Genomic DNA, 55,400 nt, shown 5'->3' with positions numbered 1-55,400 from the left:
AAAACCCGCAAGAGACGTTGGCGCCCGACAGGTCTATAATCCGCTTTTGCGTCTGGAGCCTGTTCATGCGCCTGCTTGGTAAAGCACTCACGTTCGACGACGTGCTGCTGGTGCCCGCCTATTCCCAAGTGTTGCCCCGCGACACTTCGTTGGCCACCCGCCTGTCCCGCAACATCCAATTGAATCTGCCGCTGGTGTCCGCCGCCATGGACACCGTCACCGAAGCGCGCCTGGCCATCGCCATTGCGCAAGAAGGTGGCATCGGCATCATCCACAAGAACCTGTCGCCCAAGCAACAGGCGGCCGAGGTGGCGCGTGTCAAGCGCTACGAATCGGGCGTGCTGCGTGATCCGATCACGATCTCGTCGGGCGTCAAGGTGCGCGATGTGATCGAGCTGTCGCGTCAGCACGGCATCTCCGGGTTCCCGGTGGTCGATGACGGCAAGGTGGTCGGTATTGTCACCGGCCGCGACCTGCGCTTCGAAACCCGCCTCGACGTGCCCGTGCGCGAGATCATGACGCCGCGCGAGCGCCTGATCACGGTCAAGGACGGCGCCTCGCCGGCCGAAGCCAAGGCCGTGATGCACCAGCACAAGCTGGAGCGCGTGGTCGTCGTGAACGACGCCTTCGAATTGCGTGGGCTGATGACCGTCAAGGACATCACCAAGCAGAACACCTTTCCCAATGCCGCGCGTGACCAGCACGGCAAGCTGCGCGTGGGCGCGGCGGTGGGCGTGGGCGACGGCACGGAAGAACGTGTCGAGCTGCTGGTCAAGGCCGGTGTGGACGCCCTGGTGGTGGACACGGCCCACGGCCACAGCCACGGCGTGATCGAGCGCGTGCGCTGGGTCAAGAAGAACTTCCCGCAGGTGGACGTGATCGGCGGCAACATCGCCACCGGCGCGGCCGCCCTGGCCCTGGCCGAAGCGGGCGCCGATGGCGTCAAGGTCGGTATCGGCCCTGGCTCCATCTGCACCACCCGGATCGTGGCCGGCGTGGGGGTGCCTCAGATCATGGCCATCGACAACGTGGCCACGGCGCTGCAGGGCACGGGCGTGCCCCTCATTGCCGACGGCGGCATCCGCTACTCCGGTGACATTGCCAAGGCCATCGCGGCTGGCGCCAGCACCGTGATGATGGGCGGCATGTTCGCGGGTACCGAAGAAGCGCCCGGCGAGGTCATCCTCTACCAGGGCCGCAGCTACAAGGGCTACCGCGGCATGGGCTCCATCGGCGCCATGAAAGATGGCTCTGCAGACCGCTACTTCCAGGAAAACGACGAGACCACCAACCCCAATGCCGACAAGCTCGTGCCCGAGGGGATCGAAGGTCGCGTGCCCTACAAGGGCTCGGTCGTGGCCATCCTGTACCAGATGGCAGGCGGCCTGAAGGCCTCCATGGGCTACTGCGGTTGCGCCACCATCGACGATATGCGCAACCGCGCCGAGTTCGTCGAGATCACGGCGGCCGGTATCCGCGAGAGCCACGTGCACGACGTGCAGATCACCAAGGAAGCGCCGAACTACCGCATGGAATGATGCTGGTTTGACGCGAAGGCAGAAGGGCGCCCGTGCGGTGCCTGCCGGCCGCTGACAACGACGACCGACGGGAAACCAATGGGTTCTGCCAACGGCCGCCAGGCGGCCATGCCTTTCATCATGGTGACGGTGCTGCTCGACATGATGTCGATCGGCATCATCGCGCCTGTGCTGCCCAAGCTGATCGGCTCGTTCATGCAGTCGGGGGCCAGCACCTCGATCGGCTACGGCGCCGCGCAGGCGGCGTTTGCCATTGCCCAGTTCTTCAGTGCCCCGCTGCTGGGGGCGCTGTCCGACCGCTACGGCCGCAGGCCCATCCTGCTGCTGGGCCTGCTGGGCATGGGCATCAACTTCTTCGTCACGGCGCTGGCCAGCGCGTTCTGGATGCTGCTGGCCGTGCGCGTGATGGGCGGTGCGGTGTGCGCCAACATCGCCGTGGCCAACGCCTATGTGGCCGACATCAGCCAGCCGCAGGACCGCGCCAAGAACTACGGCCTGCTCGGCGCCATGTTCGGCCTGGGCTTCATCCTGGGGCCAGTGATGGGCGGCCTGCTGGGCGAGCATGACCTGCACTGGCCCTTCTTCCTGGCGGGCAGCCTGTGCCTGCTCAACTGTGTGTACGGCTACTTCGTTCTGCCCGAATCGCTGCCGCAGGACAAGCGCCGCGCCTTCAACCTGGCCAGCACCAACCCCTTCAGCTCACTGGCGCGCCTGCGTCAGCTCAAGGGCGTCGAGACGCTGATGTGGATCATGGGCCTGTCCATCCTGGCCCAATTCTGTCTGCACACCTGCTGGTTCCTGTACACCGAGTTCAAGTTCGGCTGGACCCCGCGTGACAACGGCCTCTCGCTGCTGGCCGTGGGCGGCATGGCCGTGCTGGTGCAGGGCGGCCTGCTGCGCCAGTTCCAGAAGCACATCGCACTGCACAAGCTGGTCGTCATCGGCCTGGTCTCGTCCACCATCGCCTTTGCGCTCTATGGCGCCGTGCCTGCCGGCTGGATGATCTTCGTGGTCGTGGTGGCCAATGTGTTCGGCTACATGGTGCAGCCTGGCCTGCAGAGCCTGGTGGCCAACGCGGTCGACCCGACCCGCCAGGGCGAGAGCATGGGCGCGGTGTCGTCCATCAACAGCGTGGCCGCGGTGCTGGGCCCGGTGCTGGGCACACCCCTGCTGGCGATGGTGTCCAGCTACCCGCAGGGTGACTGGCGCGTCGGCGCGCCGTTCTACCTGTGTGCCGCCATCCAGGGTGTGGCCGCCATCATCGGTGTGCGCTACTTCACCCAGCCACGCAACATTCCGGCCACAGAGCTCAAGAGCAAGGCGGCTTGATCCGTCGATCCAAGCCCGGCCTGCCACCCCCATTCGCATTCAGAGATCCCACCATGCATGACAAGATCCTCATCCTCGATTTCGGCTCCCAGGTCACCCAGCTGATCGCGCGCCGCGTGCGCGAGGCGCAGGTGTTCTGTGAAATCCACCCGAACGACGTGTCGGACGACTTCATCAGGGCGTTCAACCCCAAGGGCATCATCCTCTCCGGCAGCCACGCCAGCACCTACGAAGACCACCAACTGCGCGCCCCGCAGGCCGTGTGGGACCTGGGCGTGCCCGTGCTTGGCATTTGCTACGGCATGCAGACCATGGCCGTGCAACTGGGGGGTGAGGTGAGCTGGAGCGACACGCGCGAGTTCGGCTACGCCGAGGTGCGTGCCCACGGCCACACCAAGTTCCTCGACGGCATCCAGGATTTCGGCACGCCCGAAGGCCACGGCATGCTCAAGGTGTGGATGAGCCATGGCGACAAGGTCACGGCACTGCCGCCGGGTTTCAAGCTGATGGCCTCGACGCCCAGCTGCCCGATCGCCGGCATGGCCAACGAAGACAAGCGCTACTACGCTGTGCAGTTCCATCCCGAGGTGACGCACACCCTGCAGGGCCACGCCATGATCACCCGCTTCGTGCGCGAGATCAGCGGCTGCGCCGGCGACTGGATCATGGGCGACTACATCGAAGAGGCTGTTGCGAAGATCCGCGAGCAGGTGGGCGATGAAGAGGTCATCCTGGGCCTGTCGGGCGGTGTGGATTCCAGCGTGGCTGCCGCGCTGATCCACCGCGCCATCGGCGACCAGCTGACCTGCGTGTTCGTCGACCACGGCCTGCTGCGCCTGAACGAAGGCGACATGGTGATGGACATGTTCGCGGGCAAGCTGCACGCCAAGGTGATCCGCGTCGATGCCAGTGACCTGTTCCTGGGCCAGCTGGCCGGCGTGACCGACCCGGAGAAGAAGCGCAAGATCATCGGCGGCCTGTTCGTCGACGTGTTCAAGGCCGAGGCCGCCAAGCTCAAGGCCAGTGGACAAGGCCACAAGGGCGCGAGCTTCCTGGCCCAGGGCACCATCTACCCCGATGTGGTGGAAAGCGGCGGGACCAAGACCAAGAAGGCCACCACCATCAAGAGCCACCACAACGTGGGCGGCCTGCCGGAGCAACTGGGCCTGAAGCTGCTCGAACCCCTGCGCGAGCTGTTCAAGGACGAAGTGCGCGAGCTGGGCGTGGCCCTGGGCCTGCCGCACGACATGGTCTACCGCCACCCCTTCCCGGGCCCGGGCCTGGGTGTGCGCATCCTGGGCGAGGTCAAGAAGGAATATGCCGACCTGCTGCGCCGCGCCGATGACATCTTCATCCAGGAACTGCGCGCCACCATCGATCCGGCCACCAACAAGAGCTGGTACGACCTGACCAGCCAGGCTTTCACGGTGTTCCTGCCCGTCAAGAGCGTGGGCGTGATGGGCGATGGCCGCACGTATGACTACGTGGTGGCCTTGCGTGCCGTGCAGACCAGCGACTTCATGACCGCCGACTGGGCCGAGCTGCCCTACAGCATGCTCAAGCGGGTGTCGGGGCGGATCATCAACGAGGTGCGCGGGATCAACCGGGTCACCTATGACGTGAGCTCCAAGCCGCCTGCCACGATCGAGTGGGAGTGATTTGAAGACGGTTCACACCGTCCCAGAACGTCTCATGAGTTCATTTAAGCCCTTGATCTTCAAGGGCTTTTTTGTTTTTGACGTCCCATGAGGTTTCATGACATCCCGAGTTTTTTGTCGGTAAAGAAGACGGTTGATTTTTTTAGTCGATTGATCTTTGATTGTTTACCGTCTTGATGCTCTGACGGTAAGTGATGCAAGGTACGAAAGGGGTTACCCAATGGCACTGACCGATACCAAACTCAAGAACCTCAAGCCCGCCGACAAGGTCTACAAGGTGGCGGACCGTGACGGGTTGTACGTCGTCGTCTCCCTCAAGGGAACGTTGACGTTTCGCTACGACTACCGATTGGGGGGTCGGCGCGAGACGCTCACCGTGGGGCAATACGATGAGTTCCAGGCGTCGCAGCCCAAGCGCGCTCCCGAGGACATCAATTACGGGGATCCGCTTTCGCTGGCGGATGCCCGCGACCTGCTGGCCAGGGCCAAGAACATGGTTAGCCGGGGGGAGTCACCGGCGCGGGTCAAGTCTGAAACGAGGAAGGAGTGCCAGGAGTCAGGCACCTTCGAGTCCTTCGCAGACATCTGGTTGCGCAACGGCGGCCTGGCAGACAGCACGGCGGCGATGCGCAAGAGCATCCTGGATCGTGATGTGCTGCCCAAGTTCGGTAAGCGCAAGCTGGAAGAAATCACCTCCAGTCAGGTGCTGGCGCTGTGCGAGAAGATCAAGGCGCGGGGGGCACCGGCTACAGCGGTTCATGCGCGCGAGGTCATCCAGCAGGTGTACCGGCACGCTAAGTCCCGAGGCCTCAAGATCGAGAATCCCGCTGAGGCGGTGAAGGCGTCGGCGATTGCCACCTTCAAGCCCAGGGAGCGTGCGTTGACGCCAAGTGAGATCCATCGGTTCTTTTCAGCGCTGGACACTCTCGGGACCTTGCCCACGCTGAAACTGGCGGTGAAGTTCATCTTGCTGACCATGTGCCGCAAAGGCGAGTTGTTGCTGGCGACCTGGAAAGAGGTGGACTTTGATGCGGCCACCTGGACGATTCCGCCGGAGCGCATGAAGGCCAGACGGGCGCATGTGGTCTATCTCAGCAGCCAGGCACTCGATCTGCTGGTGGGCCTCAAAACCTGTGCTGGAAGCAGCCCTTATTTGCTCCCCGGTCGGTATGAAACCGACAAGCCGATGAGCGAAGCAACGCTCAACCGGGTGATCACGGCGGCGGTGGAAAAGGCCCAGAAGGACGGAATGGACCTCCCTCACTTCTGCGTGCATGACCTGCGTAGGACGGCATCAACACTGCTTCACGAGGCTGGCTTTAACACCGACTGGATCGAAAAGTGCCTGGCTCACGAGCAGAAAGGGGTGCGTGCTGTCTACAACAAGGCGGAATACGCCGAGCAGCGCCGGGCCATGTTGCAAAGTTGGGCCGAGATGGTGGACGACTGGATCAGAGGCAGCAAGGCTACGCCTGTTGCTTTGAGAGCGGTTGCCTGATGTGCGATGGATTGGCGGGAGGGCGGATGTTGTTGGTATCCGCACTGCCTCGATATTGTGGAAAAAGTTAAACCTTGTTTGATTTTTCGCGTCAGATTCAATCAATCGTTTTCTGTTGATTGGAATTTGTGATATTTTTATAGCATGACTGGAAATTCAAGACACTCTTTGCTCAGGCGGCTTCAGTCTGACATGCCCCGTGGCGCGCCCTTCGGGCTGGCCGAGCTGGAGCGTCTGGGCATCTCACCCACATTGGCTGCCCACTACGTTGAAAGCGGGTGGCTGCTGCGGCTTGCACAGGGCGTCTATGCCTTCCCGGGCGATGACGTGAACGTGCATGGTTCGATCAAACTGCTGCAGAGCAGGGTGACAGGCCTGCATGTGGGCGGCAAGACGGCGCTGGCTCTGCAAGGGGTCAGGCACAACCTCTCAACACGAGAGCAGTGGGTGCTGTGGGGGGATGTGCGTTTCACCGTGCCAAACTGGTTCACCTCCCGATTTCCGGCACGGTATGTGTCGGCGCGATTGTTTGATTGGGTGGATGAGTGCTTGGCTGAGAAAAGTCTCATCACGCCACCGGGATTGCCGCCTGGCTTGCTGGTGTCGGCGCCAGAGCGTGCGCTGTTGGAAATGCTCTATGACGTCGGTACGCGTCAAAGTCTGGAAGAGGCCCGCAACCTGTTTGACGGCGTGCGGAACTTGCGCAAAGACATGTTGGGTCACTTGTTGGCGTGCTGTACCAGTGTCAAAACTGTGCGCCTGTTCCTGGCGTGGTCTCGCGAAACGGGACTGGTGGATGTGGACGAATTCTTGCAACGCTACACGCTGCCTGTCGGGAGCGACAAGCGCTGGATGTCTCGCATGAAGGACGGCAGTTTGTTGACACTCAAACCTCATGGATAAGGTCTACGCGGATACTGTGCGCCTCCTCCTGAAGGTGGCACCCGATGTATTTGCCAACGACATCTTTGCGATGAAGGGCGGCACGGCCATCAACCTTTTCGTGATGGACATGCCACGCCTCTCGGTTGACATCGACGTGGTCTACACGCCATGGGCCACTCCGCGAGAGCAAGCCCTCACCGAAATCGCGACCGAGATGGAGACCATTGCGGCGAGGGCGACCAAATTGGGACTGAACGCACGCAAGGTGCGGAGCAAAGACCTTGCTGAGACCAAGCTCCTGATCGAGAACGATGAAAGTCAGGTGAAGGTCGAGGTCAACGTGGTGTTCCGAGGCTCAGTGTTGCCAGTTGAGAAGCGCCCCCTGATGCCCAAGACCGCTGACATGTTCAGTGCGGAATTGACCTTGCCTGTGTTGGCGACGGCGGAACTCTATGGCAGCAAGTTGGTGGCAGCCATGGATCGTCAGCATCCGCGGGACTTGTTTGACGTGTGGCAAATGTTCGAATCAGGCGGGCTCACGGATGCTGCGGTTGAATGCTTTGTGACGTACCTGGCCGGGCACAACCGACCAACGCATGAGGTGTTGTTTGGGAATGAAAAAGACATTGAGGCGGAGTACCACAACAACTTCGTCGGCATGACAACGGAGCCCGTCAGCCTGGAAACACTTTTGGCTGCCAGATACCGATTGCGCAGAGAGTTGCCTCAGCGCTTGACTGCCGCGCAAAGGCAGTTTTTGAGCGGCCTGGCACAAGTGCAACCCGACTGGTCATTGTTGGCCTGCCCGCATGCGGCAGAACTGCCGGCCCTCCGTTGGAAGCTGGCAAACCTCCAGACGTTCAAGGAGCGGCGTCCTGAAGACTTTGAAAGCCAGGCCAGGAAATTGGCCGAATTGTTGTGATGGATTGGTTGTTGGCGCGGACATGCATTTGGCTTTGCAGCCGGAATGCTTCATTCTTTGCGATGAACGTCTCATAGGACATGCATTGATGACACACAACTTAACCTGATCGGTTTAGGCCATTGTGCTGCTGGGCGGTGGGATGTGTGAGGCAGGCAATAGAACCTGAACTTGCGAAGCCCAGAGTTTTCCCCCAAGATTACATGAAATTTCAATGAAAATTCAGTCATGAATGCTGTTTCGGAGGCTTCCAAGAAACAGGTGAGTGGCGCCGCTGAGCGTCTGGCTGCCTCGCTGCATCCTGGGCGGGTGTACCGGCGGGAGGTGTTGGCTGAAATGAGCACGGCGGTAGACCGTCACCTGCGTGAATTGGTCAAAGATGGTCGTGTGAAGAAGCTGGCGCAGGGGATGTACTACGTGCCGAGGGTGTCCAGCCATGGGCCCGTGCCACCTGAGGATGCTGAAGTGGTTGGCAGTTTCCTGCGCGATACCGAATTTCTTGTTTTCTCGCCTTCGGCATACAACGCAGTGGGCCTGGGTACAACGCAGCTTTACAACTGCACGCTGGTCTACAACCACAAGCGACATGGCGTGTTCAAGCTCGGTAATCGGCAGTTCGATTTCCGGGTGAAACCACGTTTCCCCAAAAAGCTCACGCCGGAGTTTTTGTTTGTCGATCTGCTCAACAACCTTGAGCAGTTGGCCGAAGACCGTGATGCAGTCCTGCGGCGAGCACAGACCAAGCTGCCATCGTTTGACCCTGGCAGGCTCAAACGCGCGCTCTCGAAGTTTGGCTCAGTGGCCACACGCAAGCGCACCAAAGGTTGGCTGAATGTCTGAGTTTCCCCATGCCAGCAATGACTTCGGCGACCTGCTTGCGGTAGTCGTTGACGAGCGAAGCCTTGATTCTTTATTTGTATTCGATGGGGTGGAGAGGTTTAGTCCGGGAAGCGCTCAATGTGCGTCTCGCCCCTGCGCCCGAGGTAGACCACATGGCGGCCTGCAATCCAGACCGTGTAGGCCACACAACCCGCTCGCTGAGACAGCTTCTTGAACTCGGGGTACATCACGCGACCCTGCTGCGCACCCAAAATGGCAGCGCGCACGGCGTCGCCGTCAAAAGCATCGGCAATGTTGTGCTGCGGGCGCTCGAAACTGAAATCGGCGGTGCTACCGTCGGGCAGGTAATAGGTCGTGCGGCCGGAACGGTAGTCCACGTGGTAGGACTCCACTCCAGCACTGACAAGTTGGCCTATCACCTGGCCGAAGTGGATGGCGCCTTGGTTGGAGGCTTCAAAGGTGGACTGGACCGTGGCACGGGTGGTTTCGTTCATGGTTTGCGTTCAGGTGAAGTAATGACTGTTGGATCAGGCGGTGGGGATGCCTTTGAGTTGATGGTGTTGCACCAGGGCTCGCATGGTCTGCGTCAGCGCCAGGCGCTCTGCGGGGGACAGATGGCCAAAGAAGTGTGCGTCGTTTGCATCGGCCAGCGCGGCCAGTAGCGGCACGAGCGCCTTGCCTTTGGTTGTGAGTCCCAGGCTTTGCTCGCGGGCACTGCCATCGGCCAGTTGCCGTCCAGCCAAGCCTTTTTCTTCCAGACGCGACAGCACCTTGGAAGCCGCTCCCTTGGTAATGCCCAGGGCCTGGATCAGCGCGGCGTAGGTTGTTTCGTCTTGCGACCAGAGCGTGCGCAACGCCACCCATTCGGTGACGGTGACGCCCTTTGCTTCCAAAGTCTGCTGGAAGCGGAGGGACACGTGGTTGGAGACAAAGCGCAACCAGAAGCCCAAGTGGGCTTCTAGCGGCGAAGGTGTGGATTGCTTTTTGTGTCTGGTCATTAGGTTTCCTGGGAAACTATCTGCAATGTAGTTTCCCGGGAAACCAATGTCAAGGCGTTGGCGATCTATTCTTGGGTCTAGTAACCCCCCACAACTCAGTGCAACCAAGTGTCATGGCAGGGTGAATGGGTGTCTCCGCTGTATCGGTTCTTCCATGGCTGCCGTCAGGGGCGGCAACGAGTAGCGTTCAGCCAAAATTGATGGCATAGAAACTTGGCATGGGCGATTGGAAAGGGAGTACGTGGAGTCGTTGGCGGCCATCCGCACTCTCCGATTAAGAGCCAAGGGGTTGCAGGCGTACCTGAGTGGTTATAGGCTGATAGGCACGAGGTGCCCACATGCGAAAACTGCTTTTCATCGGCTTTGTTGCGTTAGGCGCGCTGGTTGGATTGCTAGCCTCAGCAAAAGACGACTGGGCAACACGGGTCGTCATGATGAGTATTGGCGCGCTCTTTGGTGCGCCGCTGGGCGCAGCCTTCGCCGGCTGGGGAAAGCAAGTGCGACATGAAGACACAGATGACAACGAGTCTGACTTGCCTGGGACGAGCACGTCAGCAAAAGACCTGAGTGCGAACTATTGGCGCGACAAGGGGTATCCGCCATTGATGAAGCCGACTGACGCTGAGCCGGACATGCACATGTTCGATCCCGATAAGTTGGGATGATCACTTCTTCAGCAGATCTTTTACAGCGTCTTTGACATTGTCGACAGATGCTCCCGCGTCTTTGGCAACTTGTTTGCTCGATTGCTTGAGCAGAGAGCGTGTGGATGACAGTGTTCCATCTTCAGCTCTGATGAGCTCGGATTTGGTGTCGAATTCTGAGCGGCTCGCATCGACTTGGCCTTTAATCCGTGCCCCTTGCGTTTGTACTTCCTCTCTTGTGGCGGTTGGGACGGTAGGTTGCTGTTTGCCTGGCAGCCCTTTTGGGGCTCTGAGAACCTGTTGTTCGTTGTTCTGCCTATGTGCATTGATGTCAGGAGTTAGCCGCGCATCGCGGCGCTCCTGAGCGTGTTGCCTGTCCAGATCAGGAAATGAAGCAGGCAATGCGGTGCCATCAGAAAATGTCCGATTGGGACGGAGAGACTGTCTGGCCAATTCTGCTTCCATCAATGTGTGGGCCGCAGCGCTGTCGCCGCCATACTGCTCGGCATATCGAGTGAACATCGCTAGGTTGTGGGGATCTTGTGCGATATCAATGGAGATCGTCTCGCCCCGCTCATATGCGTTTGACACCCTTTCGGCGAATGCCGTTCTCTCGGCTAGGCTGGCTTCAGCCCTCTCAGTGCGTGATGTCGTTGACGACAGTCGAGATGACATGTCTCTGGCCTGCTTGGAGTCGTTGGAGATCAGGCTGCTGAAGCTATCGTCTCTTGAAACGCGATCGCCAAATTGCTTGAATTCAGCCAATTGCTCGCTACTCATGCTGCCCAGGACCTTCTGTTCTTGCGCGGATAGGCCTGACAGATAACTCTTGTCTGCGCGCGCACTCAATTTTCCACCAGCCACACGGTTGTTAAAGCCGAGTTGCGCTGATGCCCCAAATGCAATGGTGGCGACCTGCGTTTGTGTCATGCCTGTGCTGTCAGCAACGCTCTTGGTGATCTGATCAAGTTTGTTCAGTGTTTCGCCAACCTGTTCAAAGCTGCTTTTGGTGGATCCGCTGCTATTTCGCGATGAGCGCATCGAACTGAGTCCACGGCTCAATGCTTCGGTGAGTACGGCGGATCGATCCGAACTTGCAGCCAAGGCTTCGCTGCGTGCCGCAGTGACCTGCCTGCTTGCATCGGACACATCTTGTTCAGACACCCGCATGGACACCACCCGCGAAGCAAACCCCTGGTTGCGCAGAAGGCTGACGGCTGTTCGCCCGGTCAGGCTGTTCGAAGAAAAGGTGTTGCCACTGAGGTCGTTTTGCCAACTGCTCATGAACGACGAGGTTCGGTTCGGTGCCAGTTGCGCCTGGTCCATGGTGACGTTGCCCATGTTCATGTTACCGGTGGCGGTAGATGCTGTGCTGCCAGTCAGCATGCTTTGCAGTCCAGACAAACCACCCACCAGGGCGGTCCCTACACCCTCCATCTTCTTCAATGCCGCCCAGGCAATGACAGGAATGCTGATTGCAAGGTAGCCCACAACAGCCTCACCTGAGATGGCGCCCGAATAGATCGTCGAGGCGGTTTGCAAAGACAGGGCCTTGGTGCCCGAGCCGATGTCCGAAGCCGCAGCCAGATCGTAGGCCGCGTAGATGGACGCCATGTAGTTCAGCACCGCGTACAGCGGGGGCCACAGTTGGATCCAGATCAGGATGGCGGCGTAGCCTTTGAAGGCCAGCATCGTGTCGCGCCCGCTGGTCAGCAGCAAGAGCAGCACCATCAAGGGGAACAATGCGTAGGTGAGCGCTTCAATGACGTTGCGGAACACGGGCAGGGCTTGCTCGGCCACCTTGCCGTTGTTGATCCACGCGGCGTTCTGCTGAGCGACGGCTTGTGCCCGGCCAACGGCCAGCACCATGGCCGCTGGATCGTTGACCTTCTGCCCGACGATGGTGCTGGTGTCGTTGATCGCATTGAGCATGGCGCTTTGGCGGATCAGGTCGGCAGCGGTGGTGGCCGCATCGGCGATGTTGTTCTTGATGTACGCCTGCTGAATCTGGTTGGCGATGACAGCTGCGGCGGCAGCACCAGGCAGGGTGGGGTTCAACTGGAAGGCCAGGCGGCCCTGAATCTGGTTGATCTGCGCTGGCAGTCGGCCATTGAGGTTTGTGTAGATGTTGGGGCAGGTGTCCACATCAATGCCCGCAGCGCTGGTGACCGTGCTGAAGCGCGCAGGATTGGGCGTGGCCATGAGGGGCCAGACATCTGCGGATGTCGAGAACACGGCAGGACCAATCGTGCCGTCGATCAGGTCGTACATCGTGCAGTTGTGGATGAAGTTGATCAGGTCGGTGCGGAAGTTGGGATCCTGGAACGTCACCTTGCTGGTGCTCCTGATCAGCCGGTTGCCAAACATCAGGCCGTTCTTCTCGTAGGTAAGTTCGCTGGGCAAGGCACCTGGGCCGGGAATGGTCTGGAAGGCGGTTTCGAACAGGCCGGTCAGGGTGTGGCCGATGGTGCTGGTGACGCTGCCGAGCATGACCATGCCGAAGGGCACGTTGGCCACGACCTTGACTGGGGCTCCACCTGTCTTGTCCACGATGCCCACAGTGGCCCTGGGCAGAATCAGAATGGAGAACACCAGCAGCACCGTGCCCAGCCATTTCCAGCCTTGCAGCTTCTCCGGGGCAAAGGCGTAGGCGATCAGGGCGGCCACGAAGCCGCAGAACGCCACGGCGGCAACGGCCGACATGTAGTCGCCCGAGGCGTGGATGGCCGCTGCTGCATTGAAGACGCCGAACAGGCTGTCCGCGTTCTGGTAGGCGTAGATCTCCCACATGGCATCCCCTGTGCTCAGTGAAAGTCAACGAGCCATGTAAGCAGCCTGCTGCCCAAGCATGTCCATCACGTGCTGCGGCATGCTGGATCGCAATTGCCGCTCCAACTGTTCCAAGTGGCTGGAGACAGCCCGATAAGAACCGACCTTCTGATACAGGAGGTTTTTCTCTTGAGAGAGTTGCTGCAGCATGACCAGGGCGCGTTGACGAATCTGGACTGCCTGTTCGCGCTGTGTCTTTTGCAGTTGATAGTCCTTGTCGAGCGCGGCCAGGCCGACGCGCAGATTGCGCTCCAGGAACACATAGGCGTAGTCCGCTGCGATCACGTCGCGGTATTGGGCGATGAGGCTGTCTGCCAAGCCAGAACCTGGGATGGTCGCACCCACTGACAGCATTTTGTAGACCGGCTCGGTGGTCTGGTTGACGAAGCCGACCTCGGCCGAATTGTTGGGAATGGCGGTGCGGGTGGCGATCTTCTCTGCAATGGAGCGCATCAGTGTCTCGACTTTGGCGGTGAATGGCGTGTGCGTGTAGGTGGTGTTGAGGGTCACGGCATCACAGTTCACGTAGTCATTGCACTTGAGCAGGTGCTGGGTGACGTTCACACCGGCCCCGGCGCTCTGACCATAAAGCAATTGGCTGATCGAGGTGAGTGTGGCGGCGATGGGTTCCGGGTCGCGGGCGGCTTCTTCCGGGTGGTAGATGACGGTGCCCACCATGCTCATGATCAGTTCACGCTCCTGATCGTCCAGGGAGACGCCGGTGTACTTCAGGGCCTTCCAGGTCAGGTTGCCCACGAAGGGCGCCTTGTTGCGCACATTGGCATCGCCTGAGGTGCGAGCCGAAGCGAGGATGCTGGGCCGGTCGGAAGCGCAACGCCTGCGTGCAGCGTCACGGTCGCTTTCCATGCCCATCTCGATGGCGAGGTCTGCGCAGGTCTCCTGCGAGCTGTATCCCGTGGCCTCGGCCGCCGTGCTGACGATGGCTTTGGCCGTTTCGCAAGAGTTGATGCGTGCGTTGTTGATCCAGGTCTCCAGGCCCTTGGCCCACTTGCTCAAGCCACCCAGGAGTGGTGAGACGGCTTCCAGTGCCAGTTGAAAGGCGATGCCCGGCAGGGCTGCGGTGATGTTCTTGAGCATGTTCTTGAACTCGGTGGCCGAGATGTGAGAGAACGAACCGCCGAACACATCGATGCCGCCGCACCCCGCCTTGGCACTTGGGAACTGGATGGCGGCGAGCTGGTACACCTTGTTGGGGGAGCGCATGAACAGGCTGCCGCCGGTGTAGGTGTTCATGGTCTGGCCACGGAAGGCGCCCGGTGCGGTGTAGTTGCCGATGGCCCCCAGGTTGTTGAACATGCTGTTCACTTCGGCATTGAGGTCCCCGGCGCGCAGGGGCAGCGGCGATGCAATGAGCAAGGTGGCCATCAGGGTGGCGACCACTCGTTTCCAGAGCGGTGCCGTCGGCGTGTGTGTCTGGATCATGATCTGCTCTTATTGAAGAAGGACTTGCCTGTTCACGCTGGGCAACATGGCCTGGGCAGCCGGTGTGCTCACGGTGGTGATGCGCTCCAGCAATTCGGATTCAGACAGCACACCAAAGCCAATGGGTGTGATCTGCCCGGTGTAGGGCTGGGCCAGGAACACGGCTGGTACCTGGGTGACCTTCAGGGTGTTGGCGATGCCGTTGTCGGCCCGGGCATCTGCAAAGCCAGGCATGGGACCGCCATCCACGCTGATGGCCACCACCTTGATGCCGTGGCGCGCCTCGAAGGCCGTCAGCGTGGGGGCGAAGGCGTGGCAGTACGGGCAGTCACTGCGGAAGAAAAAGAACAGGACGTGGTCCTTGCCCAGTGAGGCGATCGATTGGGATCGGCTGAGCAACTGATCCCGGTCGAACACCTCCAGCGCCTTGGCGTTGACGGGGCGGCCGTACACGGTGGGGTCCAGCTCTGGTGTGGCCCAGGCGACGCGCTGGGCGACGTCGGCAAAGTAGGAAGCTCGGGCCACGACCTTGGCTTCCAGTTCCATGTAGCGGCGCACATTGGCCTCGGTCGGCCGCATGATCGCGATGTTGCGGTAGGACTCGACCGCCTTTTGCAGCCTCTCGAATTCGACCAGTTCTGGCGCTTTGGCCGGGCGAGTGGCCGGTATGGGGGGCGCAGCTGAAGTGAGCGGCGTGAGGGCGGGCGTCTTGGGTTGAGACGCAGGGTTGTCAGGTAGCTCGGGTTCGGGATCTTCGTAGAAGTGCCATCCTCGCCATGCATCGGACCAGTAAGGCGCGGCAATGGGCTCGTCCGGTTTTGACGAGGCTTGTGCCTGTGCCTCGGGTGCTGAGTTGATGCATGCGAAAGCGAGGAGGGCGACGCTGGCAAGGCGTCTGAAAAGACCTGAGCGAGAGGACGGAGATGGGCGAGGCATGTTGATCTCCTCATTGCAGCGACTTGGGCGGCATGCCATCGAGGCAGTAGTTGATCCCGAACTCGATGGATTGTTTGCGAGGGGCCTGGGCGCCAGGCAGCCAGACACCGTCTTGCCAGAAGGTCACCTTCAGGCGGCTGCAACCAGGCTGGCGGTAGCGCTTGTCGGTGGTGACGTCGATCGATATGGGGGTGTTGGCCTTGAAGCGCTGGCTGATGGCGTCGGCAGATTCGCCTGTCAGGGTGCCGTGTGCCTGTCCGTCTGGCGCTTGCAGTGCCATCACCATCAGCACCCTGGCGTCTTTGACGGGCATTCGATCGGCGGACGGTTCGGGCGATTTCTCAGGCGTTTGCGTTTGTGCTTGGCAAGTCAATGCAAATGCCATCGCCATCGCCGTGATGGCATTGACCTTGATCGGTGTCATGAGGTGCTGTGTCATTGGCAACGCCCCTGTCCGTAGTAGCAGTTGGGCACCTTTGCGCTGTTGCCGCTTTGGATGGCTCCCAGGTTCGGGTTGTTGGGCACGATGGAGGCGTAGAACTCGGTGAGGTCCATCGCCGCGAAGTCCAGGCTTTGCAACTGAGGGATGGTGAAGCCTGAGCAGTCGGGGTTCTGGCCGCTGCCCCAGCCCTTGCCAATCTGCATGCGCCCCTGCTCATTGACGATCCGGGCGAGCTTGCTGTTGAAGCAGCATTTGCCTGTGGTGTGCTCCAGGCAGGACACGCAGGCACCAAGAACGCGAAGACACGATGAGCACCACGAGCCCGTCGCGTGACACAGCCCCGCGCCTTCTCTCATGGCCAGCTTGCCCTCTTCTTCGTTGCACGACATCATCGACATGACGATGTAGATCACCACAGCGATGGCCAGCGACCAGGGATCGAACGCGACCACCATGCTGTCGCCTGCATAGAGCACCGACGATCCGGCGGGCAGAGCGGTGCCGTTGACGGCCACGGTGACGCCGTAGCTCGTGAAGGAGCCGCTGAAGCCACCGCTGGTGAGCAGTGCGGACATGCCCTGGTAGATGAACTCCCGGTTCTCGGAGTTCATCAGCACGTCGTAGACCAGGCGTGAGCCCACGCCGAAGGTGCTCTGGTTGCTCATCCCAGCCCCGGCGCTGTCCGAGTCGCAACAATCTTTGAACAGACGGTCTCGGCAGTGGTTGCCTTCGCCTTTGAACACCTGCATCAGTTTGGTGTCCAGGTACACACCGGCTTCTCGGGCGGCTTCCAGCATCGACATGGAGCGGGCAAAGTCCGCGTCGTTCGTGTAGCTCGTGTTGAAGCAACTGTCCCCCAGGCAAAGGACATTGGATGGGCAGTTGGTGGCTGTCGTGATCGTTTGAGCGGCGGATGGGCAGGTGTAGCTGTCCTGGTAGACCTCGCACATGCCTGTGGCAGGGTTGGTTTGCTTGCAGGTGCTGCTGCCCGGCGTGCAGCCTTGCCTCACCAAGGGCGCGCATTCGTCTTTGAGGGCACCGGATGTGCAAGACAGGGTGCGCTCGTAGGACCAGCAAGCGCGGGTGACGGCTCGGCCATCGATCTCCTTGGTGGCGGGGCCATCCACGCACCGGTCGGCGGTGGTGACGGTGCAGCGTCCGCCTGCTTCGAGTGAGGCGCTCTTGTCATCCCAGACATCGGTTTCGATGTGGTTCATGGTGGGCTGCTGGAAGGACAAGGGAATGCTCCAGCCAGAAGCGCCGACCAGGCTGGCCGCGCCCGCATCCTGAGCGCAGCGGGTCTCTGTGCGGCTGATCGCGACGGAGGGGCCGCTGTCACAGCCCACGCGGGGGCGGGGCATGGTGAGCGTGAAGCAGCGATCTGCCGGGCCCGCCGATTGGATGCGGCTGGACCAGTAGGCCTGCAACTGGTCGCCGCGCACGGTGCCGGTTGGGCAGGCATAGACCGGCGTGCCGAACTGGAAGTTGTAGTTGCACTGGCCAGATGAGCAGCCGGATCCAGGCATCATGACCACCTTGAAGGGGCGCCAGCAATGGCCACCCCAGTGTGGTGAGAGGTCGGTGACGAATGTAGGTTGGGTGGCTGGCGTGCTGGGCAATTCTAGGTTCTGCCACCCGATGCAGGCCCCATTGCCTCCAGCCGCATAGAAGCGAAATTGCTGCAACTGGTCGGTGCGGATGCGGCACTGGGCCTCGGCCACCATGTAGTCGGCACCATTGCGATTGGCCTGACCATGCGCAAACCAGTCGCCAGCGGTGCAACTGGGGACGAGTTCGACTTGCACCGTCAGATCCCGCCGGGTGGCGTAGTTGCCCACGCCGTTGTAGCGCTGGCACTGTTTGGTGACCGCGCCTGCTGGCGTGGTGATGTCGGCGGTGGCGCACCCGCTGTAATACGAGGAGAGACTGCCAAGGGCCAGTGACGGGTTGGCTGCGATATCGCGTGCACCCATGACAGCGGGGTCGTAAGGCGAAATGGCTGTGCGTGGCGTGTTGGCCGAGTTGAGCGCGCCGCGTTGGGCCTGGCACACCGGGTCATCGGGCGTGCCGGTGCAGGCGGTGAGGCGCGCGTTGGCCGGGCCTGACAGACTGGGTTGGCCGTAGTAGGCCGCCTCAGCGGGCGTGCGGGTGTATCCCGGCACATTGGCCGTTGCATTGGGGACGCTGATCGTGCCCCGAATCACCGGGTTGGCCGCTTGACCAGCGGCGGTGCCTTCTTCGTGTGGCCCAGCCAGGGCCATCGTCTGCGTCGTGACGAAGCACCAGAGGGTGAAGCAGGTGACGAATCGGCGCAGCATGACGATCCCTAACCCTTGAGCCGTTGGATGAAGGCGCTGGCGTCCTTACTGAAACGGGGGGTACGGTGCTGGATGTGTCCCAGGGCGTAGTCCAGGCTCACGTCTCCGGCCAGGCGGACATAGTCATTGGGAGGCGCACAACTGCCTCGGCCACCATCACCACAGGGCGTGCTGTCAGCGCCCTCACGCACCAGCACAAAACTGGGCACCTGTGTGATGGCGTAGCGCTCGAAGGCTTGCGGATCGATCTGGAAGGCCACCGACTGACCCGCCAACAATGCCTGTGTTCGGGCGACGGTGTCACGGAGGGAGCCATTGAACAGGCCTCTGATCAGCAGGGATGCCTTGGTACGTGCCGCTTGGCTGACAAGTCTCTTGAGGGTGGCCTCGGGCATCGACAGGCTGATGAACACCATCAGGATCGGGCCACCACTCAGAATGGTGCCGGGTGGCTGGGCGGCTTTCATCTGCAGGGCGTAGGCTTTGGACAGCGCTTCGAGGTCCACAGGCACTTTGACTTGAGGTTGTGGGAGTACGTCAATTCTTGGGCCTGCTGTGTTGGGCACACGTTCCAAGTCAGCGGCGCTGGGCACGCCGTGCGCTTTCTGCGCCCGCTCGATGTCGTTGTCCGTGATGGTGGGTTGCGCGCGCCTGGCCCGAGCCATGTCTTCTTCGGTGATGACCGGCGTGGGTTGGGCCCGTGCGCTCAGCGCAAGCAGCATGGACAGGCCAAGACCGAAGCCCCAGCGTGAAGGTTGATGGAAGTCAGAAGCCGACACAGCAGTTCCTTTTGCGAAACAACATGAAGGCGAAGTCTTCGCCGCGCACGGGGTATTCCTTGCCAGCCCCCCAGATCACCGTGCTGCGCCCGAAAGGCTGGCAGCACCTGCCTCCGTCCTTTTCGGTGTTGGGGATGGGGTAGGTGAGTTGTGTCTTGTAGGCCGTCTTGTCCATGACGGGCTCGAAGTAGGGGCCACACAGGCCGGGCGTGCCATGCCATCCCCAGGCGATCAACTCGCGGTGCATCTTGGCGGTCAGGCGCTGGGCCAGCAGAACGGCTGTGCGAACGCCGCCCAAGTGGTAGGGCACCTGGCCATCCAGTGGGTAAATGCCGCCCTGGCATCCGGCACACCAGAACAGTTCCTTGATGCCAAAGCCCAGTGAGGCGGCCACGCAATCGGCGGCGCAAGCGGCAATCGCGATGGGGTTGGCGAACAGCACCGCATCGGGGTTGAGGATCAGGGTCAACTCGTCGTCGTTCCACAGCGGATCGACCTCGGTGAGGTAGGCCAGATCGAAGCTGCCCTTTTCCAGGCAGGGGAAGTCGGTCACGACCTCCAGCCAATAGAGCATCGGGTTCACATAGAAATGGGCCTGGTAGAAGCTGCCGCCATCGCCGTCGCCTTCAGCGTGGGTGAAGCGTGCGGCCTCCGGGGCAGGCAGGCCTGGGTTCAGATCGATGCCGCCCAGTGAGGTCAGGCAGAACGGTTTGCGTACCACTTCGACATGGCGAGCCGGTTCCCAAAAGCCGATCGACAAACCGATGACCGGGTTCACGCCGCAACTGCACACAGGGCTGCCCGGGTTGGCAATGTCTTCCTGGCCGCCAAAGTTGGCGATGGGGATGCTGCCCAGGCTGATGGGCAGGATGCAGCTCCAGCAGATGTCTGTGACGGGGTTGGGGAACTTGCCGGTGCAGGTGGCAATGCCCGCCGCGTGGCTGTGCTGGTTGGTCATGGCCAGCCAGCAAATCAACAGGATCGCCGCAATGTGATCCCACGATGGGCGCAATCTGGCGTTTGGCGTGGTCCGGGTCATGGCGTCACCTCCAACTCATCCACGCGCAGTCGCTTGCCTTCCTGAGAGACCAGGGCGGGCACCTGTGCGATGCCCAGGCGCCGGGTCAGCACGCCTTGCTGGTCGTAGTAAACCGGCGTGCGCCAGGCTTTCATCAGGTCCAGATAGGATCCAGCGGTCAGGATCGCCTTGACCTGGCCCCGGTAGCGCTGGATCAACTCCCGTGCACGCCTCACCTGCCGTGCATCACGGGCGTCGAAGAACAGCAGGTGTCTGGACAGGGACACCACGTCCAGCGGGTTGTGGCGCGAGCCAGCGGCAAACATCAAGTGCCCCTGGGGATCCAGGATGTTGCGATCCAGGGTGAAGCTGGGATCGAAGTAGTAGGTGCGCGGTTGTTGTGTGGTGCGCAGCCCTGCCACAGGCTGTGGCTGGCGCACGGCCTGAATGCCGCGCTCACGGGCTTGCTCCTGCAGTCGAGCCAGTTCACCACTGGCTTGCTTTTCTCGCAGGCGTTGCGTGATGAAGTCCAGCAGGTTGGCTTCGCTGATCGGGTAGGTCGGACCGATGCTGCCCAGGTCCACGCCCCAAGCGCATGAGCCCACACCTGCGCATGCCATGCTCAGCAGGTAGGCCATCACCATCACATGTGGGCCCCTGGGTTTCATGGCTGACCCTGACCGTTGCAACGGATGCGTTGAGAGAGTTGGCTCAGCAGGGCGTCACGCTGCGCCAGTTGGCTGGGGTGGCTGGCGCTGACCATGCCCATGAGGACAGGGTCACCGCTGCCCTGGGCAATGGCCTTGCGCAGCTCCAGCGCGGTGAGGGGGCGTCCGCAGCGCTGCGCGAACGCACGCAAGTAGGCCTGGGCGCCGTCGCGGGCGGCAGGCGAGATTTGCGCCAGCAGTGCCAGGTAGTCCTCCAGTGGCACGTCGTCTGGCGTGGACGCAGGCGTACTGGTGCTTTGAGTGACTGGGCTGCTGTGGGCGCGACTTTCGGCCAGTTGTGGGGCCGGTTGCTTGATCGCAAGCTGGGCCTGAACGTGATCTGCAGATGCCAAGCCAGCGATCCAGATGCACAGGATCAAGCGAGGCGCAGAGTGGCGCACGTCATTGCGGCCATGGCGGTGTCGCTGGAGGTGGCTTGGCAAGGCTTGCATGTCATGCTCCTCAGAACAGGGGCCGCACGAGCCCGATGACCTGCTCGGCGCGAACCAGACCGCTGCTGCGGTAGCGCGAATCAAAGCTGTCGGGGCTGCTGCCCTGGACGTAGTAGCTGCCCGGTGGGATCACCGTGGGCTGAATGGGATCGAGCCCACGGTGGTCGAAGGTCTGAGCCTTGGCATGCCCCACCGACTCGCCGTTGATCAACACCATGCGGTCTTGGACGGTGATGGTGTCACCGGGCAGGCCCCTGACCATCTTGAAGAAGGGCTGACCGCGCAGGCCCGGGTAGTGCTGCTGTGCATCGCCAGCGAAGGCGAACAGGATGTAGTCACCACGGTGCAAGGCGGGCGGAACAGTCTGTTTCCAGCTCACGCGATAGGCGACACGGTAGGGCAGGCTGGGCGTCCAGTTGAAGACAATGGGCAGGCGTGGGGTGGGATCCAGGAACAACCGGACGTAGGCCAGCGCCCAGATGGCGAACACCGGAAGGTAGAGATACCAGCGGCGACGCATGTGGGCCAGTTGGTCGCAAAAGGATTGCCGGGCTTGGCGATAGCTGCGCACATGCCAGGGCACGGGCGGCGGGATGCGGACGATCTGCAAGGTCATGGCATCCCCACTTTCTGGCGCAACTGAGCGGTCAAGTCCACGGTGTGCGGTGTGGGCCCGGCCACAGCGCCTTTGAGTACCACCAGGCATGCGCAGTCGCGGGGCAATTCCTCCAGCGCAATGGGCAGGCGTTGGGCGAAGGTGCGCGCCATCAGCATGGCGTTTTGCCGATCGTCTTCCGAGCCGGCCTTGGTGAGCAGTTGCGTGAACTCGGCTTCCTTTTGCCGGTACACCTCGGCCACATCGACCATGCCGATGCGCAGCGCTGGGCGCACCACAGTGCGGTCATAGAGCAGCAAGGCGGCAGCGACCACGATCAGGGTGAGCAGCGACTGCACCAGGGCAGGGATGAGGCTGATCGCTTTCATACGGTGTGCCCCCGGCGCCGCAGCAGTTCGGTGATGGCTGCATCGATGCTCAGACCTTGCGCGCGCAGCTCGTCGATGGGCGCGTTGTCCTCCAGCTTGTTGGAAAACAGCAGGTGCGTGGCCGGATCCAGGATGTTGCGCGCCACCCCTTCGCCCACCGGGGAGGAGATGTACAGCTCGGAGTACACGCCCGCCTCGGTCCTGAGCGAGTTCAACAAGCGCTTCTTGGGCTCGTCCATGGTCAGCCTGCCCTTGCGGTCCAGCATCTCGATGGATTCGGGCTTCTGGCGCAGCAGGAACACCCAGTCCGAACAGTTGAACGCGGCTTCCATCTGGGCCGAGCCATAGAAGTCGTCGGCGCTCTGGGTTGCCGTGCCCAAGGCTCCGCCGTATTTGCGGGCGCGCCGGGCCGCTTCCTCGATCACGGCGGCCTTGACGGGGTCATCGGCCCCGATATCGCCGAGCTGCTGCTTGAGCTCGTCAATGAACAGCACCTTGCGCCGGTTGCGGCTGAGGTACATCTCGCCGGTGATCTGGTGCAGCAACAGGATGTTGACAACGGCGTGCAGGTCGGGGCGACGCTTGAGTTCCTCGTTTTCGATGACGATGAAATCGTTGCTGAAATCGACGTTGCTGGGCCCCTCGAAGAAGCGCTCGTACTGGCCGCCTCGGGTGTAGGGGTTGAGCATCACGGCCAGGTCCTTGATGCGCTGGTCGTTAACCAGGCCCAGGGCTTCGATGTTGCCGGTCTTGAAGGCCTCGCGCAGGGCCGTGATGGTCAGGTCGTTGCCGTGCTCGGCGAAGAGCTTGAGCACCATGGCCGATATGGCCTTGTACTGGACCTCTTCCAGCGTGTGCTGCATGGAGCACATCTTGGAGATGGCCGGCACCAGCATGTCGATGTCTTCGTGGATGTCAACGATGTTGGTGAAGGGGTTCAGGCAAATGTCCACATCGGGGCGGAACTCGATGTAGGTGCCCTTGGCCTTGCGGCACAGCTTCTCGAAAGAGCGGCCCAGGTCCAGCATCCAGACCTTGGCGTCGATGGCCCGGTAGGACCAGGCCATCTCGTTCATCAGCACCGACTTGCCCGAACCCGGTGCGCCGATGATGGCGAAGTTGTAGTTGCCCAGGTCATTGTCGAAGATGTCCAGGGTCATCAACTGCCCACGGCGCCCGCCGAAGACCAGGGCGGGGGTGCGTGTGCCGCGCCACTCCGCGATCAGGGGCGCCAGGTGGATCGCGTTGGCCATGGTCTTGCGCGAGACGCGGCGCATCTTGGCCAGATCGCCATGAAAGCGTGGCGTGAGGGTCATGGGCAGGCTGGCCAGCAGCGCCTGGCGGTGCATGTACACGTCGGCATTGAGCTGAAAGCCCCGGCCACGCCAGATGGCGTTGGCCGCTTCGTGGGCCGCCACCGCCTTGCGCGGTGGCGAGAAGATGGCCAACTGGTGGTACAGGCTGACCAGGCTGCCACCGGTGTCGATGGCCTGCGCGGCGGCCGTCCAGTCCTGCAGCTTCTTGCCCACGTCCGGCATCACGTCGGCCATCTTGCTTTTGGCGTTCTGCGTGGCGCGCACATGGTTGGCGGTGACCGTGGCCTTGGTGGCATTGGGGTCGAGCACATGCACGCCCATGGTCAGCAAGAAGGGCGCGCTGTACTGCAGGGCGGGTTGCATCAGGTCGCCGATCAGCGAGCCCATTTGCCAAAGGGCGAAGCGCTCAGGGAAGGACTTGATGGAGTAAAAGCGCGCCTCCAGTTCGTCCGATCCGGTCTCCTTCCACAGGCGCAGGCCGCTGGGGGTGGGATCCTGGATGGTGTCGAAGTCGATGATCTGGTCGCGCAGTTCGCGCCCGTCGTCGTAGTGCAGGTCTGGCGCGTCGGTCTGCGAGATGCGGTCAGGGTTGGTGAACAGTGCGCACCAGTTGATCAGGTCAGCGGCATCGCAGACGCGGTTGGGCAGGGAGGCCGAACGCAGCGTGGAGGCCATGGACTCGCGCTGGGCCATCACCTCTTCGCGCCTGGTCATGTCCTGAGCGTCACCTGGCAGGGTGACGCTGAGCATCAGGCGGAAGTCCCGGATCGTGTAGTGAAAGCCAGAGGTCAGCGAGGATTGCGCGCCGCGCAGCAGGTGGCCTACGCGTTGGCGGGCCAGGGTGTGGAAGAGGTTGTCGTTGCGGGCAGGTCGCCCCCAATGCTTGGCCTTATCAGCCTGGTCCTCGTCTTCGACTCGCAAGTTGGCATAGCGGCGCAACTGACCGCGCACGTGAGGTGAGGCGAACAGGTGGAACTGGATGCCCGCACCCGTCGGGCAGTTTGCGTACAGCGAGATCAGCACCTCGGCCATGCGTTCATCCGCGCCCGACTGCGGCATGACCTCCAGCATGAAGCCCAGGCCATCTCGGTTGACGAAGATTTTTTCATCGGCGAGGTAGGCGGAGTAGGGCAGCCACGCTGCGAATTGCTCTGCCGGTGTGTCAGGCGGTGCGCCAAGGCCCATGGCTTCGAACAGGCCTTGGCGTGCGGGCCTGCGCACGGTGCGAGCCGCGTCCATGGAGGCACTGGCTGCTGAAGTGACAGTTGAAGTGGCTGTGGCTGAGGGGGTAGGCATGGCGCAACCTTTGAGGGTGTTTCAGTTGCTGGGGGCAAGGCCGTCGGTGGGCGGCAGCAAGGGGCCGATGTCAGGGCTTTCCGAGTTGTCCGGGGTGTATGGAGACGGGCGCTGCTGGTCTGCGGGCCGCACGGGCGAGGTGCTCTGTTCTGGCGTGGCGGGTTTGACGGGGGCTCCGATCGGAGGTCGTATGGGCGCATAGGCGTCACGGATCTGGCGCTGTGCGTGGTCGATCAGCCACTGACCCGCATCGATCTGGACGTAGACATAGCCCTGGTCGTAGAGGTCTCGGTCTGCGTCTTCCCAGGGCTTGAACCACAGCCTCAGGATCCGGGCCGATGAGCGCAGGGGCAGCGCCAGGCTGGGAGACTGCGCCACGGGCGGGACAGTGGCTTTGGCGGACGCCCGCGCTGGTGCAAGGCGAGGCTGTGGCGACCCGGGTGCAGGATTGGTACCTGGCTCGCCATTGGATTTGGCGGCCATGCGGCGCTTGGCCACCTGGGCGGGCAGGTTGTCCTGAACGGCGTTGGCATAGGTGCCCGACACCGAGGTGCAAGTCACCCCGTCCGGGGCTTTGCATGCGTAATCGGAGCTGCCGCCCAGGCCGGAGAGGTTCATGCAGCCCGACAAGCTCAGCAGCAAGCATCCCAGAAGCCAGATCGGGCGCACGGGGTGGGCGCGGGTAGCGAGGTGACCGTGGGCGTTCATGGTTGAATCTCCGAGGTGGCCGGTTTCAGGCGAGCCTGGATCACCTGGTGATCGACGTAGCCTTCGGTGCGGCTGCCATCTGCCCAGATCAGGGTGGGCGTGGCTTGAACACCAAGGCGCTGCGCCAAAGCCAGGTTGCGAGCCACGGGGTGATCGCATCGCCCTGGGGCATTGATCGCGGTGGCATCGCCCTGCACCATGTAGCGCTGCCAGGCTTGAGCCCGGTCCGGGGCGCACCAGAGTGCGATGGGCTTTACCTCACCCTGAAAGGGCAGCATGAAGGTGTAGACCGTGACGTTGTCGATCCGGGCTAGCTCCGGCTCCAGTTGCTTGCAGTAGCCGCAGCCGGGGTCGCTGAACACGGCGATCTGCCGCTGACCGTTGCCCCGCACGGTCTTGATGGCGTCTGCCAGTGGCAGTTGGTCAAAGGCAATAGGGGCTGATGTTGGTGCGGATGTCCGTGCTGATGTTGTTGCGGCAGGCGTAGCGGGTGCCATCGCGCCCTGCCTGGCCGCCAGGGCCATTCGAGGTCCGGTGATGTCGGTCATGGTCTGTGTGTCAAAGACATGGCCGAACACGAAGTAGCGCGGCTGGCGGGCCGACACATAGGCCACGTTTCCGTTCATCCAGACTTCGTACAGCCCGCCAATGGGTGAAGGCAGCACCTGGGTGAAGCGCGTGCTGGGGTTGGCCTTCCTGAGTGTGGCCAGGAGGCGGGCCTCTTGCGATGGCGGGGCGCCTGCCCAGGCGATGCCATTGACCAGCATCGTGAACAGAGCCCAGATCTGCGTCACGGCCTGGAGCCTGCCTCGCAGAGGCGGGCGCATGTCAGTAGTTGTCATCATTGGCGGCTTTCAGGTAGCGGTCTTCGGGTGCGGGCTCAGCCGAGCGCGCCAGCGTGCTGGAGGGGGTGCCGCCGGTACTGGTGTAGGCGTTGGCCGACATGGGCACGTCGATGCGCACGCCCTTGGTGATCACCACATCGACTTCGCGGCTGGCATCGATTTCAATCACCGGAAACGTGTTCTCGGCGAGCTTGATGTAGTACTGGGCCAGGCGGTCCAGGGCCTTGCCGACACCGGTGCCGATGCCTGCGCGGTAGGCGTCACTGCCGCTGCCACCGTTGCTGGCGATCGTGCCCAGGGCAGAGGTGCTGTAGGTGGTCGATGAAGTCGCCAGGCCCTGGCCGATGCCACTGACCACGCCTGCCAGCAGTGCATTGGCCAGCATCTGGCCTTGTTTGGTGACCAGTCGCCCGCGCATGCCCACCTTGCCGTCTTCGCCATAGACGCTGCCCTGGATCTTGACTTCCAGCGTGGCGCCGTCCGGGCGGACACAGGACAGGTTCTCGGTGCGCAGATAGGCTCGCTCCGAGCTGATGTCGCCGTAGCCTGCGGCGATCACGAAGCAATCGCGGTATTCCCCCCGAAAACGGTTGGGCAGGACGGAGTTGTCCGAGAGCCGGATCAGGACAGGATGCGGGTTGGACTGAGCCTGCCCGCCCGTGGGTGCATCCAGGCCACCAAGCAGGGTGCCGCGCGTGAAGCTGACGGGCAGGAAGGTTGAGACGGTTCGGGTGTCAGCCGTTGACGGTGATCCGGGTGTGGCATTGTTTGTGGTGCTTGCCGTGGCGCCTGTTGCAGTGGCCTTGGCCGTTTCCCGGTCCACCAGAGAAACGCGGGTCAACACCGGGGCATCGAGCGGCCTGTCCTGCGGTGCTACGCCTGGATCACCGAGGGGCATGGCGCCTGCGGGCGATGTGCCGGGCGATGTTCCGAAGGAAGGCAGCGGTGGAGGAATGTTGACGCTCTGCCCCGGAAGCTTTGCCGGGGGCGGCGCGGTGGACGCCGGAGGTGGTGGAAGGGGCAGGCTGGATGCCGGTGGCATCGCTGGAGTAGCGGGCGTGTTCGATACCGCTGCGGAGTTGGGTGCCGAGGGCATGCTGGCGGCCTGGCTGGCCGAGGTGAGCTTTTGTTCCAGTTCGGCAAAGCGCTGCATGGTGCGGGCCTCGAACGCCTGCCTGTCCTTGTTGAGCCGGGTCTGCTCATCGCGCTCGTTCTCGTACTGCGCCAGCTTGCGGCCTGCGTTGCCCACCCATTGGTCTACCGGGTTGACCTGTTGTCCCGGCGGCATCACCCCGATGTTGGTAACCGTGGCAGGCTGCGCGTTGCCGTTGTTCTTGGCGTCTGTGGTGGGCGAGCGAGTGTCGGTGAGGGTAAAGATCAGCCACAGCAAGCCGACACCACATACCAGGATGGCTGCCAGGGTGACGTACTGGCGCTGCCGTGGAGACAGCCTTTGAAGGGCACTACCCATGGCTCCCTTGATGCGGTCTGGCAACCCGGTGACGCGGCCGTTGGCCGCTTGGTCGAAAGGCGTGTTCATCGCATGGCCTCCTGCCGGATCACGAACACATTCGTGGTCTCTCCCGGTTGCAGGTTGTGGTTCTCGATGGACACGCCCATGACCTGGGCGCCTTCGCGGTCGAATTCCTGCTCGGCCAGCACCATCAACGTTGGGCTGATGTTTTGCAGCAGGTATTTCTCGCCGACCAGGCCGCGCCCTTCATAGCGGCGCATCAGGGACAGCCTCGCTTCGAGCCACAGGGGGACGATGCGGTTGACCTCCTCGACCCGCATGTCGGGAGGCACCCGGTCAGAGGCCATGGCCACCAGCAAGGCCTTCATGGCTCGGATGTGGTTGGCCGAAGTGCCCAATGACACGCCCGAGGGACTTGGGTTCGCGTTGTCCTGCTTCAGCAGCCTGGCACTGGGATCCCGAATGACGATGGTGTCTGCGGGGGTGTCCGAGCGATGCAGCAGCAGCGTGTAGGTCGCCTGGGCGCTGGAGACGAACAGGTTGATGGGCTTGCTGGACTTGCCCACGGGGCGGATGTAGACCTCGCCCTTGTCCTTGTCGCATTCGAGGACCAATTCACCCGTGGGGTTGATGGCCGGACTGTTCTGGCTGTTGGTGCCAGGGATAGGGGCGCCATTGGCCAGGGAACTCGTCGAGGCGGCTGCTGCTGTAGCGTTGGCACAGTTGCTCGAATAGATGTTGCCGAACACATCGGTGATGGGCGCGCCATCGATGCGGATGCGTGTGGGCTCCTTGATCGACACCATGGCCTCAACGGAGACACCGTCGCGGGCTTCGACCAACTGGAGCGCGCTAACGGGGCTTGGTGCCGTTGCCATCCCAACGGCTGTCGCCATGGCCAGCAGCAGGCTTGCCGGCGCCGTGGAGGGCTGCGGGCGTGGCTTGAGATCAGCTCGCATTGGGAACCTCCTTGAAGGTTTTGAGGTGCATGCGTGCCCCGTTGAAACTGAACTCGATCAGGTAGGCCTTGAGGTCGTTGGCGGTTTCAAAGCCATTGACCAGGGTGCGCAGTCGGCCACGCACCACGACGCTTTGCTTGTCCTCGCTGGGCACCAACTGCTGCGGCATGAACATCGTGCTGGCGTTGATGCGCTTGAGCCTTTCGGCCTCGACCTCTTGCCTGGTCTTGAGTGCGCCGTACTGGTCCGGCTCCACATAGCCGAGCAGGATGTTTTTCTTCCAGTCGATCGATGAAGGTGTGACGTCCAGCACCAGCCAGGCCATGAAGCCACCCATCTGCTCTAGGTATTCGCCACTGGCCTTGTCTCGGCTGACCCAGAAGGTCTTGTCGATCATGGGTGGCACGACCACCGTGCGCACCGTGCCGATCAGGTTGAGGATGACGAGGAGCGCCACAACATGCCCCGAAGCCAGGACGCCCACCGCGAGCCCCAGGCTGCGGTTGCGGCGACGCATCTCCTTGATGTCGCTGTTGAGTCGATCGAAGTCCATGGCGTGCTCCAGGCTCAGCCGACCATGCGGCGGATGTGGGAGGGCGGGGTGGCGCGCATCGCGGTCATGGGGCTGGGTGGCAGGTGCCAGTACAGCCAGTGCATCGCGAAGGCCTGGTGCTTGTCGGCCTTGATGCGGGCGATCCAGCGCGACAGGAAAATCCCCGCACCTGCGCAGGCCGCAAACGCCAGCTTGGTGCCCGACAGGTAGCCGACGAAGAAAAAGAAGATCACCGGGGCGGCCACATCGATGTCCCAGAAGCCGATCTTCCAGGGGTCATCCAGGCGACGGGGGATGTAGGTGTCGGCTTGCATGTCAGGCTCCTGCAGGTTTGAGCTGACCTCAGACGACTGCGCCCATGATGGCGCCCGCGATCACCAGACCTACCGCACCGAAGATGGCCAGGCCCACGTAGAACAGCACCGGCCCGAAATTGCGCAGGGCCGACAGCGAGATCAGGGCGACCACGAAACCGACGAAGCCGACCAGGGCCTTGACGCTAGGCCCCAGCGCGGAAATCTGGGCGAGGGCGGATGTCAGCGGCCCGGTGATGCCAGTGAAGGCCACCAGGTCAAGGGCGAAGCCGGGCATGGACAGCCCCAAGCCCAGGGCGAGCATGGCCAGCGCCGAGGCCACACGCCAGCGCTTGTGCGGGGGCTTGTTGGTGTCTCTGTCGTTGGATTGACGGCTTTGCTGGCCGTCCAACTGCACAGAGGGGCGAACAGGGGTGAAGGGATGGATGATGGCTGTGCGCATGGGAATCTCCTGGCTGGGTTGCGCGTCAAGGCCTGACGCAGGCGGGGGCGATCCTGCGAACGTGCAGGCACGTTTCAGGAAGGGGATGCGGTGGGCGAGCGGGCGAGGGCCTTGGCGTGTCATGGCACCCCCTCGGATGAGGCTGTGAACACGACCTCAACGCGACGATTGCGGGCTCGGCCCTCGGGTGTGTCGTTGCTGGCGATGTAGCAGCACAGTCCTCTGGCATCGATGCGGATGTCCTTGGGTTGTGCGGGACTGACGCGCTTGATGTGATCTCGAACGGCACCAGCCCGCGCCAGCGCGATGGCCTGATTGGGCGCATCGGGGCCGACGTTGTCGGTGCGTCCTACGATGAGCACACGCTCGGCACGTCCCAGGGCTTTGGCTGCGTTGGTCAGCAAGGTCCGGTGTGCGGGTGTCAGCACCGCACTGTCGGTTGCAAACTCCAGGACCAGCACCTGAGGCTTGCGCAGCGGGGCAGGCTTGCTCACTTCAGCTGGCGCGACGGATTCAAGGGCGCGGGCGTTGCCTTGTATCGAGGGCTGAAGCTGTGTCTGCGGATCTGCCGCGGCCACGGCCAGTGTCTTGGGTGTGGTGGTAGGACAGGCAGGCTCGACGCACTGGGCAAAGTACGCATCTCGGCCACGTTCAAGCTGCGCGATGTGTGACGCGTTCGGCTTGGCTTGCGGTGTCTCGATTGCATGGCCCTGCTTGGCGGGCAAGGTGCACGACGAGAAGGCAAACAGAATCACCGCTGCCGAGGCGCTGGTCATGGCGATGTCGTGTACGCGCGTCATGGCGACACCCGAGCGGCAAGGATGAAGAGGGGCAGCTTTGCGTCTGCGCGCTCTTGCGGCCGTACTGCGGTGGCCTGTGTGGACCGGATTGCCGAGGCGGGCAATTGCCGGTAGACCTTCCAGGCGTAGCGCCTGCGTGCACTCTGACAGGCCGCACCCTTGAGTTGGGTGCAGGCGGCGTTGTAGGCGCCTACACCGTCCCAGCTGAGGCCTTGCCTGGCCAGGGTTTGAGCAAGCAGCCAGGCGCCCACATGGATGTTCGTACAGGGGCTGTACAGGTCGCTCTCAGAGATGCCGAACCGTGCCAGCGCAGGCAGGTTCGAGCTGTTGATCTGCATCAGCCCGATGTCGTAGCTGCCCGTGCGTTGGCGGTGGCTGAGGTTGAGCGCTTTGGGATTGAGGTGCGACTCGACCTTGGCAACGGCATACAGCAGTTGCGATGAAACGCCGTATCGCTGCGCCGCCTCGTCCCAGCAAGCCAGGGCGTGTGCCGGCACGCTCAACAAAGTAAGACATCCAGACAAGAGACCCCATTGCATGGCGCACTCCCAACAAGACCGATGTGGCCGCCAATGCACGTTGCACGGCGGGACGGACGGGGTGAGACCGGCACGGTGCCGATCAAGGTCTTGTTCAGGTCAGCCGTGGTTGGACGGCCTTGGCGTGGTCAGGGCACGTGAATCGCTTGGAGATACTTCATGCCACGTGTGTGTCAGAGCGCTGGGTTGCCGATGGCGTCAGCGGGTCTGCGTGGCGTGCTCTGGGCGGAAGCGCTGTGCCATGTTGATGCGAGCTTGTTGCAGGACGCTGGCGCCGGTCTCATCCGCCTGCTGACACAGCGCCACGCAGGCGGTGGTCAAGTGATCGAGTTGAAACTTCGGGTTGGGGTGCCTGTTGGCGGGCGAGCGCTGCAACTCAAGGAGCAAGTCGTACTGCGGTCGCCACATGGCTTCCCGACGGCGAGGTGTATTGGGCGATCGGGCCACGAGCTCGGTGCCGAGAAAACCGAAGACCTGCCTTGCCGCTTCAGGTCCGGAGAAGATCAGCGAGACGCAGGCACTGATCAGGTCAGGAAATCGAAAAATCGGGCCGACGTTGTGATCGGACTTGAGCACGCCATAAAGCCAGACATGTTCTTCCAGCCACAGCCGTGTTTCGATGACGTCTGATGGCAGTGCTTCCACGGTTGCGGGGTATCGAGAGGCCTGAAATCCGGGCGGTGCAGCGGTGAGCATGGTGCGTACCTCTGTTTCTGAATCGGCATTGCTCGGGTGAGCGCATGGGTACAGATTAGGGCCCGGGTGCGGCATCGTCACGGGTGAATGCGGGCTTTGTCATGGGGATTTCGACGCCAGTTCATGGCGAGTACTGACGCGGTACGGCCAAGATGGACGAGTCCCATTTGCGCAAGCTAAAAAAAAGCCCGCCGATCAGCGGGTGATCAGCGAGCACAAGACGCATCGCTGTCATCACGGTGCGCCACCGGCTCAGGGAGGAAAAGCCGGGCCGAGGTACGAACCAGCGGCCCGGCAATGATACTGGGCTTCACCCAAACAGGCATTGAACTGCTGGAAGTCCGGTACCCGGATCGCGTGTTGCCACCTGCATATGGCCTACTTTCCGGGTGAAGTTCGACAAGCTCCCGCAATGGCACACGCAGTCTGCCTGGCGCCAGTTTGCTGGTCGCATGGCCCGTGTGGCTCAGGCGAGGTGATCAGGCGCTGCAGCCGCCAGGCAAAGAATCACGAGGTGATGGATGTAAGTGCCGATGTCGGCAATGGCGTGAGCTTTGTCGACGATGAAGAAGACTTCTCCTTCTTGTGGCAGGTCGTGCCACGCGCTTGTATCGAACATGTTGTGGTGGAACTTGTCTCCTACGGCGAACGTCTGAAACGTACTGCCAGCTTCGATTTGCGCAACTGGGTCATTGCGCATGGATCGAATCCGGATTTCCAGAGCGTGGATGACGGGCTTTAAACTCTTCATTTGAATTCCTGGGTAACTAAGAGACGCCGATTGTTGGTTGTCGCATCAGCTGCCTTGCGGGCTGTTTTCCGAATCGAACGGCCATGGCGATCGGTCTGAATTTCAGAGCCATTTGCCCCCGATTTGGCCGTGCCCACACCGTGCGTGACATCGTCTTGGCGTACGCCGACATCGCCAGCAACCCGAATTTGAGAGCCACATGGACGAATCGGAACAGATCCTGTCAAACCAAAGCACATGTGACGAGGTGCTTCGCAAGGTCGGCCGCAATGTGCTGTTGTTTCAGCAGATCGAGGCACTGCTGAAATTTCTTGTGGCCAACCACAGGCGAGATGGCAACACGTCGAATTTCGAGGAGCGGTTGCAACTACGCACTGAGAAAACGCACAAGCAGATGATGGGGAAGTTGGTTGAGCAATTCACCGATGGCATCCTCTCTGACGCGGGTGAGCCAAACGCCGAACCGGAAGAGCAAAACCAGGTCTGGATGTCATTCACGTTCACCACCTCTGGGGACCGCGAGTTCTACGAGGCCCAACGTGCGGACATGAAGCGCATGGTGGACGAGCGCAACGACCTGATTCACCATTTCATGCCCCGTTGGCAACCGGACTCTCCGGAGAAGATGGGCGAGGCAGCCAAGTATCTCGATGAGCAACGTGCCAGGGTGCTGCCCATGTTTGAACATCTACGATCTGTCTCCATGGCGCTGATTGATGTGGGGCAGTCCATGGCCGCGTTCATGGCGTCCAAAGAAGGCCAGCGCCATTTCGAGTTGATCCTGTTACAGCACAGCCCTTTGGTCTCGGTTCTGAAAGACGTGGCTGAACATAAGCATCGGGCCGATGGCTGGGCCTACCTTGCCGACGCGGGGCGCATTGCGTGGCTGCAGGAGCCCGAGGCTGTGACGCACATGAAAGAACGACAGGGCCATGCCACGCTCAAGAAGTTGGCCGTGGCTTCGGATCTCTTCGAGGTGTTTGATGAGCCTTTGCCAAATGGCGGATACCGTACCCTGTACAGGCCAAAGGCCGGAGAAAATATCAAGACCTTCGGTGAAAGTCTCTGATCGCTGTACCCATCAACGTGCCGATGATCACCGGCACGCATGGTACGGCAAGAGGATGCAAAGTGATGGGCAGCACAAACGCCAGGACAGTTGCGCAACTGGTCAGGATGGCCAAGCAGGCATACAAGGAGAACATTTCCGGGTTGTGGTGTAAGAACTCCTTGGCTTTGACCAGGCGTACCAGGTAGCCATCCACCATGGCAGTAAACGGGAAGGCCAGCAACCAAGGGAGCCACTCCAACAACATGGCAAGGCGGAAACTGGCGAGCAGCAGCAGTGCGTCAATCGAGCGGAAGTAGGGATTGTTGAACAGCCGTTGGTTGACCGAGGCCATTTCTCGCCCGACTGCCGCGTTGACGCCACTCGCTGGAGCCGCGTCTTTGGATGAAGGGACGGGTGATGCCTGACGTGCAGACTCCTGCATGCTCATCGCAAGCGACAGCATGCGGGTGCTTGCGTCCTTGCCCCAGAACAACGCCGCATTGGCGTATTCCGTTCGCAGTTGCTCTACGAACCGTTCTGGCGGGTGGGCGGACGGCACATAGAGAACCAGAACCAGCAGCGCCAGTAGCGATGCCACGGCCATCGCCCTGATCATGCTGCTCTCCTGATGGGTTGATGGACCGCTTGCGCTTCCGGATCCAAAATGGGAAAGCGACCCTTAATAATGCGCCCGCCAGACACCGAGGCAAAGTATTGAAGATTGGGCAGTTTGCCCAGGACATCGGCGGGCACCATCTCCTCGAAGCTCTCAGAGAGTTGGCTTGAATAGCTGGTCGAGAAGTCGCCCAGATGGGTGTCGGCGCCATGACCCATGCCAACGCGCATCGAATGGATTGCCGTCTTGCCGAAGGTCTCCACGATGAAGTCCTGCGTGGGTCGGTCTTTCGAGCGCAGCGCGATCAGGTTGTTCAGGTTGCCCAGCGCCATGCGCGCAGCCGCTTCGCTGCCCAGGCGTTTGGCCAAGTCGGCCAGCGTCTGCATCGCGCAGGTAGTGTAGATGCCGCCTTCGGCGCCCTTGTTGAGGATTTCGATCAAGGGTTGGTTGATGACGTTGGCAACCTCATCCACAAACAGGGCAATGCGCCGGTAGCCGCCCAGGTTGTAACGCATACCAGCCCTTGCTGCCAGGTCGGCCAAGGCCAAGGCACCGATGGCTGAGGCGACCGAGGGGTCGGGCAACGAGTCCAGGCACATGTACAGCACATGCCCGCCTCGTTCGATCTTCTCGAAGTTCATGATCGGGCGCATGTCGTCGGCGTCGAATGGGTCGGGCGACAGCGTTCGACCCAAGTCGCCCGAGGTCAGCATGGACAAGATGGGCAGCAGGTTGGCCGTGATCTTTTGATAGTGCTCGCGGTTGTGTCTGAAGGTGCGCACCTGGGCGTCGATCACTTTGCTGCGCTGAGATTGGGCAATGTGGTGTTCGTAGTACGCGACGAGGGCCATGAGTTCGGTGCTGGCGGCTTCTGATGGGCGCTTCAAGTTCCCCCGGTTTGCGTCCTGCATCAGCTTTTTCATCTCGGGAAGGTCACGCCATGCGGGTCCCAAGGTTGCCTCGTAGAAGCGGCGCAAGGAGCCTTCTAGAACAGGTTCGATGCCGCCTTCGATGTAGCGGGTCAGCTTGGCCAAGTTGGGGCGCTCTTCCAACTCGACCAGGCCTTGCACGACCACGTTCACGGCATCCCAGCCAAAGGCTGAGAACGCGCCAGCCGTGTCGGGCGGCATGATCGACTGGATGCGGGATGCGATCTCGGTGGGCTTTTGCCAGTTGAAGGTGAAGTCCAGCCGCACACCGGCTTCAGGAAAGGCCGGATGGAACTCCATGAAGGTGTCGGGCTCACGCCAGTCCTGGCAGGCGCGTTCCACCACGCGCTTGAGACGGCGGCTGTTTTTGGGGTCGATGACGATCACCACATCGCCGCGCCTGACCGCCTGGGTGATGAGGTTGGCCAAGGCCACCCCTTTGCCAGATTGCGTTGTGCCCACCAACAGCGTGCCGCCTTCGAAGTTCTGCAAGGGGCGGTGCAGGGGCACCTCATGGGGCTCGACGCCGTGGATGTAGGGCAAGCCAATCTCGGCGTCGGGTTGCGGGGCGCTGTCATAGCCCAGCAAACTCAGCAGGCGGGGCGACACGGTGAACTCGCGGTAATCGATTTTGGCCAGCTCATACAGACGCTGAGAGTGCACGGGCTGCCATTCGAAGCCAAAGCCAAGGAAAACGGCTGTTGGATCCTGGCACCAACGCGACTGGGTCTGTGTGCTGATCACCTGAATGGCGTGACCAGCCAGCGACGCCCTCAGCACGAGGATGCGCAGCGCCTGCGAGAACCTGAGGGCGCTCATGCCAAGGCAAGCGATGGACAGGGGGAAAGCGAGAACGCGAGGCAGTTGACCGATGGAGCCGACCGCTGTGAAGAACATCAGTGCGATGCCCCAGGCAAGGCCTGCGTAAGCCTCGTAGGCGTGGCGCCACGGCATCTCGTAACATCGGATGGGCATGTCACCCTCCCTGAGCCTCGGGCGAGGCAAAGGCTTCCATGTCTACGCCGTTGATGAAGCGCGGGGCTATGGTCAAGCCCACAGCCGATGTTCCGTTGAAATCCCTTGAGGTTGTGGGTGGGCCATTGCCCGGGGCGCGAACCAGCATGTGCACATCAGACAGGGCACGCAGGGCCACAGAGGGTTGAACGCCGCGCAGCTCGAATTCGTGCAGAGGCACAAACACCCCCAACGCGACAGTGCAACACTGGGCGGGTCCGGCGCCTGTGTTCAAGGTGTTGACCACCTCGGTCAATGCATCGCGCACCACGGGGTTGAGGCGCAGCGGCGCTTGAAGACCAATCTTCGCTTGCTGAGTCGTTTGGGCGTCGCTTGTCGATGCCAAGGCAGATGGAGGGGCGGTCAACAACAGTGCTGCTTCGGCTTGAGCGTCTTGGCTATTCGAAGCTGCTTGTTGGGTTTGATCGGAGTTGCCTGGGATGAGCGAGAGCTGGGTGCCAGGCGGGTCATCCGGTTGAGGCTGTGGTGCGACCAGTTCGGTTGCTTGCGCTGATGGTAGGTTGTTGAGTGCGGAGCTTGTAAGGCTCTCCGCAAGAGGGGGCGGTGACGGGTCATGCCCTGCAAACAGGATGGCTGTTGAGGATAGTTTGACCGCTTCGATCTCGGACTTGGCGCCTGGTGGTTGGATGAGCCAGGTAGAGTTTCCTGCGGACGTGGGTTCGAAGACCCCGGCCAGCAGGAGCACTTCCATGATGGTCTCTGGTGCTTTGGGGATGCCCGGCAACTGCGCAGTGTCCAGTAGTTTTTGAATGTCTTCTGCAGCGCTGGGCCAGACCAGGAACAGGCCATCGGGGCCGAACCAGACGCGAGACTTCTCGCGATTGGCCTGCCACCCCGAGTTGGAGCTTGCGAGATGCCTCAGTGCGTCAACCAGGTAGCGTTCAAGGTGCGAGCCGTATTGGGGCTTGCCGTAGCGGTCGGCGTTGGCCAGCAGATTGCGGTCAATCACCAGTGCCAAGGAGCGGCGAACCAAATCGTCCAGCACGTTGTGATCTCGATACTGCGAGATGCCGCTGACGCTGGCCATGAGGTGAGGCACGATGACCGTGTTGTCTTCTGCCAAGTAATGCATGACCGCAGGTGGCACGACATGGGCCAGCGTGAACACGCCCAGGCTGCGTGTCTCAATGGCTTGTGGGCGCCAGCGCAAGAAGTAGCGGTCGGCCTGGCGTGTCATCAGCCAATCACTCAGGGGCAGCAGGTAGGCTGGCCAGGCCTCGCCTGGGGAGTCGGTCACGATGATGTGGCTGAGTATCCGGTGGGCCTCGCAGCAAAGCCCTGCGACGAAGGTGGCCAGACGCCAGCGTGGTTCCAGGTGACGGCGTGCCGAGATGGTGGAGCGCCCGGAGAAGATGTGCGCATCTGTGCCTTGCAGACTGAAGAAGCTGACTTCCATGCCCAGGCGCAGCAGGCCGCCAGGGATGCAGAAGTAGTTGTCGGATGTGGCCGGCAGCAGGTGTACCAGGCTGGCGTATCGCCTGATCAGCGACATGATGGTCTGCTCGAAATCGGTGCGGTCAGAGCCGTGGCAGAGCTTGATGCGTGCGATCAGGTCATCGTGTTGCGACAGCAGATCATCAATGGGCAGGGCCTCGAAGCCGGGATCTGACGATGCAAAGGTGCTGTGTGGCAGAGACGAGGCAAGCATGGTGGTCCATTGCAAATGACCCAGCCATTTGGTCACTATGCATTGCCGCACGCACCTCAAAATGCCGTCTGTTCATTTGGGCTTTCGCCATCAAGGCTTGAGGAATGAGGGGCAATTGCAGATCAAAGCGATGTGCGTCGATCAGTCTGATACCTTGGCCTTGACTCTGCATGCAACGACGAGGATGCAGGCACGTTTGCCACGAAGCCACGGAACTTGCAATGTAGGATGTTGAAATACAAACTCGGCGTAGCCAAACACTGCAATCATGACCACGTACAAAGAACTCCTGGCCCAGAAAGCCGCCCTGGACAAGCAGGCTTCGGAGCTGGACAGGCAATTGCAGGATGCCCGCAAGGCAGAGCGAGCTGGGGTGATTGACCACATCAAGCAACTGTTGTCTGCCAATGGTTTGACTGTGGCCGACCTGGGGTTGAAGTCCGGTGTGGCGACCCGCTCCAATGCCGCAGCAGGAAGCAAGGTCGCCCCTAAATATCGCAACGTGGACACGGGCGAGACCTGGAGCGGACGGGGACTTCAGCCTAAGTGGATCAAGGCTGCGTTGGCCGCTGGCAAGACGCTGGATCAACTGAAAGTAGGTTGATTACAAGGCCGTCGGTTCAGGGGGCCGTCGCCGGTGCGGTCGCCATCCCGTGCTTGGGAAATGACGCCTGGAGCCGAGGATCGCAACTGTAGCGCTGTACCAGTTTGCAGAACGGACAGTTGTCGCCCAAGTGGACCACGGTGCCGATGGCTACCAGCACATCGCTGCCGCAGGTCGGGCAAGCGAGGACCTCGAACACCGGGGTGCAGGCCAGCCAGATGCCATCGGTGTGCGATGCCAGATCAAACGCCCGGTCAAAACTGATGCGGTGCGGACACTGGCAGACGGCTTGGTATCCACGATAGGCGCAGACCAGCGTCTCTGCTGCGCCGAAGCCAGTGTTGCGCAGACGGCGGTAGATCGACATGAAGATCGACGATTCAGCCCTCGCAATGAGGTTGGCGCTGTGATACCACTCCAGGGAGTTGGGCGGACGTCCGCGTGGGATGGCTTGAGGGTCATTGAAGAGCAGCCTCTGCACGTCCCGTGGGTTGAGCCCAGTGATGTGATGGATGGTGCGCACCCGGGCGCCCAGTTGAGCACAGTCTTGCGCCAGACGTATGGCGCACAACTGGCGGTCAGCACGTGTTGACATCATGGTCCCCTCCGGTCACGACGTGCTTGCGGGCGCCATGGTCGCGAGTTGCCGTGGCCTTGGCGCATGAACGGCGGCCAGTGATGCCTGAAGCGGCGCGGGCGCCTTGAGCAAGGCAAGCAAATCCTGGCGTGGAGGGAAGAGGGTGCTTTGGCCGATCTGATCAACGAATGCCCACAACTGTTCCTGGCTCATGGCACCAAGGAACTCTGCTTGGGCGGCGTCCAACCCGAACTTGCCGCATGTCGATACGCGATCTTGCGCGATGCCCAGCCTGATGGCTTGCAACAGGTACAAATTGGTCAACTGCACATCGGTGAACTGGATGCTGCTCATGGTCTTCTCCTGTCGGTGTGCCCACATGTGAGTCGAGATGGGCCAGGTATTGCGGCGCGGTATGACTGATTTGGTGTTGTGTGTGATTGGAGTGATGGGTCGGCTCAGCTTATTCACGACCACCGATTGAAATCAATGCCCGAGTGCGGGGGGATGGCGTGTTTGCCATCGACAACAGCCCGCATTGCCTGCCGCATTTGTCCCAGTCAATGGGCGTGATGCTTTGAACTTGGCTTCGACATAAAAAAGCCACCAGAGCCAAGGCCCTGGTGGTGAATCACTGTGATCCGAGATCAAATGGCTTGTGCCAACTCATTCCACTCCTTGACGGGCAGTTCGATCAACTTCCCGCCCAGGGCTTCAAACTCGGTGGCACGGTCGTAGTCCTCAACTTCCTGGGAGAAGTGCGTGATGGCATTCACCAGGCCGTACCCCGAAAGATCACCTTCGGCGATCAGGTGTCGCAGCACCCCGGCGCGTTCGGCATCATTCAATGTGTAGCGCTGAGCCAGCACTTCCACCGTCTTGACGGGGTTGCCGACGAGGTGAATCTGCAAGGTTTTTTGCATCTTCTGTGCGGCCTGCATGAACGTTGCTTCAGACACGGCCGCCTGCACCACGTCGCGAACCTTCAGGAAGAAGGCCTTGTCATCGGCTTGCAAGGTGTCGTCCTTGAAGACCATGATGCTTTCGTCAGATCCTAGTGCCCGCCCGACGTGGGTTTTGCGCAAGGAGCGGTCTGAAGCAATCAGGCCATTGCGGCACACCAATCGATACAGCAAGGGCTGCACCGACAGCGTGCCTTGTCCCACCTCCGAATTGGAGATGACCACGCCAGCCTGGACGATGTCGCCAGGCGCCATTTCGACCTTCAATTGCGGTGTGATGCACTTGATGTACATCCTCGTGTCGGTGAGTTCAACCGACTCGAAGCGCACATCAGGCAACTGCTGCAGGATGGGCAGCACACTTTCGGCCAGATCGTAGTTGTCAAGGCGACGATAGCGGTCTGACAGCACGGCCCGGACGTTGCCATCGAGCGTGCGGATCATGCGACGGTCATCGTCGCTTTGCAGCCAGGTGTTCACATTGCGGTCCAGCAAGACCGGCTGCTCGGAGCGCATGCGCTCAAAGTAGGCATAAGGAATCTTCAGCTTGTCAGCCAACTGGCGGCGCGCCAGCGGCATGACGCCATAGGGCGTCGAGGCGCCGCCTTCGCCGATGACAAGACGGGTTTCGCCTGTGTCGTCGGTGTCGTGTCGCATCAGCGACGAGGGGACCACCAGGTCCTTCTTGGATTGCAGTTGGCGCTCAAGTTCATGGGCCAGGCTCACCAGGGAACGTCCGCTTCTCATATCAAGCTCCTGTTCGGGAAAGAAATGGCGGAGACGGCATGGCCCACATGCGGGGATGCACATCCCCGCCAGGGTTGATGACGGATGGGCTCAGACCCATCCACGCAGGGCGCGAACTGACCACTGGCCAGGGATCGCGCCCGATTCACAAATCACTCATACAAAACGCCAGGGCTGTCTTTGCCTCGCCATGTGGCTTGGCCTGGTTTGACAGCTACCAGTGGGGAAGAACTGATTCAGGCGGTCTGGGTGGTGTGCTCTGCCTTGGCCAGCCACACATCGGCCCAGTCGCTGCCCGGGGTCTTGGGCAAGAGCACCCGCACTTGCCGAGGGCCGCTCTGGCGCTCCTGCTTCTTCAGGCGCCGAGCCAGGGCAAAGGCAAACACCTGGCCGTCAAAGTCCGCGTGCGCGTCGTTATCGGCATAGATGCAGATGCTTTGTACCGAGTCGGGCAGCCACAGCTTTTCCAGGTTTCCGGCGTTGAGTCCTGCCCACACGGGTTTGCCGGTGGCCAGGTGCACCGCCATGGCGGTCTCGATGCCCTCGGCAATGGCCAGTTCGTGCTCGGGTTCGAACAAGCGCACGGAAGCACCATTGATGCCCGAAGAGAGCACCTTTTTGGCATCGCTCACATTGGCCTTGCGGCCATCCTTCAGATACGTGCGGTGCAGCGTGACCGCGTGACCATCGGCGCCCTGGATGCAAGCCAGCATGGCGGCGTATTCGGCCACTTTGCGCGACTTGCCCGAGGTTGGGTCCTTTTCGTAGTAGCCCAGCGCTGGATGCAGGCGCAGCACCTTGGGGTAGTGAGCCAAGGCGAGCCGCCGACCGGACAGGTAGCGGTCTACCTCATCACCGGGCGTCACGGGCTTGGCTTCTTCCCAGAGCCGCTTGGCCAGGGCCTTCATGCGCTCGGCCGACGGCTCCGTTGATGCCACATGCGGGGCAGGGGGCGAGGCGCCCACCACGCGTTCGACTTCCTTGAGCGCGGTGTTGAAATCCAGGCCCGTGACGGCCTGCAGCAGCTTGAAGCCACCTCCCGCGCCACAGGCGCGACAGTGGTAGTTGCCTTCACCGAATTTGTCGGTGTACTGAAACCGGTCGGTGCCACCACAAAGCGGGCAGGGCAGGTTGCGCTTCTTGAGAATCTGTTCGCCAACGCCCAGGCAGCCAAGGATTTCGGTCCAGCGACCGTGGGCCCGGCGTTTGACGTCTTCAATGCGAGCTTCGTACTCGGGGTTGTTCATGATGAACTCCGTGTTGATGACATGCTCTCCAGGGGATAGATCAGCGGTCAGCCGCGATGGGGAACCGATGGGGTGAACAACTGGCCTGCCTGAAGTGCTTCGATCACGCTGTGCTCGACGAACTCCCAGGGCAGTTGGTGCTGGGTGTGCAAGACCTGGCCTTTGTCGTCCAGGTGTTCGACCTTGAAACCTGCCTGGCTCCACAGCACGCGGTAGGTCAGCCAGTCGGCACCGGCGATGACAAAGATGCGGCCAGCCTGGCCGGTCAGGACTTCACTTTCCTTGACCAGGAACTCGATGTCCTGGGGCTCATCGACCATCAGCATCGGAATGCGGTGGCCATGGGCGTATGCTTGTTTGTGCATAGGGCACTCCATGTGTGAGGTGAGGGCCAGGGCCGATCGGAACGATCTGGCCTTGGCGGTGTTTGGGCTGTTGGGATCAGGTGAACAGGTCACCCTGCTCGGACATCTGCTTGAGCTGTTCATTGATCCATTGCGGATTCCTGGCCAGGCGGGCCTCAACCCACTGGGGGTTGCTGGCGATGGCATCGCGAACCCATTGGGGATAGCGCTCAAGCGATTCCGACAGCCAGGCTTTGAGCTTGTTGCGGATGTGGTCGCGGATGTCTTGCGCATCCACGAGGCCGCAGTACGCGATGGGCGACAGCGGGCTGCATCCCACGACACGCAGGCAGTTCACGAACGAGAAGGGCTGTTGGTCCTTGTCCCGCTCGGTGAACACCCAGCGCAGGGTGTCGAACTTGTCCTCTAGCGGCGTGGCCGGGTCAGACAACTGGTTGATCTCCTGCAGCAAGCGCCAGTGCAGGAAGACGATGTCCTCCTCGCTCCAGTCGAAGCGTTCGGTCGGATCGTCCAGCGACTGTGGGTCTGGCGGTTGATCCGGAAAAACGGACTGCGTCGCCCCCATGAAGCCATTCAAGGCAGCTGGGGGGTGAACCAGGGATGTGCTCGTGTGCAGCATCGTGGCCTCCATGTGAAATTGGGAGGCACGGCGCACCACGGGTGGGGCAATGCCCCACAGGGTGATGAACAGTCGGCAAAGTGTTTTGATGCACTGCCGATGGCGATGAAGAGACTCCAGGGCTGGCTTGATCGGGTATTGAGCCCGTTCGGATCGGTTTGCCAGCTACCGATCGAAGAAGGCTTTCTGGGTGAGGGCGCGCATGCCGCGTCAGTGCGGTCGTGCACTCACCACGAAAGTCGCTTCGATGGCATCGGGACGGTGGTGACCGTCAAGGGTTTGATGTGAACTCCAGGGCTTGCCTTGTTTGAATGCAGGGCTAGCTGCCGCATGTCAGCAAGGTAGTGCCTTGCCATGAGGATGGTCAAGATGGCTCCATGCCAAAACGGGGGCTGATGCCGAAAGGGCCTTCAAATGCCGATGATTCCCGGTGGTGATGCATGGACGCGGTTCGCAAGATGGTGGCGAGCACGCCAGCCACGGGAGCGCGACATGTCTGATATCCACCAGATCGTCAAGATGGACCAAGGCGGGGTCAACGACCGCATCCTGGCCAAAGAAAGCAAGGCAGATTTCAGGCGCATCGAAGCGGCCAGTGTGAAGATGCCCACGCGCTTCACCAGCGCAGAGGGCAAGCGCTTCTTTGTTCGCCTGTTCAACACCTTGCAACTCAACATGCACTTCATCTCGGTGATCGCACGCACGCGCTTGGATCACGATGACATTGTCAAAGTGGAGGCCAGCGTTCGGGCGAAGCTTGACGCGGTCAACGAGAGCTTGAACAGTGCCATCGATGGCGCAGAAGCCTTGTTCAAGGCCCATGGGATCACCAGTGTGGCGACGTATGACACCGTGGCCCTGTCGGTGGACGTAAGTGTGCTGTCTTCGTTTGGGCGCCGCTTCTTGGAGGTCCTGGGTAAGCTGGACCAGTTGATGCCACTGCTCCAGACGCTGGAGATCCATGAAGTGATCACTGCTCAGGCGGTGGACATCCAGCGCGCCAGCCTCAAGCGTCAGGTGCGCGACGTGGCCAACGGGGCGCGCAATCTGGCCACTGGCCTGAGGCGCCGCATGAATGCCATGGGTGAACGGGGCGAGGGCGGTCGCGAGTCTGTGCCAGCCCCGGAAGCAAATGTTCAAGCATCTGGTGTGCTTGCTCAGGAGCAGGAAGCGACCGGCGAGGATGCAAGTGTTTCGTCAGCCACGGACACGATGGAGTCTGTGGATGCAACTGTTGTCGTCAAGTAGCTACTCAACTCGACCTGGTTGATGCTGGCAAGCGCCACGCGCAAGGTGCCGGCTTCACGGACGATTTCGAGGAGCACAAGCCGTTCTTGCTTGAGGAGTCCCATGTCGTCCGCTAAGGTGAAATCGGGGCGTATGTTGCGCCACCGTCGCAGTCGATACCTGCCTGCCTGTGCCTGTCCACGTTGCGCTGAGCCAGCCCGTTGACGAGGCACGATGTACTTGGAGTTGCTCACAACCACACCGTGCGACCGGGACGCCGCCGATGTGATGCCGGAGTCGTGCGTCCCTATCGGCATGCGCAAACCCTGACCTAGCGCCGCCGCTACAGAGCAGGTCATGTCTTCCATCGGCATTCGCCGTGAAGAGGCCAGATCATGCCCAAACCCAACCGGGGTGCTGTTGCCGTGCCTGCTGCACCTGTCCATGCTGTTGCGGCGCCATCATTGCCGCAAGTTGGCTTTCTCCGACAGGCACAGGTTCTGCAATTTGTTCCCATCTCCAAGTCCACACTGTGGCGGCGCGTGCAGACGCGCACCTTTCCTGAACCCGTAAAGCTGTCGGTGCGCGTGACCGTCTGGAGGGTGGAGGACATCAGGCAATGGATCGCTGAACAAAGTAGCCGTGCCTGACGCCCCTTGCTGAAGCCGATGTTCACGCTTGCAGAGCCCGCCCTCTTGCCGTGCACCTTGCTTGGCATGCCTTGCCCCGATATCGAGCGCGCTGGGGCCTTGGCACACGCCAATGCATGGGAAGTGCGCCGCTACCTATGCTGGGTGGTGCCACGGAACTTGCTTGCTTCTGGGTGTATTCACGTGGCTTTTGTCCACGCCAAAGCAGATCTGCCTGATGCCGAAACCCCCCGCCTTCACCGGCGATTTCGACTGGTGAAAAGTGCGACCAGGGTTGAGCATGAAGGCGCTTTGGCAGCGTGAGGACAAGTAAACAAAGCAGGGAGAGGGTCATGTCATGCGCACCAGAACTGGAACCAGATGGGGGCACCGTTGCCCAATCGATCCGGATGCTCAAGGAGGTCATCGATGGCGACACCTATGAGGCTGTGGCCGCTCGCTTCGGTGTGTCACGCACGGCGGTTGAGCGGCGCATCAAAGCGGTCGCAGTCCAACTGAGTCAAGTAGCGGACATCGATGGCTTGAATGAAGACGGAGCGGCATTCGTCAGACGCTTGCGCCTGCACCGCGATGCCATCCTGGCGGCCTTGGTGGACTTCGATCCGAGAAGGCCCGTCGAGCATCGTTCCAGCCGCATCGTCTCCATGGATGAGATCATCCAGGCAGGCAAGCGCATCAAGGGGCGCAGTAGTCGGCCATGGCATGACCTGTCGCTGTTCTATCTTCTGTTTGCCACTGGCGCACGTCCCCTGGAAATCGCCCGCCTTGAAGTGCGGGACTACCTGAACTTCGATGGCAGCGTTCGGCGCCACTCCCAGATGCGTGCCGAGGTGGCCATCACCGGAAAAGTCCGCCCATTGCACTTTGCCAGCACGAGGTTGGACGAATCGCTTTCAAACTACCTGGATGAACGCTTGAAGCTCGGGCTGGGCTTGGGACGGGATGGTGCTTACAGAGGGCTTGATCCAGATAGCCGCTTGTTCCTGTCCACAGCAGGAGAGGGGTTCAAGATCACACCCTATGGTGCGCATGGTCAGCGACGGTTCTTGTGTCGACCGATCCTGGAGACCTATCGCAAGCTGTTTCGCTATGCCGAGATGAAAGGCGTGACGGCGCTGTCTGTGCGTCGCACCGTCGTGGCTCGTCTCTATGAGCGTGGCGCTGATGAAGACGATGTCGGCCTGATCCTGGGCATTAGCGAACGAAGTGCGGTGCGCGAACTGCTGGCTCGCCACAAGCCGACCATCGAGCAACTGCTCGATGAACTGGTGTGAACACCATGCCCACCCGGCAAGGCGCTGAAGGCGACAGTCAGCGCTTTTCCATCAAAGGGCGGGTGGTGGATGCAAGCGCGCCAGACATGCAGGATCTGCTGGCTCACGTGTACGAGACCCCCGAACGTCCCCGATGTCTTTGTGTGCCTGGTGGTGTGGAGATGTACGTGGCGCGTCACCGTCAGTTCCTTGTCAAGCGCATGCCGGAAACAGGGTGTCGGCATCACCCATCGTGCCCATCCTTTGAGCCAGAGTGGCAACAGTCTGGCCTGGGTGAACTGGTGGGCGAGGCAGTTCTGGAGCTGGCGCCTGGGCAGATTCAGCTGCGGGTGGACTTTCCCTGGGTGCGCACGGTGGGGCGAAGTTTGGCGCGAGGTGAACCACATGAGGTGACCGAGGTGGATGCACCCAGGCGACGCATGAGCCTGCATGCCCTAATGCACTTCCTTTTCGAGCGGGCAGGCTTCAACCGATGGAGCCCGGCCATGGAGGGGAAGCGCAACCAGGGTGTACTGCACAAATACCTGATGAATGCGTCCGAGGACGTGATGGTCAAGGGCGTTGGGCTGAGTGAGCGCTTGTATGTGCCCGAGCCCTTCAGCGAAGCCAGCAAATTCGAGGCAGCTCAGCGCCGTCGCAACAAGCTGGCGGTCTTGCATCCGCACGAAGGGCAAAGCCCTCTGGCGGTGGTCATCGGCGAATTCAAGGTCAGCGAGGTAACGGCTCTGGGGCGGCGTGTCTGGATCAAGCACATGCCCGATGCACCTCTGCTCGTGGGCACCAAGACCTGGGAGCGCATTGAGCGGGTCTTCGCGCCATTGTTTGAAGCCCGTGACGCTGACAGCGGATACAAGGTGCGTCTGGTGCTGGCGGCACTGATCCGCGCTCGCCGTGAGCACACCTATGAAATTGATGCGGCCAGTTTGATGTTGACCAGCGAGCACTGGATCCCTGTGGAGGGCGTGCACGAGTTGCCGCTGGTGCATGCGCTCGTCTCTCAGGGCCGACGCTTTGTCAAACCACTGCGTTACGACGCCAGGAGCGCCGCTGCATTTCCCAATGCTTTGCTATTGGACGCGGGACCATTGCCGCTGCCTTTGCACGTCATCAGCGCCTTCATGCCTCCCAAGGAGCGGGCGGAAAAAGAGCGGACCCTGCGAACGTCCGCCGGTTCACCCTGGCTTTGGGTGAGCGCAGAAGAGATGCCGGCCTTGCCGGGGGCGTTATGACTTAATGGCCATTGGGTGGGCTCAGGACTTCATCTCGACTATGGGTGGGCGGGAGCTGTTAACCCAGCCATCAGATGTGGGTAGCCAGTTCCGCAACGATGGCTGCGCCCGGTGCAGGCCAGGTCGCAGGATGCAAAGCGCTCATGTCGTTTTCTTTCTGCACATGCAATAGATGAACTGCTGGTCAGTCCCAAAAGGGGTGTGGTGCATTTGCTCTTCGTGGGTCAGCATGGTGAATGCTTTCCCAAATTCGGCATGCAACTCGTCGGGTGCGTAGCGCATGACGGGTAGGCCACTGCACTGAGTGGGGCCATTGCTGCCGAATGTGGCCATGATGACGTGGCCACCTGGCTTGAGCGCACGCAAGACCTGTTTGACGTAAGCCTCACGGTCCTCTTGCGTTGTCAGGAAGTGGAACACGGCGCGGTCATGCCAGAGGTCGATGCTGTGGGGCTCGAAGGTCGTGCGGGTGATGTCCGCCTCAACCCATTTGACGCCAGCTCCACGCGCGCCGAGGCGGTGCCGACTTTCTGCCAAGGCGGCTGCGGACAAGTCCAGCACGGTTACGTGGGCGTAGCCGTCGTCCAGCAGGTCATCGACGAGCGTGGAGGCTCCACCGCCAATGTCGATGAGGGCCGCATCACGACCGAGGCCGCTTGCGCGGATCAGCCGCATGGACATGTCCGCATGGGCTTGAAACCAGCTGACGCTGTCCGGTGCCTTGGTGGTGTAAACCTTTTCCCAATGATCTTTGTTTTGCATGTTTTTCGCCTTGATCTGTTCAGCCCAGATGGGTGTTTCTCTCTGCTTTTGGTTCGGACTCCATGGCCGCCAGCCCTTGCAAGATGCCGCACGACTGCACGGCTTGCTCGCTATGACATCGCTGGCGCAAGGTGGCCAATTGCAGCTTGAGGTGGGTGAGTTCCCGTATGCGCTCATCGACGTGGGCAATGTGCTGATCAAAAACCTCGTTCACCGCGGCGCAGCCTTGCTCGGCCCGGTCAGCCAGACCCAGCAGGGTGTGGATTTCGTCGTGGCTCATGTCCAGCGCACGGCAATTGCGGATGAAGCGCAGGCGCTCGACGTGCTCGTGCCCATACACGCGGAAGTTGCCAGCCGTGCGGTCAGGTGCAGGCAGCAAGGCTTCCTTTTCGTAGTAACGGATGGTCTCGACCGTGCACTGCGCGACCTGGGCCAATTCACCGATTTTCATGAAGACTCCATAAACCTCTTGACTCTATAGTAGCTTCAGGTTGTGTAATGGGCAAAACGCTTCCTCAAATGCCCATGTCCACTCATCACGAACACCGTTCGCACGACGACCACAGTCACGGTGACGAATCTGGTTGCACGACGTCCCCTATCTCCGTGTCGCCTGTTGCCACTTGCGAGACGGCTTGCTGCAGCCATGACGTAAAGCCCGCTCCGGTGGCATTGGGCAAGCCTGTGGCCATGGGCGCGCGCGTACAAACGCCCATCCGCATCATGCAGATGGACTGCCCGACGGAAGAGGCCTTGTTGCGCAAGAAGCTGGGGAGCATGGCCGGTGTCTCGGGCATGGAATTCAACCTGATGCAGCGCGTGCTGACGGTGACGCACGAGCCTCAAGCCATTGAACCGATCCTGGACGCGGTCCGCTCCCTGGGCTTCACGCCGGAAATCGCCACGGGCACCGCATCCGATGCGGCTCTCACGCCTGAGCCAGCCAAACCCTGGTGGCCGCTCGCACTGGCGGGCGTGGCCGCCACCGCTTCTGAGGCGGTGCACTGGTTCGGTTTGCCGACATGGCTGGCCGCTTTGCTGGCGGTCACTGCCGTGCTGGCCTGCAGCATCACGACCTACAAAAAGGGTTGGGTGGCGATCCGCAATGGCAATCTGAACATCAATGCCCTCATGAGCATCGCCGTCACGGGCGCGTTGGTGCTGGGCCAGTGGCCCGAGGCGGCCATGGTGATGGTGCTGTTCACGGTGGCGGAGTTGATCGAGGCCAAGTCGCTGGACCGTGCGCGTCATGCCATCCAGGGCTTGATGCAACTGGCCCCGGAGCTTGCCACTGTCTTGCAGGACGACGGCAATTGGCTGGAGGTCCCGGTCAAATCGGTGTCTCTGCAGGCTCGTGTACGGATCAAGCCGGGCGAGCGCATCGCCTTGGACGGCACCATCGTCAGCGGGCGATCAACGATCAACCAGGCCCCGATCACCGGCGAGAGCCTGCCTGTGGACAAGACCGAGGGCGATGCCGTCTTTGCTGGCACCATCAATGAGTCGGGCTCGTTCGAATACCTCGTGACGGCTGCTGCGGGCGACAGCACTTTGGCGCGCATCATCCACGCGGTGGAGGAGGCGCAAGGTGCGAAGGCGCCGACGCAGCGTTTCGTCGATCAATTCGCCCGTGTCTACACGCCGGTGGTTTTCTTGATTGCATTGGCCGTGGCCATCCTGCCGCCTTTGCTCACAGGGGGCGCGTGGTTCGAATGGGTCTACAAAGCGCTTGTGCTGCTGGTCATCGCGTGTCCGTGTGCGCTCGTGATCTCGACGCCAGTGACCATCGTGAGCGGCTTGGCCGCCGCTGCACGCCAAGGCATCCTGGTCAAGGGCGGCGCTTACCTGGAAGAGGGGCGCAAGCTGGCTTGGCTGGCCCTGGACAAGACTGGCACCATCACCCATGGCAAGCCGATGCAGACCGACTTCCTTGTGCTGAACGGTCACAGCCAGACGGACGTCCGTGCCGTGGCTGCCAGCCTGGCCAATCGCTCCGACCACCCGGTGTCACGCGCCTTGGCCGCAGCGGCTCGACAAGAGGGCGTCGTTTTGCGAAATGTTGACGGTTTCGAGGCCCTGCCTGGCCGCGGCGTCAAGGGCGTCATTGATGGCCAGTCCTATCACCTGGGCAATCACCGTTTGATCCATGAGCAAGGCCGCTGCTCTGCTGAATTGGAGGCCCGTTTGACGGTGATGGAAGAACAGGGCAAAACCGTCATCTTGTTGACCGACGAGCATGCCGTGCAAGGCTTGTTTGCAGTCGCCGACACGGTCAAGGACAGCAGCCGCCAGGCCATCGCCGAGCTCCATGAGCTGGGCATCAAGACGGTCATGCTCACGGGCGACAATGCCCACACGGCCCGCGCCATCGCGGCGCAAGTGGGCATCGACGAAGCCCGAGGCGACATGCTGCCCGAGGACAAGCTCAAGGCGATCGAGGGCAAGATCGGGCAGGGCGGTTCGGTGGGCATGGTGGGCGATGGCATCAATGACGCGCCCGCCTTGGCGCGCGCCGACATTGGTTTTGCCATGGGCGCGGCGGGCACGGGCACCGCCATCGAGACCGCCGATGTGGCCCTGATGGACGATGACTTGCGCAAGCTGCCCCGCTTTGTGCGCCTGTCACGCCGCACCCATGCGCTGCTGGTTCAGAACATCGTGCTGGCCCTGGGCATCAAGGCGGTGTTCCTGGTCCTGACGCTGACCGGCCTGGGCACAATGTGGATGGCCGTGTTCGCGGACGTGGGGGCCAGCTTGCTGGTGGTGGGCAATGGCCTGCGTCTGCTCAGGGCCAATACGCCACACTGATCGGGTTCACATTTTCAACAGCCTGCCGATATACTGATTGCCATGCGTCGATTGATCGCCATCTTTCTGCTTGTACTGCTGCCGCTCCAGTCCGTCTGGGCGGCCATGGAGCCGTACTGCCTGCACGAAAGTGACCAGCGTCAGTCGCAGCATTTGGGACACCACGAGCATCAGCACCATGCTGATGCTGATGGCGATCACCATGAGCGCGGCGGGAGTGACGTCGGCAAGGCATCGGCGATGCTTGATCACGATCACCATTGCTGCGCGAGTGTTTCCTTGCTGCCAGCCGGTGTGCTGCTGCCTGGACCATTGCCGCAGGCTGAAGGGGTAGCCTCGCCTTTGGCAAGCTACGCTTCCTTCGATGCCACCCGCATCGACCGCCCCAATTGGCCCCTCTCGCGCTGAGTTGGCGAGACGGGTCTTTGCACATCTTCCTGATGTGATCCCGGCCATGTGAATAGGGTGGTTCACCACCTGGTTTTGACATGCGCCGCGTAGCCGAGGCACTCCAGCTGAGGCCTCACCCTGCTCGCCGAATCCCCCCTGCTCATTTGCGGAGAATTCGATGCGACGGTTTGATGTTTCCCGGGCGGTGCGCGCGGCGTGTGTGGCCCTGTGTGCTCCCTTCATGTTTCAAGCGGCTTGGGCTCAAGGTCTGAGCCTGGATGCGGCGCTGTCCATGGCACTGGCGCACCACCCTGATTTGCGCGCCTCGATGCTGGAGCGAGAAGCCAGCGAAGGGGCCACCCAACAAGCCGGTGCCTGGCAGAACCCCGAGTTGTCCACTTTGGTGGAAGACACACGGCAGGCCACGCGCACCACCACCATCCAGTTGAACCAGCCCATTGAACTGGGTGGCAAGCGCTCGGCGCGCGTCAATGCGGCGCGGGCGGCCCAAGGCCAAGCTGAGCTGGATGTGGCCGCGCGGCGCGCTCAGGTCAGATCCCAAGTGATGGCGGCGTTTTATGGCGTGGCCGTGGCGCAGGAGCGCGTGCGGCTGTCGGCCGAGTTGGGCCGCTTGGCCTCTCAGGCGCGTGAGGCCGCCTCCAAACGGGTGCTGGCTGGCAAGGTGTCTCCGGTTGAAGAGCTCAAGGCACAGGTCGCAGAGGCCCAGGCGCTGTCCGCCAACGCCGTTGCCCAAAGCGAGTGGCGTGCTGCGGGGTCTCAACTGCGTCAAGCGCTGGGTGATCCGAGCGCCAAATTCGAGCGCGTCGAGGTTGACATCGGGCGATTGCCTGCCGCTGGGCAGTGGGAGCCCCTGTCGCAGCGGCTGGAAGCCTCGCCGGGCATCGCCAGAGCACAACAGGAAATCGCACGCAGGCAAGCCCTGAGCGACCTGGAGCGGGCGCGCCGCATTCCGGATCTGACTTTGACGCTGGGCGCCAAGCGCGACCAGCAATTGGGTCGCGACCAGCCCATCGTGGGGGTGAGCCTGGTGCTGCCGCTGTTCGACCGCAACCAGGGGGCCATCCTGGAAGCCAGCCGCCGCGAAGACAAGGCCCGGGCCGAGTTCGATGCCTTGCGTGCCAGCTTGGAAGCGCAGGCCGTGCAGGCCCTGTCGCAACTGACCTCCGCCCTGACGCAGGCCCAGACGCTGCGCGACAAAGTGCTGCCTGCCGCGCGGCAAGCCTTCGCTGCCAGCACCAAAGGTTACGAGCTGGGCAAGTTCGGCTTCCTCGACGTGCTCGACGCACAGCGAACCCTTTTCGACGCAGAGACACAGGCGCTGAGCGCCGCCGCCCAGGCCCATCAAGCCGATGCCCGCTTGCTGGAACTGCTGGGCGAGCCCACCCCGACGAAAGACTGACACCATGAACACCCCCAAGAAAATCACCTCTCGGCTGGCCATCGCGGTCGTCTTGGCCCTGGGTTCGCTGCTGGGCTGGGCGATTCTTCAGAAAGACAAACCCCAGGCCACCGATGAGCATGGGCACGCTGAACACGCGGAGGCCAGCGGCCACAAGGATGACGAGCACCATGGTGGCGAGGCTGGCAAGCCGCACGCCGATGCCAAAGAGCATGACGATGATGAGCACCATGAGGCCGCAGCCGAGGCCAAGCCTTCCAAAGGCCCCCATGGCGGCCGCCTGTTCACGGCTGGCGGCTTTGGGCTGGAGGTCACCATCTTCGAGGATGGTGTGCCGCCCGAGTTCAGGCTCTACACCACGCTCGGCGGCAAGCCGCTGCCCCCAGCTCAGACCACAGTGAAGCTGACGCTGGAACGCCTGGGCCGTGAGCCCCAGGTGATCCAGTTCAAGCCGCAGGGCGATTTCCTGCGGGGCGATGCCGAAGTGGTCGAACCCCACTCCTTCAAGGTCAGCATCGAGGCCGCACAAGGTGGGCAGACCCATCGCTTTGGCTATGAGCAGGAAGAAGCCCGCGTCACCATGAGCGACGCTCAGTTGCAACAGGCCGGTGTCTTACTGGCCGTGGCAGGCCCGGCGCGCATCAACAGCCAGGTGGCGTTGCTGGGCGAGGTCCGCTACAACGGCGACCGCACCGTGCAGGTGGTGCCTCGCCTGGCTGGGATGGTCGAGGCCGTGCCCGTCAGCGCCGGTGACCGGGTCCGCAAGGGGCAGGTGCTGGCCGTGCTCTCAAGCCCGGCGCTGGCAGACCAACGCGCGCAGGGCTTGGCGGCGCAGAAGCGCCTGGCCTTGGCACGCTCAACCTTTGAACGAGAGAAGAAGCTCTGGCAAGACAAGATCTCGGCCGAGCAGGACTACCAGCAGGCGCGTGTGGCTTTGCAGGAGGCAGAGATTGCCGAGCAGAACATCCGGCAAAAGCTGGCCGACCTGAACGCCACGGCCACGAGTGGTGGCAACCTGACACGCTTTGAACTGCGCTCGCCCATCGAGGGCATCGTCACCGACAAGCGCATCACGGTGGGCCAGTCCCTGGGTGAGAGCGAAGCCGTGTTCACGGTCTCCGACCTGTCGTCGGTGTGGGTGGAAGCACCCGTGGCCACCAAGGACCTGGGCACCATCCGCTCAGGCATGGCGGTGCAGGTCAAGGCCTCGGGCTTTGAGGCACAGGCTGCAGGCACCATCACTTACGTCAGCGCGCTGGTGGGTGAGCAGACCCGGAGCGGCACAGCGCGGGTGGTCTTGCCCAACCCCAAGGGTCTGTGGCGCCCAGGTTTGCCGGTGCGCGTGGAGGTCACCTCGGGCGACGCCGAGGTCCCTGTGGCCATTCAGATGGACGCCATCCAGAGCGTGCGTGACTGGCAGGTGGTCTTTGGCCGTTACGGCCAGCAACTGGAAGCACGTCCCTTGGAACTGGGGCGCAGCGACGGGAAGGTGGTGGAGGTGCTCAGCGGCTTGAGTGCGGGCGAGCGGTATGCGGCCAAGAACAGCTTTGTGATCAAAGCCGAACTGGGCAAAGCCGGAGCCAGCCATGACCATTGAACACACGCCATTGCTTGAGCACGTCAAGGAGCCCCGCCATGTTTGAACGCATCTTGCGCTTTGCGCTGGAGCAGCGCTGGTTGGTGCTGCTGGCCACGCTGGCCGTCGCGGCCCTGGGGCTGTTCAGCTACCAGAAGCTGCCCATCGATGCCGTGCCGGACATCACCAACGTTCAGGTCCAGATCAACACCGAAGCCTCCGGTTACTCGCCACTGGAGGCGGAACAACGGGTGACCTTTCCCATCGAGACCACGATGGCTGGGCTGCCTGGCTTGCAAGAAGTGCGCTCGCTGTCGCGCTACGGCTTGTCTCAGGTGACGGTGGTTTTCAAGGACGGCACCGACATCTACTTCGCTCGCCAATTGGTCAATGAACGCATCCAGGAAGCGCGCGGCAAGCTGCCTGCTGGCCTGAGCCCCTCCATGGGGCCGATCAGCACAGGCTTGGGCGAAATCTACATGTGGACAGTGGAAGCCAAACCGGGTGCCCTCAAGCCTGACGGGAAGCCCTACACGCCCATGGACTTGCGCGAGATCCAGGACTGGATCATCAAGCCGCAACTGCGCAACGTGCCGGGCGTGACCGAGATCAACACCATCGGTGGTTACGCCAAAGAATTCCAGGTCGCGCCCGATCCGGCCAAGCTGGTGGCCCACGGCCTGAGCCTGGACGACCTGGTCACGGCCCTGGAGCGCAACAACGCCAACGTGGGCGCAGGCTACATCGAGCG

At 61.8% G+C, this 55,400-nt stretch carries 55 protein-coding genes (1 of these 55 only partly in view); 18 read left to right on the top strand and 37 right to left on the bottom strand.

The annotated features are described in order from the left end of the window. The first annotated feature begins 65 nt into the window (after nt 1-65). From guaB to EIP75_RS15000, 7 genes are all read left to right on the top strand, one after another. A complete protein-coding gene (gene guaB / locus EIP75_RS15030) occupies nt 66-1,538 on the top strand; it encodes an IMP dehydrogenase (RefSeq protein ID WP_125244083.1) in 1,473 nt (490 codons plus the stop codon). Between the two features lie 78 nt (nt 1,539-1,616). Beyond that, nucleotides 1,617-2,867 (top strand): MFS transporter, encoded by a 1,251-nt coding sequence (locus EIP75_RS15025; protein ID WP_125244082.1) that lies wholly within the window; start codon nt 1,617-1,619, stop codon nt 2,865-2,867. A 53-nt stretch (nt 2,868-2,920) separates the two neighbouring features. Continuing rightward, a complete protein-coding gene (guaA, locus tag EIP75_RS15020; RefSeq protein WP_125244081.1) occupies nt 2,921-4,525 on the top strand; it encodes a glutamine-hydrolyzing GMP synthase in 1,605 nt (534 codons plus the stop codon). A 220-nt stretch (nt 4,526-4,745) separates the two neighbouring features. Beyond that, entirely contained in the window at nt 4,746-6,023 is a 1,278-nt protein-coding gene (locus EIP75_RS15015) for a tyrosine-type recombinase/integrase (protein WP_125244080.1), read from the top strand. Nucleotides 6,024-6,167: 144 nt separating this feature from the next. After that, nucleotides 6,168-6,926 carry a type IV toxin-antitoxin system AbiEi family antitoxin domain-containing protein gene (locus tag EIP75_RS15010; protein ID WP_125244079.1) on the top strand — a complete coding sequence of 253 codons (759 nt, stop codon included), beginning with the start codon at nt 6,168-6,170 and terminating at the stop codon, nt 6,924-6,926. Then, entirely contained in the window at nt 6,919-7,830 is a 912-nt protein-coding gene (locus EIP75_RS15005; protein WP_125244078.1) for a nucleotidyl transferase AbiEii/AbiGii toxin family protein, read from the top strand. Before EIP75_RS15010 ends, EIP75_RS15005 begins: the two co-directional genes overlap by 8 nt. A gap of 228 nt (nt 7,831-8,058) precedes the next feature. Then, nucleotides 8,059-8,670 carry a hypothetical protein gene (locus EIP75_RS15000; protein WP_233584884.1) on the top strand — a complete coding sequence of 204 codons (612 nt, stop codon included), beginning with the start codon at nt 8,059-8,061 and terminating at the stop codon, nt 8,668-8,670. Between the two features lie 98 nt (nt 8,671-8,768). Here the strand turns inward: EIP75_RS15000 and EIP75_RS14995 are convergent, their stop codons facing one another. Together EIP75_RS14995 and EIP75_RS14990 are read right to left on the bottom strand one after the other, a co-directional pair. Further along, nucleotides 8,769-9,164 carry a DUF1398 domain-containing protein gene (locus EIP75_RS14995; RefSeq protein WP_125244077.1) on the bottom strand — a complete coding sequence of 132 codons (396 nt, stop codon included), beginning with the start codon at nt 9,162-9,164 and terminating at the stop codon, nt 8,769-8,771. A gap of 33 nt (nt 9,165-9,197) precedes the next feature. Beyond that, entirely contained in the window at nt 9,198-9,620 is a 423-nt protein-coding gene (locus EIP75_RS14990) for a MarR family winged helix-turn-helix transcriptional regulator (RefSeq protein WP_233584883.1), read from the bottom strand. Nucleotides 9,621-10,006: 386 nt separating this feature from the next. Here EIP75_RS14990 and EIP75_RS14985 point away from each other — a divergent pair, with 386 nt between their 5' ends. After that, nucleotides 10,007-10,333, top strand: coding sequence for a sulfite exporter TauE/SafE family protein (locus EIP75_RS14985; protein ID WP_035033904.1), 327 nt, complete (start codon nt 10,007-10,009; stop codon nt 10,331-10,333). Here EIP75_RS14985 and EIP75_RS14980 read toward each other — a convergent pair whose 3' ends face one another. The 23 genes from EIP75_RS14980 to EIP75_RS14870 form a co-directional block, all read right to left on the bottom strand. Next, a complete protein-coding gene (locus EIP75_RS14980) occupies nt 10,334-13,102 on the bottom strand; it encodes a conjugal transfer protein TraG N-terminal domain-containing protein (RefSeq protein ID WP_125244075.1) in 2,769 nt (922 codons plus the stop codon). A 24-nt stretch (nt 13,103-13,126) separates the two neighbouring features. Next, a complete protein-coding gene (locus EIP75_RS14975; protein WP_125244074.1) occupies nt 13,127-14,584 on the bottom strand; it encodes a conjugal transfer protein TraH in 1,458 nt (485 codons plus the stop codon). Nucleotides 14,585-14,593: 9 nt separating this feature from the next. Continuing rightward, nucleotides 14,594-15,520: a conjugal transfer protein TraF gene (traF, locus tag EIP75_RS14970; RefSeq protein ID WP_125244073.1), complete on the bottom strand. Its 927-nt coding sequence runs from the start codon at nt 15,518-15,520 to the stop codon at nt 14,594-14,596. Nucleotides 15,521-15,530: 10 nt separating this feature from the next. Continuing rightward, a complete protein-coding gene (locus tag EIP75_RS14965) occupies nt 15,531-15,833 on the bottom strand; it encodes a hypothetical protein (RefSeq protein ID WP_199758604.1) in 303 nt (100 codons plus the stop codon). A gap of 122 nt (nt 15,834-15,955) precedes the next feature. Further along, nucleotides 15,956-18,280 (bottom strand): type-F conjugative transfer system mating-pair stabilization protein TraN, encoded by a 2,325-nt coding sequence (gene traN, locus EIP75_RS14960; protein ID WP_125244072.1) that lies wholly within the window; start codon nt 18,278-18,280, stop codon nt 15,956-15,958. A gap of 8 nt (nt 18,281-18,288) precedes the next feature. Next, complete coding sequence (gene trbC, locus EIP75_RS14955; RefSeq protein ID WP_233584882.1) at nt 18,289-19,059, bottom strand: type-F conjugative transfer system pilin assembly protein TrbC; 771 nt, start codon at nt 19,057-19,059, stop codon at nt 18,289-18,291. Continuing rightward, on the bottom strand, nt 19,046-20,017 hold the full coding sequence (traU, locus tag EIP75_RS14950) for a conjugal transfer pilus assembly protein TraU (RefSeq protein ID WP_233584881.1): 972 nt from the start codon (nt 20,015-20,017) through the stop codon (nt 19,046-19,048). The genes trbC and traU overlap by 14 nt, the downstream gene beginning before the upstream one ends. Nucleotides 20,018-20,094: 77 nt before the next feature. Next, nucleotides 20,095-20,715: a type-F conjugative transfer system protein TraW gene (gene traW, locus EIP75_RS14945; RefSeq protein ID WP_125244070.1), complete on the bottom strand. Its 621-nt coding sequence runs from the start codon at nt 20,713-20,715 to the stop codon at nt 20,095-20,097. A gap of 26 nt (nt 20,716-20,741) precedes the next feature. Continuing rightward, nucleotides 20,742-21,236, bottom strand: coding sequence for a hypothetical protein (locus EIP75_RS14940; RefSeq protein ID WP_125244069.1), 495 nt, complete (start codon nt 21,234-21,236; stop codon nt 20,742-20,744). 10 nt (nt 21,237-21,246) lie between these two features. After that, nucleotides 21,247-21,852: a conjugative transfer signal peptidase TraF gene (gene traF, locus EIP75_RS14935; protein WP_109036386.1), complete on the bottom strand. Its 606-nt coding sequence runs from the start codon at nt 21,850-21,852 to the stop codon at nt 21,247-21,249. Further along, nucleotides 21,849-22,220, bottom strand: coding sequence for a hypothetical protein (locus EIP75_RS14930; protein WP_035033915.1), 372 nt, complete (start codon nt 22,218-22,220; stop codon nt 21,849-21,851). The genes traF (EIP75_RS14935) and EIP75_RS14930 overlap by 4 nt, the downstream gene beginning before the upstream one ends. Further along, nucleotides 22,217-24,775 (bottom strand): type IV secretion system protein TraC, encoded by a 2,559-nt coding sequence (gene traC / locus EIP75_RS14925; protein WP_125244068.1) that lies wholly within the window; start codon nt 24,773-24,775, stop codon nt 22,217-22,219. Before traC ends, EIP75_RS14930 begins: the two co-directional genes overlap by 4 nt. Nucleotides 24,776-24,853: 78 nt before the next feature. Continuing rightward, the gene (gene traV / locus EIP75_RS14920; RefSeq protein WP_125244067.1) at nt 24,854-25,540 is read right to left on the bottom strand and encodes a type IV conjugative transfer system lipoprotein TraV; all 687 of its coding nucleotides are present in this window, start codon (nt 25,538-25,540) and stop codon (nt 24,854-24,856) included. Beyond that, nucleotides 25,537-26,334, bottom strand: coding sequence for a DsbC family protein (locus EIP75_RS14915; protein ID WP_233584880.1), 798 nt, complete (start codon nt 26,332-26,334; stop codon nt 25,537-25,539). The genes traV and EIP75_RS14915 overlap by 4 nt, the downstream gene beginning before the upstream one ends. Before the next feature lie 34 nt (nt 26,335-26,368). Continuing rightward, nucleotides 26,369-27,925: a TraB/TrbI/VirB10 family type IV secretion system protein gene (locus EIP75_RS14910; RefSeq protein WP_233584879.1), complete on the bottom strand. Its 1,557-nt coding sequence runs from the start codon at nt 27,923-27,925 to the stop codon at nt 26,369-26,371. Next, the gene (locus EIP75_RS14905; protein ID WP_125244066.1) at nt 27,922-28,818 is read right to left on the bottom strand and encodes a type-F conjugative transfer system secretin TraK; all 897 of its coding nucleotides are present in this window, start codon (nt 28,816-28,818) and stop codon (nt 27,922-27,924) included. The genes EIP75_RS14910 and EIP75_RS14905 overlap by 4 nt, the downstream gene beginning before the upstream one ends. After that, a complete protein-coding gene (gene traE / locus EIP75_RS14900) occupies nt 28,808-29,371 on the bottom strand; it encodes a type IV conjugative transfer system protein TraE (RefSeq protein ID WP_125244065.1) in 564 nt (187 codons plus the stop codon). Before traE ends, EIP75_RS14905 begins: the two co-directional genes overlap by 11 nt. A 14-nt stretch (nt 29,372-29,385) precedes the next feature. Next, the gene (traL, locus tag EIP75_RS14895) at nt 29,386-29,685 is read right to left on the bottom strand and encodes a type IV conjugative transfer system protein TraL (protein WP_035033923.1); all 300 of its coding nucleotides are present in this window, start codon (nt 29,683-29,685) and stop codon (nt 29,386-29,388) included. A gap of 28 nt (nt 29,686-29,713) precedes the next feature. Next, nucleotides 29,714-30,127 carry a hypothetical protein gene (locus EIP75_RS14890; protein WP_233584878.1) on the bottom strand — a complete coding sequence of 138 codons (414 nt, stop codon included), beginning with the start codon at nt 30,125-30,127 and terminating at the stop codon, nt 29,714-29,716. 119 nt (nt 30,128-30,246) lie between these two features. After that, nucleotides 30,247-30,927 (bottom strand): OmpA family protein, encoded by a 681-nt coding sequence (locus tag EIP75_RS14885; protein ID WP_125244064.1) that lies wholly within the window; start codon nt 30,925-30,927, stop codon nt 30,247-30,249. Beyond that, nucleotides 30,924-31,424, bottom strand: coding sequence for a lytic transglycosylase domain-containing protein (locus EIP75_RS14880; RefSeq protein WP_338014932.1), 501 nt, complete (start codon nt 31,422-31,424; stop codon nt 30,924-30,926). The genes EIP75_RS14885 and EIP75_RS14880 overlap by 4 nt, the downstream gene beginning before the upstream one ends. 240 nt (nt 31,425-31,664) lie before the next feature. After that, nucleotides 31,665-32,162, bottom strand: a complete 498-nt coding sequence (locus tag EIP75_RS14875; protein ID WP_233584877.1) for a hypothetical protein — start codon at nt 32,160-32,162, stop codon at nt 31,665-31,667. A 466-nt stretch (nt 32,163-32,628) separates the two neighbouring features. Beyond that, complete coding sequence (locus EIP75_RS14870) at nt 32,629-32,913, bottom strand: hypothetical protein (protein ID WP_125244062.1); 285 nt, start codon at nt 32,911-32,913, stop codon at nt 32,629-32,631. 199 nt (nt 32,914-33,112) lie between these two features. On the opposite strand from EIP75_RS14870, the gene EIP75_RS14865 reads away from it, so the two are divergent. Beyond that, complete coding sequence (locus tag EIP75_RS14865; protein WP_125244061.1) at nt 33,113-33,982, top strand: hypothetical protein; 870 nt, start codon at nt 33,113-33,115, stop codon at nt 33,980-33,982. Here the strand turns inward: EIP75_RS14865 and EIP75_RS14860 are convergent. The 3 genes from EIP75_RS14860 to mobH are packed head-to-tail and all read right to left on the bottom strand — an operon-like array spanning nt 33,957 to nt 38,192. Beyond that, the gene (locus tag EIP75_RS14860) at nt 33,957-34,580 is read right to left on the bottom strand and encodes an IncC plasmid conjugative DNA transfer DtrJ family protein (RefSeq protein WP_125244060.1); all 624 of its coding nucleotides are present in this window, start codon (nt 34,578-34,580) and stop codon (nt 33,957-33,959) included. The genes EIP75_RS14865 and EIP75_RS14860 overlap by 26 nt on opposite strands. Further along, nucleotides 34,577-36,463, bottom strand: a complete 1,887-nt coding sequence (gene traD / locus EIP75_RS14855; RefSeq protein ID WP_233584891.1) for a conjugative transfer system coupling protein TraD — start codon at nt 36,461-36,463, stop codon at nt 34,577-34,579. Before traD ends, EIP75_RS14860 begins: the two co-directional genes overlap by 4 nt. 22 nt (nt 36,464-36,485) lie before the next feature. Next, on the bottom strand, nt 36,486-38,192 hold the full coding sequence (gene mobH, locus EIP75_RS14850) for a MobH family relaxase (RefSeq protein WP_125244058.1): 1,707 nt from the start codon (nt 38,190-38,192) through the stop codon (nt 36,486-36,488). Nucleotides 38,193-38,460: 268 nt separating this feature from the next. Here mobH and EIP75_RS14845 point away from each other — a divergent pair, with 268 nt between their 5' ends. Further along, entirely contained in the window at nt 38,461-38,796 is a 336-nt protein-coding gene (locus tag EIP75_RS14845) for an H-NS histone family protein (protein WP_125244057.1), read from the top strand. 16 nt (nt 38,797-38,812) lie between these two features. Here the strand turns inward: EIP75_RS14845 and EIP75_RS14840 are convergent, their stop codons facing one another. From EIP75_RS14840 to EIP75_RS14815, 6 genes are all read right to left on the bottom strand, one after another. Beyond that, on the bottom strand, nt 38,813-39,394 hold the full coding sequence (locus EIP75_RS14840) for a FlhC family transcriptional regulator (protein WP_125244056.1): 582 nt from the start codon (nt 39,392-39,394) through the stop codon (nt 38,813-38,815). Nucleotides 39,395-39,406: 12 nt separating this feature from the next. Further along, on the bottom strand, nt 39,407-39,727 hold the full coding sequence (locus tag EIP75_RS14835) for a hypothetical protein (protein WP_125244055.1): 321 nt from the start codon (nt 39,725-39,727) through the stop codon (nt 39,407-39,409). Nucleotides 39,728-40,020: 293 nt separating this feature from the next. Beyond that, nucleotides 40,021-41,145 (bottom strand): DUF932 domain-containing protein, encoded by a 1,125-nt coding sequence (locus EIP75_RS14830; protein WP_233584876.1) that lies wholly within the window; start codon nt 41,143-41,145, stop codon nt 40,021-40,023. Nucleotides 41,146-41,318: 173 nt separating this feature from the next. Then, nucleotides 41,319-42,329 (bottom strand): DUF7146 domain-containing protein, encoded by a 1,011-nt coding sequence (locus tag EIP75_RS14825; RefSeq protein WP_125244054.1) that lies wholly within the window; start codon nt 42,327-42,329, stop codon nt 41,319-41,321. Nucleotides 42,330-42,376: 47 nt separating this feature from the next. Further along, nucleotides 42,377-42,694 carry a hypothetical protein gene (locus tag EIP75_RS14820; RefSeq protein ID WP_233584875.1) on the bottom strand — a complete coding sequence of 106 codons (318 nt, stop codon included), beginning with the start codon at nt 42,692-42,694 and terminating at the stop codon, nt 42,377-42,379. Between the two features lie 76 nt (nt 42,695-42,770). Next, nucleotides 42,771-43,313 (bottom strand): hypothetical protein, encoded by a 543-nt coding sequence (locus EIP75_RS14815; protein WP_125244053.1) that lies wholly within the window; start codon nt 43,311-43,313, stop codon nt 42,771-42,773. A gap of 492 nt (nt 43,314-43,805) precedes the next feature. On the opposite strand from EIP75_RS14815, the gene EIP75_RS14810 reads away from it, so the two are divergent. From EIP75_RS14810 to EIP75_RS14795, 4 genes are all read left to right on the top strand, one after another. Continuing rightward, nucleotides 43,806-44,561, top strand: coding sequence for a DUF1845 domain-containing protein (locus tag EIP75_RS14810; RefSeq protein WP_199758602.1), 756 nt, complete (start codon nt 43,806-43,808; stop codon nt 44,559-44,561). A 374-nt stretch (nt 44,562-44,935) separates the two neighbouring features. After that, nucleotides 44,936-45,190 carry a helix-turn-helix transcriptional regulator gene (locus EIP75_RS14805; RefSeq protein ID WP_125244052.1) on the top strand — a complete coding sequence of 85 codons (255 nt, stop codon included), beginning with the start codon at nt 44,936-44,938 and terminating at the stop codon, nt 45,188-45,190. Nucleotides 45,191-45,522: 332 nt separating this feature from the next. Beyond that, nucleotides 45,523-46,464, top strand: a complete 942-nt coding sequence (locus EIP75_RS14800; RefSeq protein WP_125244051.1) for a site-specific integrase — start codon at nt 45,523-45,525, stop codon at nt 46,462-46,464. A 5-nt stretch (nt 46,465-46,469) separates the two neighbouring features. Continuing rightward, nucleotides 46,470-47,693 carry a DUF1173 family protein gene (locus tag EIP75_RS14795; protein ID WP_125244142.1) on the top strand — a complete coding sequence of 408 codons (1,224 nt, stop codon included), beginning with the start codon at nt 46,470-46,472 and terminating at the stop codon, nt 47,691-47,693. 141 nt (nt 47,694-47,834) lie between these two features. Here the strand turns inward: EIP75_RS14795 and EIP75_RS14790 are convergent, their stop codons facing one another. Continuing rightward, complete coding sequence (locus tag EIP75_RS14790; RefSeq protein WP_125244050.1) at nt 47,835-48,455, bottom strand: class I SAM-dependent methyltransferase; 621 nt, start codon at nt 48,453-48,455, stop codon at nt 47,835-47,837. A gap of 19 nt (nt 48,456-48,474) precedes the next feature. Beyond that, complete coding sequence (gene cadR, locus EIP75_RS14785) at nt 48,475-48,906, bottom strand: Cd(II)/Pb(II)-responsive transcriptional regulator (RefSeq protein WP_125244049.1); 432 nt, start codon at nt 48,904-48,906, stop codon at nt 48,475-48,477. A 47-nt stretch (nt 48,907-48,953) separates the two neighbouring features. Here cadR and EIP75_RS14780 point away from each other — a divergent pair, with 47 nt between their 5' ends. Further along, nucleotides 48,954-51,263 carry a heavy metal translocating P-type ATPase gene (locus EIP75_RS14780; RefSeq protein WP_125244048.1) on the top strand — a complete coding sequence of 770 codons (2,310 nt, stop codon included), beginning with the start codon at nt 48,954-48,956 and terminating at the stop codon, nt 51,261-51,263. A 6-nt stretch (nt 51,264-51,269) separates the two neighbouring features. Here the strand turns inward: EIP75_RS14780 and EIP75_RS14775 are convergent, their stop codons facing one another. Further along, nucleotides 51,270-51,524 carry a hypothetical protein gene (locus EIP75_RS14775; RefSeq protein WP_125244047.1) on the bottom strand — a complete coding sequence of 85 codons (255 nt, stop codon included), beginning with the start codon at nt 51,522-51,524 and terminating at the stop codon, nt 51,270-51,272. Between the two features lie 370 nt (nt 51,525-51,894). Between EIP75_RS14775 and EIP75_RS14770 the strand changes: the two genes are divergently transcribed. The 3 genes in view from EIP75_RS14770 to EIP75_RS14760 are tightly spaced (at most 38 nt apart) and all read left to right on the top strand, a layout consistent with a single transcriptional unit that may run on beyond the window. Further along, nucleotides 51,895-53,073, top strand: a complete 1,179-nt coding sequence (locus tag EIP75_RS14770; RefSeq protein WP_125244046.1) for a TolC family protein — start codon at nt 51,895-51,897, stop codon at nt 53,071-53,073. Nucleotides 53,074-53,077: 4 nt separating this feature from the next. Beyond that, nucleotides 53,078-54,670: an efflux RND transporter periplasmic adaptor subunit gene (locus EIP75_RS14765; protein ID WP_125244045.1), complete on the top strand. Its 1,593-nt coding sequence runs from the start codon at nt 53,078-53,080 to the stop codon at nt 54,668-54,670. A 38-nt stretch (nt 54,671-54,708) separates the two neighbouring features. Further along, a protein-coding gene (locus EIP75_RS14760; RefSeq protein ID WP_125244044.1) for a CusA/CzcA family heavy metal efflux RND transporter crosses the window boundary here: on the top strand, nt 54,709-55,400 show its 5' portion. It continues 2,449 nt past the right edge of the window; only the first 692 of its 3,141 coding nucleotides appear in the window; its start codon is at nt 54,709-54,711; the stop codon falls past the right edge of the window.

Origin of the sequence: Aquabacterium soli, assembly GCF_003933735.1 — a bacterium.
GTDB classification, from domain to species: Bacteria; Pseudomonadota; Gammaproteobacteria; order Burkholderiales; family Burkholderiaceae_C; genus Aquabacterium; species Aquabacterium soli.
This window is presented reverse-complemented; position numbering and strand designations above follow the sequence as displayed.

Bases quoted from the DNA above. Each gene is read 5' to 3' on its own strand.
- guaB (WP_125244083.1), top strand. From the start codon at position 66: ATGCGCCTGCTTGGTAAAGCACTCACGTTCGACGACGTGCTGCTGGTG.
- EIP75_RS15025 (WP_125244082.1), top strand. From the start codon at position 1,617: ATGGGTTCTGCCAACGGCCGCCAGGCGGCCATGCCTTTCATCATGGTG.
- guaA (WP_125244081.1), top strand. From the start codon at position 2,921: ATGCATGACAAGATCCTCATCCTCGATTTCGGCTCCCAGGTCACCCAG.
- EIP75_RS15015 (WP_125244080.1), top strand. From the start codon at position 4,746: ATGGCACTGACCGATACCAAACTCAAGAACCTCAAGCCCGCCGACAAG.
- EIP75_RS15010 (WP_125244079.1), top strand. From the start codon at position 6,168: ATGACTGGAAATTCAAGACACTCTTTGCTCAGGCGGCTTCAGTCTGAC.
- EIP75_RS15005 (WP_125244078.1), top strand. From the start codon at position 6,919: ATGGATAAGGTCTACGCGGATACTGTGCGCCTCCTCCTGAAGGTGGCA.
- EIP75_RS15000 (WP_233584884.1), top strand. From the start codon at position 8,059: ATGAATGCTGTTTCGGAGGCTTCCAAGAAACAGGTGAGTGGCGCCGCT.
- EIP75_RS14995 (WP_125244077.1), bottom strand. From the start codon at position 9,164: ATGAACGAAACCACCCGTGCCACGGTCCAGTCCACCTTTGAAGCCTCC.
- EIP75_RS14985 (WP_035033904.1), top strand. From the start codon at position 10,007: ATGCGAAAACTGCTTTTCATCGGCTTTGTTGCGTTAGGCGCGCTGGTT.
- EIP75_RS14980 (WP_125244075.1), bottom strand. From the start codon at position 13,102: ATGTGGGAGATCTACGCCTACCAGAACGCGGACAGCCTGTTCGGCGTC.
- EIP75_RS14975 (WP_125244074.1), bottom strand. From the start codon at position 14,584: ATGATCCAGACACACACGCCGACGGCACCGCTCTGGAAACGAGTGGTC.
- traF (WP_125244073.1), bottom strand. From the start codon at position 15,520: ATGCCTCGCCCATCTCCGTCCTCTCGCTCAGGTCTTTTCAGACGCCTT.
- EIP75_RS14965 (WP_199758604.1), bottom strand. From the start codon at position 15,833: ATGCCCGTCAAAGACGCCAGGGTGCTGATGGTGATGGCACTGCAAGCG.
- traN (WP_125244072.1), bottom strand. From the start codon at position 18,280: ATGCTGCGCCGATTCGTCACCTGCTTCACCCTCTGGTGCTTCGTCACG.
- traU (WP_233584881.1), bottom strand. From the start codon at position 20,017: ATGACCAACCAGCACAGCCACGCGGCGGGCATTGCCACCTGCACCGGC.
- traW (WP_125244070.1), bottom strand. From the start codon at position 20,715: ATGGCCTACCTGCTGAGCATGGCATGCGCAGGTGTGGGCTCATGCGCT.
- EIP75_RS14940 (WP_125244069.1), bottom strand. From the start codon at position 21,236: ATGCAAGCCTTGCCAAGCCACCTCCAGCGACACCGCCATGGCCGCAAT.
- traF (WP_109036386.1), bottom strand. From the start codon at position 21,852: ATGACCTTGCAGATCGTCCGCATCCCGCCGCCCGTGCCCTGGCATGTG.
- EIP75_RS14930 (WP_035033915.1), bottom strand. From the start codon at position 22,220: ATGAAAGCGATCAGCCTCATCCCTGCCCTGGTGCAGTCGCTGCTCACC.
- traC (WP_125244068.1), bottom strand. From the start codon at position 24,775: ATGGACGCGGCTCGCACCGTGCGCAGGCCCGCACGCCAAGGCCTGTTC.
- traV (WP_125244067.1), bottom strand. From the start codon at position 25,540: ATGAACGCCCACGGTCACCTCGCTACCCGCGCCCACCCCGTGCGCCCG.
- EIP75_RS14910 (WP_233584879.1), bottom strand. From the start codon at position 27,925: ATGAACACGCCTTTCGACCAAGCGGCCAACGGCCGCGTCACCGGGTTG.
- EIP75_RS14905 (WP_125244066.1), bottom strand. From the start codon at position 28,818: ATGCGAGCTGATCTCAAGCCACGCCCGCAGCCCTCCACGGCGCCGGCA.
- traE (WP_125244065.1), bottom strand. From the start codon at position 29,371: ATGGACTTCGATCGACTCAACAGCGACATCAAGGAGATGCGTCGCCGC.
- traL (WP_035033923.1), bottom strand. From the start codon at position 29,685: ATGCAAGCCGACACCTACATCCCCCGTCGCCTGGATGACCCCTGGAAG.
- EIP75_RS14890 (WP_233584878.1), bottom strand. From the start codon at position 30,127: ATGCGCACAGCCATCATCCATCCCTTCACCCCTGTTCGCCCCTCTGTG.
- EIP75_RS14885 (WP_125244064.1), bottom strand. From the start codon at position 30,927: ATGACGCGCGTACACGACATCGCCATGACCAGCGCCTCGGCAGCGGTG.
- EIP75_RS14875 (WP_233584877.1), bottom strand. From the start codon at position 32,162: ATGCTCACCGCTGCACCGCCCGGATTTCAGGCCTCTCGATACCCCGCA.
- EIP75_RS14870 (WP_125244062.1), bottom strand. From the start codon at position 32,913: ATGAAGAGTTTAAAGCCCGTCATCCACGCTCTGGAAATCCGGATTCGA.
- EIP75_RS14865 (WP_125244061.1), top strand. From the start codon at position 33,113: ATGGACGAATCGGAACAGATCCTGTCAAACCAAAGCACATGTGACGAG.
- EIP75_RS14860 (WP_125244060.1), bottom strand. From the start codon at position 34,580: ATGATCAGGGCGATGGCCGTGGCATCGCTACTGGCGCTGCTGGTTCTG.
- traD (WP_233584891.1), bottom strand. From the start codon at position 36,463: ATGCCGTGGCGCCACGCCTACGAGGCTTACGCAGGCCTTGCCTGGGGC.
- mobH (WP_125244058.1), bottom strand. From the start codon at position 38,192: ATGCTTGCCTCGTCTCTGCCACACAGCACCTTTGCATCGTCAGATCCC.
- EIP75_RS14845 (WP_125244057.1), top strand. From the start codon at position 38,461: ATGACCACGTACAAAGAACTCCTGGCCCAGAAAGCCGCCCTGGACAAG.
- EIP75_RS14840 (WP_125244056.1), bottom strand. From the start codon at position 39,394: ATGATGTCAACACGTGCTGACCGCCAGTTGTGCGCCATACGTCTGGCG.
- EIP75_RS14835 (WP_125244055.1), bottom strand. From the start codon at position 39,727: ATGAGCAGCATCCAGTTCACCGATGTGCAGTTGACCAATTTGTACCTG.
- EIP75_RS14830 (WP_233584876.1), bottom strand. From the start codon at position 41,145: ATGTGCATCCCCGCATGTGGGCCATGCCGTCTCCGCCATTTCTTTCCC.
- EIP75_RS14825 (WP_125244054.1), bottom strand. From the start codon at position 42,329: ATGAACAACCCCGAGTACGAAGCTCGCATTGAAGACGTCAAACGCCGG.
- EIP75_RS14820 (WP_233584875.1), bottom strand. From the start codon at position 42,694: ATGCACAAACAAGCATACGCCCATGGCCACCGCATTCCGATGCTGATG.
- EIP75_RS14815 (WP_125244053.1), bottom strand. From the start codon at position 43,313: ATGCTGCACACGAGCACATCCCTGGTTCACCCCCCAGCTGCCTTGAAT.
- EIP75_RS14810 (WP_199758602.1), top strand. From the start codon at position 43,806: ATGTCTGATATCCACCAGATCGTCAAGATGGACCAAGGCGGGGTCAAC.
- EIP75_RS14805 (WP_125244052.1), top strand. From the start codon at position 44,936: ATGCCCAAACCCAACCGGGGTGCTGTTGCCGTGCCTGCTGCACCTGTC.
- EIP75_RS14800 (WP_125244051.1), top strand. From the start codon at position 45,523: ATGTCATGCGCACCAGAACTGGAACCAGATGGGGGCACCGTTGCCCAA.
- EIP75_RS14795 (WP_125244142.1), top strand. From the start codon at position 46,470: ATGCCCACCCGGCAAGGCGCTGAAGGCGACAGTCAGCGCTTTTCCATC.
- EIP75_RS14790 (WP_125244050.1), bottom strand. From the start codon at position 48,455: ATGCAAAACAAAGATCATTGGGAAAAGGTTTACACCACCAAGGCACCG.
- cadR (WP_125244049.1), bottom strand. From the start codon at position 48,906: ATGAAAATCGGTGAATTGGCCCAGGTCGCGCAGTGCACGGTCGAGACC.
- EIP75_RS14780 (WP_125244048.1), top strand. From the start codon at position 48,954: ATGGGCAAAACGCTTCCTCAAATGCCCATGTCCACTCATCACGAACAC.
- EIP75_RS14775 (WP_125244047.1), bottom strand. From the start codon at position 51,524: ATGGTGATCGTGATCAAGCATCGCCGATGCCTTGCCGACGTCACTCCC.
- EIP75_RS14770 (WP_125244046.1), top strand. From the start codon at position 51,895: ATGTTTCAAGCGGCTTGGGCTCAAGGTCTGAGCCTGGATGCGGCGCTG.
- EIP75_RS14765 (WP_125244045.1), top strand. From the start codon at position 53,078: ATGAACACCCCCAAGAAAATCACCTCTCGGCTGGCCATCGCGGTCGTC.